A 44538-nucleotide genomic window follows, 5' to 3' on the forward strand; every position below is an offset into this window, starting at 1 on the left:
ATGCCCCGGGATGTGCTTACAGGCCCTGTTTCAGGCTGGCCTCGATGAACTCGTCCAGATCGCCGTCGAGCACCGCGTCGCAGTTGCTCTCCTCGATGCCGGTGCGCAGGTCCTTGATGCGCGACTGGTCAAGCACGTAGGAGCGGATCTGGTGACCCCAGCCGATGTCCGACTTGGTGTCTTCCAGGGCCTGGGAGGCCTCGCGACGCTTCTGCATTTCCAGCTCGTACAACTTGGCACGCAACATCTTGAAGGCGCGGTCCTTGTTGGCGTGCTGTGAGCGTTCGTTCTGGCAGCTCACCACGGTGTTGGTCGGCAGGTGGGTGATACGCACCGCAGAGTCGGTGGTGTTCACGTGCTGGCCACCGGCGCCCGAGGAGCGGTAGGTGTCGATGCGCAGGTCCGCCGGGTTGATCTCGATCTCGATGTTGTCGTCGATTTCCGGCGAGGCGAACACCGCCGTGAACGAGGTGTGGCGGCGGTTGCCGGAGTCGAACGGGCTCTTGCGCACCAGGCGGTGCACGCCGATCTCGGTGCGCAACCAGCCGAAGGCGTACTCGCCACGGATGTGCACGGTGGCACTCTTGATGCCGGCGACTTCGCCCTCGGTGAGTTCGACGATTTCCGCATCGAAGCCATGCTTGGCAGCCCAGCGCAGGTACATGCGCAGCAGCATGTTGGCCCAGTCCTGGGCCTCGGTGCCGCCGGAGCCTGCCACGATATCGAGGAAGGCGTTGCTGGCGTCCATCTCGCCGCTGAACATGCGGCGGAATTCCAGCTTTTCCAGGGATTCGCGCAGGCGCGCCAGCTCGGAGACCACATCGTTCACCGCGCCTTCGTCGTTTTCCTCGACGGCCATGTCCAGCAGCTCGCGGGAGTCGGCCAGGCCACTACTCAGTTCGTCCAGGGTCTCGACGATCTGCGCCAGCGTGGAGCGCTCGCGGCCCAGATTCTGGGCATATTCAGGATTGTTCCAGACGTTCGGGTCTTCGAGTTCGCGGTTTACTTCGACCAGGCGATCAGCTTTCTGATCGTAGTCAAAGATACCCCCGAATGGTCTGGGTCCGTTCGGACAGGTCCTTGATGCTGTTCAGGATCGGATTGATTTCCATGGCAGGCGGCACTCGCAGATGAAGCTTCGGAAAAGCCGGCGAGTATACCCCAGCGAACTGCGGCTGACAGCACGCCGGGCGACGGGATTCGTCCGCACCACGGTGGCCACCGGCGCCGGATCAAGCGGGTCGCCAGCTACTAGACTGACGCGACTCGCCCGACATTTCGACGACCCCGCCAACCGAGCCCACAAGAGGGAACACCATGTCCGCGTCGCACACCGCAGTGATCAGCCTGCTCGGCGCCGCCCTGGCGGCAACCGCCGCGCAGGCGGCCGAACCCCTCAAGACCCTGGGCCAGCCCGAGGGGCGGCTGGATATCATCGCCTGGCCCGGCTACATCGAGCGCGGCGATACCGACCCGCAATACGACTGGGTGACCGCGTTCGAAAAGAGCACCGGTTGCCAGGTCAACGTGAAGACCGCCGGGACCTCCGACGAGATGGTCAGCCTGATGTCCAAGGGCGGTTACGACCTGGTCACCGCCTCGGGTGACGCCTCGCTGCGCCTGGTGGCCGGCAAGCACGTGCAGCCGGTCAATATCGACCTGATCCCGAGCTGGAACAGCGTCGATGACCGCCTGAAGAATGCGCCCTGGCACACCGTCGACGGCGTGCACTACGGCACCCCCTACCAGTGGGGACCCAACGTGCTGATGTACAACACCAAGATCTTCCCGATTGCCCCGACCAGTTGGGCCACGGTGTTCGAAGCGCAGAACCTGCCCGATGGCAAACCCAACAAGGGCCGCGTCCAGGCCTACGACGGCCCCATCTACATTGCCGATGCCGCGCTGTACCTGAAGTCGGCCAAGCCGGAGCTGGGTATCGCCGATCCCTACCTGCTTGACCAGAAGCAGTACGCCGCCGCGCTGGCCCTGCTGCGCCAGCAGCACAGCCTGATCCATCGCTACTGGCACGACGTGACGGTGCAGATGAACGACTTCAAGAACGAGGGCGTGGTGGCGTCCAGCGCCTGGCCGTACCAGGTCAACGCCCTCAAGGCCGAGGGCCAGCCGATCGCCTCGGTGGTGCCGAAGGAAGGCGCCACCGGCTGGGCCGACACCACCATGCTGCATGCCAACGCCCGGCACCCGGTGTGCGCCTACAAGTGGATGGACTGGTCGCTGCAACCCAAGGTCCAGGGCGACCTGGCCGCCTGGTTCGGCTCGGTGCCGGCGGTGCCGGCGGCCTGCACGGGCAACGCACTGCTGGGCGCCGAGGGCTGCAAGACCAACGGCTTCGACAACTTCGAGAAGATCGCCTTCTGGAAGACGCCACAGGCGGAGGGCGGGAAATACGTGCCCTACAGCCGCTGGACCCAGGACTACATCTCGATCATGGGCGGCAGGTGACGGCGCAGGCCCGCCACATTGGGGAGCACACCATGAGCGTTGCCGTGCAATTCACCGAGGTGTCCCGCCTGTATGGGCAGGTTCGCGCCGTCGACCAGCTGACCCTGGATATCCGCGACGGCGAGTTCTTTTCCCTGCTGGGCCCCTCGGGCTCGGGCAAGACCACCTGCCTGCGCCTGATCGCCGGCTTCGAGCAGCCCAGCTCGGGCTCGATCCGCATCCAGGGCGTCGAGGCTGCCGGCCTGCCGCCCTACCGCCGCGACGTCAACACGGTGTTTCAGGACTACGCGTTGTTCCCGCACATGAAGGTGCTGGACAACGTGGCCTATGGCCTGAAGGTGAAGGGCGTGGCCAAGGCCGAGCGCCTGGCGCGGGCCCGGGAGGCGCTGAGTCTGGTGGCGCTCGACGGTTTCGCGGAACGCAGGCCGTCCCAGCTGTCCGGCGGCCAGCGCCAGCGCGTGGCGCTGGCCCGGGCGCTGGTCAACCGTCCGCGCGTGCTGCTGCTCGACGAGCCCCTCGGCGCCCTGGACCTCAAGCTGCGCGAGCAGATGCAGGGCGAACTGAAGAAGCTGCAGCGCCAGCTCGGCATCACCTTCGTGTTCGTCACCCATGATCAGGGCGAAGCCCTGTCCATGTCCGACCGGGTGGCGGTGTTCAACCAGGGGCGCCTCGAGCAGCTGGACACGCCGCGCAATCTGTACCTGCAACCGGCCACGCCCTTCGTCGCCGAGTTCGTCGGCACCAGCAACGTGATACGCGGCGAGCTGGCGCGGCAACTATGCGGCTCGACGCAGCCCTTTTCCATCCGACCCGAGCACGCCCGCCTGGCCGGCAGCGAGCCGGCGTCCGCCGAGGAGCTGCAGATCAGTGGCCAGTTGCAGGACATTCAGTATCTGGGCGCCGCCACCCGTTTCGAGCTGCGCCTGGACAACGGCCAGAACTTCACCGTCAGCCAGCCGAACACGCACTGGAGCCTCGACGCCCCGCCGGTGCTGCCCGGCCAGCGGGTCAGCGCCCGCTGGCCGCGAGCGGCCATGGTGCCGCTGCGCGAGGCGCCCTGATGGCCACCCCGGTCACTGCACAACCGCGGGAGCAGGCGGGCCCGGTGCGCCGGTTCGCCGACCTGCTGTACCGCAAGCCGACCCTGTATCTGTCACTGCTGCTGATCCCGCCGCTGCTGTGGTTCGGCGTCATCTACCTGGGCTCGCTGCTGGGCCTGCTCTGGCAGAGCTTCTACACCTTCGACGATTTCAGCATGACGGTCACGCCCACGCTGACCCTGGACAATCTGCGCGCGCTGTTCCAGCCGGCCAACTTCGACATCATCCTGCGCACCCTGAGCATGGCCGTGGCGGTTTCCGTGGCCAGCGCCCTGCTGGCCTTTCCGATCGCCTTCTACATGGCATTGCACACCTCGGGGCGCACCAAGGCGTTCTTCTACATCGCGGTGATGCTGCCGATGTGGGCCAGCTACATCGTCAAGGCTTACGCCTGGACGCTGCTGCTGGCCCAGGGCGGCGTGGCCCAGTGGTTTATCGACCAGCTCGGCCTGCGCTTCTTGCTGGAGTCGCTGCTGGCCATTCCCGGGGTGGGCGGCAGCACCCTGTCGACCTCGCACCTGGGCCGCTTTCTGGTGTTCGTCTACATCTGGCTGCCCTTCATGATCCTGCCCATCCAGGCCGCGCTGGAACGCCTGCCGCGCTCCCTGCTGCAGGCCTCGGCGGACCTGGGCGCACGCCCGGCGCAGACCTTGCGCCTGGTCATCCTGCCGCTGGCCATTCCCGGCATCGCCGCCGGATCGATCTTCACCTTCTGCCTGACCCTGGGGGATTTCATCGTGCCGCTGCTGGTCGGCCCGCCGGGCTTCTTCATTGGCAACATGGTGTATGCCCAGCAGGGCTCGATCGGCAACCTGCCCATGGCCGCCGCCTTCACCCTGGTGCCCATCGTGCTGGTGGCGCTCTACCTGTCCGTCGTCAAGCGACTGGGGGCGTTCGATGCGCTCTGACCGGCCGTCCCTGGGGCTCCGGCTGGCCGCCTGGGGCGGCCTGCTGTTCCTGCATTTTCCGATCCTGATCATCGGCCTGTATGCCTTCAACACCGAGACCGCTGGCTTCAGCTTTCCGCCCAAGGGCTTGACCCTGCACTGGTTCGGCGTGGCCTTCGCCCGTCACGATGTGCTCCAGGCCATCAGCCTCTCGCTGCAGGTGGCGGCCCTGGCCACGCTGATCGCCCTGCTGCTCGGCACCCTGGCGGCCGCGGCGCTGTGGCGGCGCGACTTCTTCGGCAAGGAAAGCGTGTCGCTGCTGTTGATCCTGCCCATCGCGCTGCCCGGCATCGTCACCGGCCTGGCGCTGCTGTCCGCCTTCAAGCGGTTCGGCATCGAGCCGGGCATCCTGACCATCGTCATCGGCCACGCCACCTTCTGCGTGGTGATCGTCTACAACAACGTCATCGCCCGCTTCCGCCGCACCCAGTACAGCCTGATCGAGGCCAGCATGGACCTGGGCGCCGATGGCTGGCAGACGTTCCGCTACATCGTCCTGCCCAACCTGGGTTCGGCGCTGCTGGCCGGCGGCATGCTGGCCTTCGCCCTGTCCTTCGACGAGATCATCGTCACCACATTCACCGCCGGCCACGAACGCACCCTGCCGCTGTGGCTGCTCAACCAGCTGTCCCGCCCGCGCGATGTGCCCATCACCAACGTGGTGGCCCTGCTGGTGATGCTGGTGACCATGCTGCCGATCCTCGCCGCCTATTACCTGACCCGGGGCGGTGACGAGGTGGCGGGCGGCGACAAATGACACCGAGCCACCCAACCGTTCCATCTCGTTCATCTAGGGAGCCCAAGATGCAAACCAAACTGCTGATCAACGGCGAGCTGGTCGCTGGCCAGGGACCGGCCCAGCCGGTCCTCAATCCGTCCCTGGGCAGCGAGCTGCTGCGGATTGCCGAAGCCGGTCCGGAGCAGATCGATGCGGCGGTGCGTTCGGCCGATGCCGCCTTCGACGGCTGGTCACAGACCCCGCCCAAGGACCGCGCCGCCTGCCTGCTGGCCCTGGCCGACGCCATCGACAGCCACGCCGAGGAGCTGGCCCGGCTGGAGTCGCAGAACTGCGGCAAGCCCTATACCGCCGCCCTGAACGACGAGCTGCCGGCGATCTCCGACGTGTTCCGCTTCTTCGCCGGCGCCAGCCGCTGCCTGCAGGGTTCGGCCGCCGGCGAATACCTGCCCGGGCACACCTCGCTGATCCGCCGCGATCCCATCGGCGTGGTCGCCTCCATCGCGCCCTGGAACTACCCGCTGATGATGGCGGCCTGGAAGCTGGCGCCAGCGCTGGCCGCCGGCAACTGCGTGGTACTCAAGCCCTCCGAGCAGACGCCGCTGACCGCGCTGCGCCTGGGCGAGCTGATCGCCGAGATCTTTCCTGCCGGCGTAGCCAACATCCTGTTCGGGCGCGGCGCCAGCGTGGGCTCGGCCCTGGCCGGCCACGACCAGGTGCGCATGCTGTCGCTGACCGGCTCCATCGCCACCGGCGCGAACCTCATCGCCGGCAGCGCCGCCAGCGTCAAGCGCCTGCACATGGAACTGGGCGGCAAGGCGCCGGTGATCGTCTTCGACGACGCCGACCTGGAGGCCGTGGTCGAGGGCATCCGCACCTTCGGTTTCTACAACGCCGGCCAGGACTGCACCGCCGCCTGCCGCATCTATGCGCAGAAAGGCATCTATGAACGGTTCGTTGCGCGCCTGGGCGAGGCCGTGGCCAGCCTGCGCCACGGCCTGCAGGACGATGCGGCCACCGAACTGGGGCCGCTGATCAGCGAGGTCCAGTGCCAGCGGGTCGCCGGCTTCGTCGAACGCGCCAGCGCCCTGCCCCACGTTGAGGTGGTGACCGGCGGGAAGGCCCCGGGGGATGCCGGTTTCTTCTTCCTGCCAACCGTGCTGGCCGGCGCTCGCCAGGAGGACGAAATCGTCCGCCACGAGGTGTTCGGCCCGGTGGTGTCGGTAACGCCGTTCGAAGACGAGGCCCAGGCGCTGGCCTTTGCCAACGACTCCAGCTACGGCCTGGCCTCCTCCGTGTGGACCCGCGACATCGGCCGCGCCCATCGCCTGGCGGCGCGCCTGCAGTACGGCTGCACCTGGGTGAACACCCACTTCACCCTGGTCAGCGAGATGCCGCACGGCGGCATGAAGCGCTCCGGCTATGGCAAGGATCTGTCCATGTATGGCCTGGAGGACTACACGGCGGTACGCCACGTCATGATCAGGCACTGAAGGGAACTAGCGAATCGGCGTATCCCGCTGCGCCGCCCGCACGTACTGCGCCGGCCACGGCACCGAGGTATCGCCCAGGTAGCCGGCGGCGTGCAGCGGCCAGTAGGGATCGCGCAGCAGCTCGCGGGCCAGCAGGATCAGGTCGGCCTGGCCGGTACGCAGCACGTGCTCGGCCTGCACCGCTTCGGTGATCAGCCCCACCGCGCCGGTGGCGATCCCCGCCTCGCGGCGGATGCGTTCGGCGAACTGGGTCTGATAGCCAGGGCCGATGGGGATTTCCGCGTTGGCCGAGGTACCGCCCGAGGACACATCGATCAGATCCACGCCCAGTGCCTTGAGCCGGCAGGCCAGCTCCACCGTCTCGTCTGGATTCCAGCCGTCTTCCACCCAGTCGGTGGCGGAAAGGCGCACCAGCAGCGGCAGGTCAGCCGGCCAGACCTGACGCACCGCCTCGGTCACCTGCAGCAGCAGGCGGATGCGATTCTCGAAGGAGCCGCCGTAGTCATCCCCACGGCGGTTGGAGAGCGGCGAGAGGAACTGGTGCAGCAGGTAGCCGTGTGCAGCATGCACTTCGGCGACTTTGAAACCGGCGATCCGCGCCCGCTCGGCGGCCTCGACGAAGGCGCGCACGATCCCGGCGATGCCCTCGGCGTCCAGCTCGGCGGGCACCGCGTGCTCGGGATCGAAGGCCAGCGGCGACGGGCCGACCGGCACCCAGCCGCCCTCGTTCAACGGCACGCTGCCGCGTTTGCCACGCCAGGGCTGCCAGGTGCCGGCCTTGCGTCCGGCATGCGCCAGCTGGATGCCGGCCACGGCGCCCTGGGACTCGATGAACGCGGTGATGCGCCGCAACGGCTCCACGTGCGCCTCGCTCCAGATGCCCAGGTCATGGGCACTGATCCGGCCCTCGGGCAGCACGGCGGTGGCTTCGAAGATCACCAGGCCGGCACCGCCGACGGCGCGACTGCCCAGGTGCACCAGGTGCCAGTCGGTGGCCAGACCGTCCTCGCCCGCCGAGTACTGGCACATGGGCGACACCGCGATGCGGTTGGGCAAGGTCAGCTGACGCAGGTTCAGCGGCTGGAAAAGCAGCGACATGACGAATCTCCCGAACGATTTTCACCCACCAGTAAAGACCTCCTGCGACAGCCTGAAGCAGTCGACCCGCTATAAAGCCGACCACCCGGCTGGCCGATAACCCGTATGGTCAGCAAGGAAAACCCGGCCGCCGGGTGCGCGGGCGGTGGATCCTCCGACCCACTACAACAACAACGAAATGCAAGGGAAGGTGCCCCATGCTTCGCCTGTTCGCCGATCTCAAGTTCCGCTGGAAAATCGCCCTCCCCATCCTTGTCCTGGCCGTGCTGCTGATGCTCATGGGCCTGCTCGCGATGCGCAGCATCGAACATCTGGTGCAGGCCTCCACACAACTGACCAACCGTTCGCTGCCGGCGGTGAGCCTGCTGCTCAATGCCGACCGCGACCTGTACCAGGCGTTCATCGCCGAACGCAGCCTGCTCGGCGACTTCACCGAAGAGCATGCCCAGGCGCTGCGTGACAGTCACCGCGAGAATCTGAGCCAGGCCCACGAACGGGTCAATCGCTACGCGACGCTGCAGCCCTCCCCCGAGGCGCGCCGCTTGGTGGAAGAGTTCAATCGGGGCTTCGAACGCTGGAAGGCCACTTCGGAACGGGTGCTGGCGATGACCCGTGAATACCCGGCCGGCGCGACCGCGCTGAGCTTCGGCGAAAGCGAGAAGCTGTTCGAGGCGGCCCGCGACGCCATCGATAAGCTCGGCGAGCTGGAAGACGCCACCGCCGAGGCACTGGGCCAGTCGGCTATTGACCAGGGCATCGCCAACCGGGTGCAACAGGGCACGCTGGTGATGATCGGCCTGCTGATCTGCGCGCTGCTCGCCTTCGCCTTTCCGATGCTGGTTACCCGGCCGCTGCAGCGCCTGCTGGAGCGGCTCGAGCAGATCGCAGATGGTGACGGCGACCTGCGTGGGCGCGTGGAAGCCAGCTCCCGGGACGAGCTGGGTCAGCTCGGACGCGCCTTCAACCGGTTCCTCGACAAGCTGCAGCCGATGATCGCCGAGATCGGCTCCCTGGCCGGATCGGTGTCCACCTCGGCCCGCGACCAGGCGGGCCTGGCGGCGCGCAACGACGAGCTGATCAGCAACGAGTTCGCCGCAGTCGACCAGGTCAGCACCGCCGCCACGGAGATGAGCGCTGCCGTGCACGAGGTGGCGCGCAGCGCGCAGCAGGCCGCCGACACGGCGCGCGAAGCCGATGAGCAGTCGCGCCATGGCGCGCAGGTGGTCGGCGCGAGCATCACGGTGATCCGCGCCCTGGCCAGCGACGTGGGCAACGCCGCGAAGACCATCAGGGCCCTGGAGGAGGAAACCGCCAGCATTGGCGCAGTGCTGGAGGTGATTCGCACGATTGCCGAACAGACCAACCTGCTGGCCCTCAACGCCGCCATCGAGGCAGCCCGCGCCGGCGACCAGGGTCGCGGTTTCGCGGTGGTGGCCGACGAGGTACGCGCCCTGGCGGCGCGCACTCAGGAATCCACGGTGGACATCCAGGCGCGCATCGAGCGTCTGCAGAGCGGCGTGCAGCAAGCGGTGCGCGCCATGGAAAGCGGCGGCGGCAAGGCCACCGACAGCGTGCAGCGCGTGGCGGATGTGGAGCAGGTGCTCGACGGCACGCGCGGCGCGATCCAGCGCATCAACGACATGGCCGCGCAGATCGCCACCGCCTGCGAGGAGCAGAGCAGCGTGACCGAGGAGATCGCGCGCAACATCGACGAGATCCGTACCCTGTCCAACCAGGCGACGCAGATGTCGGAGCAAAGCACCCAGGCCAGCCGCGGCCTGTCGGAGCTGTCCGGCCAGCTGGCGCGGCTGGTGGGGCGCTTCCAGGTGTGAACGTGCGCTACCGCGTGCCTGTGGCGGCCGGGAAAGCGCCAACCGCCCTACGGCAGGGCGAGGGCCGTCAGCGCGGCGCCAGGTGGCTGACCAGCAGCTGGACGCTTTCCTGCCCGCGGTACTCGTTGACGTCCAGCTTGTAGGCCAGCTCGACCCAGCGCACCGTCGGGTTGGGCCATTGTTCGCGGTCGATGTTGAAGGCGATGCCATCCAGCGTGCGGCTGCCGCATTCGGTCTTCACCACCAGCTTCAGGTGCCGCTCGCCTACCAGGCGCTGCTGCACCAGCTGGAACATGCCATGGAACAGCGGCTCGGGAAAATGCTGACCCCAGGGCCCGGCGTGGCGCAAGGCGCGGGCCAGCTCCAGGTGGAACTCCTCGGCGCCCAACTGGCCGTCGGACAGTAGCCGGCCAGTGAGATCCTCGTCGCTGAGCTGGCGGCGCACCTCGGCATCGAAGGCGGCGGCGAAGGCGCCGAAGTTCGCTACCGGCAACGACAGGCCGGCGGCCATGGCGTGCCCGCCGAACTTGCTGATCAGCCCCGGATGGCGGGCCGCCACGGCGTCCAGCGCATCGCGAATATGGAAGCCCGGCACCGAGCGCGCCGATCCCTTGAGCAGGCCGTCGCCGGCATCGGCAAAGGCGATGGTCGGGCGGTGGTAGCGCTCCTTCAGACGCGAGGCGAGGATGCCGATCACACCCTGGTGCCATTCCGGCTCGAACAGGCACAGGCCGAACGGCAGTTGCTCGACCGGCAGGTCCTTCAACTGGGCCAGCGCCTCGCGCTGCATGCCCTGCTCGATGGCCTTGCGATCCTGGTTGAGCTGGTCGAGCTGCATTGCCATGTCGCGGGCCAGGACCTCGTCCTCGCAGAGCAGGCATTCGATGCCCAGGCTCATGTCGTCCAGGCGGCCGGCGGCGTTCAGGCGCGGTCCGAGGATGAAGCCGAGATCGGTGGAGGTGATGCGTGCGGCCTGCTTGCCGGCTACCTCGAGGATCGCCTTGAGGCCGGGCCGCGCCCGGCCTGCACGGATGCGCGCCAGCCCCTGATGCACGAGGATGCGGTTGTTGGCGTCCAGCGGCACCACGTCGGCAACACTGCCCAGCGCCACCAGATCCAGCAGCTCGCCGAGGTTTGGCTCAGCCAGGCCGGCGCGGGCGAACCAGCCGATGTCGCGCAGCCGCGCACGCAGCGCCAGCAGCACATAGAAGATCACACCGACCCCGGCCATCGCCTTGCTGGGAAAGCCGCAGCCCGGCTGGTTGGGGTTGACGATGGCATCGGCTGCGGGCAATTCGGGGCCCGGCAGGTGGTGATCGGTGACCAGTACCTTGAGCCCGGCCGCCTTGGCCGCCGCCACGCCATCCACGCTGGAGATGCCGTTGTCCACGGTGATCAACAGCTCCGGCCGTCGCTGCAGCGCCACCGCGACGATTTCCGGCGTCAGGCCGTAGCCGTACTCGAAACGGTTGGGCACCAGGTAGTCGACATGCGCCACACCAAGCATGCGCAGGCCCAGCACACCGACACAGCTGGCGGTGGCACCGTCGGCATCGAAGTCACCGACGATCAGCACCCGCCGACGCTGCTCCAGCGCCTCGACCAAAAGCGCCACCGCCGCGTCGATGCCGGCCAGTTGCTGGTAGGGGATCAGCCGCGCCAGCCCCTTCTCCAACTCGACGGCGCTACGCACGCCACGGGCGGCATACAGGCGGGTCAGCAGCGGCGGCAGGTCGCCCAGATCGGGCAGGGATTCGGGCAACGGGCGGGGTTCGATACGCATGGACAACTCGGATCGCAGGGCAGTCGTGGGGTGGATCGCACTTTTATTGATTCACCAAGCGGTGGGCGCGGGCTTCAGCGCTCGCCGGCCAGCCACTCCAGGGGAATCTCGTGCTGGCCACGCTCATCGGTGACGAACAGTTCGCCATCGCTGATCATCACGCTCCAGCTCAGCGAGCGCGGCAGGTCTTGGGCCAGATTCTCCAGCGCGGGCTGGTCGACCGCCACCACGCTGAGGTTCTTCAGGTTGCGCACGCTGTCGAGCACCCGGGTCTGCCAGACCCGCAGGCTGCCATAGGCCACCAGACTGAAGCGCTCGGCGCGGCGCGAGCACCAGGTCATGCGATCGGCATCCGGCTGACCCACCTCGATCCAGTGCAGCACCCGGTCGTCCAGGCTCTTCTCCCAGAGCGCCGGCTCATCGACATCCGACAGGCCACGACCGAAGGCCAGCTGCGGGTCGTACCACAGGGCATAGGCGATCAGCCGCACCGCCAGGCGCTCCTCGGTTTCCGAGGGGTGGCGGGCGACGGTGAAACGCAGGTTCTCGTAGATCCCGCGATCCAGATCGGTGAGGTTGAGTTCGACTTTGTAGGGCGTGGCTTGCAGGGCCATGGAGGCAGTACCGGCTGGGAGCGAAAGGGCGCAAGTCTACCGCGAAAACTGTGGCCCGGCGCGGGCGACAAGTAATGGCAAAATCACATCGTCGGGATGCCGAATCCCGGCGCAGGCGATTATAAGACCGCGCCCCGCTTCTTCCGGATCCGGAAAGGTTGTCATGGAAATCTTCTTCCTGCTATTCCTCGGCATCGTCGTGATGCTGCGCCCTGACCGGCAACGAACCCTCCGACGGGCGCCTGCAGATCGAGGGCAGTCCCGCACGGACCACCCTGGACGAGGCCTCGCAGATCAACCGCGTTGCCACCCTGAGCATGCTGGATCCGACCCTCGGACGCCGCGAAGACGCGCTGCGCAAACTGGAACAGGCGCGCGACCTGTTGCGCCACAGCACGGCGCAGGACGACCTGGACGACTTCGACAAGGCCCTGCTGCTGACGGCCATCGCCAACCGCTATCTGCAGCTGGACCGCCTGGACCTCGCCCAGGCCTGTCGCGCCGACATTCCAGAGGCGGAGGCCGGCTATGACGAGCATGAATGGATCGGCGCGCTGATCAGCCACGGGCATCTTGAGCAGGCCATCCACGACATGCGCTTCATCCATCTGCACGACACTACTCAGCCGCTGGCCCGCCTGCGCACGCGGATCGACGAGCTGGCCGAGCAGGGCCAGGCATTACGGGCACAACTGCTGGATCGGCTGCGCAGTGAGGCGTTCTGGGGTGCGCCCGCCTGATGACGACGGCGGCACGCGGGTCTAGCGGCCCGCGTAGCGCTCCCAGAGGGTTTCGAATTCCCGGCTGTATTCGGCGAGCAGATGGGCGTCGTCGGTGACCAGCAGGTTTTCCTCGTTGCTGGTGGTGGCGCTGCGGGTCCAGTTGAAGCTGCCGTTGAGCAGCAGGCGTCGATCGAACAGCGCGAACTTGTGGTGCATGTGGTAGGGGCTGCTATCGATGCGCACCGGCACGCCCCGCTCCAGCAGGTGTTCGATGTCGCTGCCCGGATCGAAGCGCTTTTCGCTGTCGCTGATCACCCGCACCCGCACACCCCGGCGGTGACAGTCGATCAGCGCATCGCTGAGCAGGTTGTCGGAGATGGTGAACACACAGACGTCCACCGCCTCGCGTGCCTGCCGGCACAGTTCGCGGATCCGTGTCCGGCAACTTTCGCCCGGGCTGAAATGCGCGCTGCTGTGGCTGCGCGTCACGGCGCAGCGCACCTCCAGGGTGCGGATCACCTGCTCCAGCCATTTCAGCGCCGGCAGCGCCGCCTCCGGCTCCGCGACCTTCTCGCGCACCAGGGCGAAGGCGCGATTGCGCAGGAAACGCACCTGGTCGGGCGACAGGTTGTCGCCCAGTTCGCGCAGTTCGTTGCGCTCCTCGTTGCTCAGGCGCAGGTCCGCCAGGCTGTCCCGCAATTGCTGGTCGAGTTGCTCGAAGTTCATGCCTCAACGTCCTTGATCAGTCCTGCGTGACGCGCGGCTGGCCCAGCTGGCTGGCCAGCTCGCGCAACTGGCGCGCCATGTCGTGCATGTTGCGGTGGGTGCCCAGGTCGATATCGATCTTCTTGTCCATGGCATTGAGCAGTGGCAGAAAACCGTTCTGCAGGCTGTCGGCCAGGCGTTCCAGCAGGTGCTGGATACCCGGCTGCGGCGGCGCAACCACCTGCAGGTCGACCTCGACGCGCGGCTCGACCTGACGCAGACGCTCCAGACCAGCCAGCAGCTGCGCCCACGGCTGTTCGGCGTCCACCGGCGCAACGGCGCGCCGCTCACCCAGCGCGCGCACACCTTCCACCAGATCGTTGAGCTGGGCCACCACGCGGCCGCCGACATCCGCATCGCTGCCGCCGATGGCCTTGTTGCACAGGAAATCGCGCTTGATCTGCGCCCAGCGCTCGGCCTGTTCGGCGCTCAGGGTGCCGCGCAGTTCGGCCAGCTTGAGCAGGTTCTCCTCGGCGCCGCTGGTCAGCAGTTGCGATTCGCCCTGGTAGTGGTCGGCGATCAGCTGCAGCAACTCGGCCTCGTTCATCACCGCGCTGATCTTCTCGGCCAGCTTGTTCATGTTGCGATAGCTGCCCTGCAGCTTGAACGGCGGCTCGGTGCGGTACTGCTCGGCCTGGGCGGCACTGGCGATGTACTGCTGGTTGACCTTGAGCACGGTATCGCGCACCTGCAGCAGCCGCTGCAGGGTAGCGGTGATCTCGTTGATCTCCGCGCCGCTGTAGTCATGGCTCAGCGTGTTGGCGGAGAACGGCTTGCCCTCGGCGCGCTCGACGAATCGATAGAGATCGGCCAGCTCGCGGGTGGCCAGCGGCGCCAGCACCGGGTTGGCGGTCAGGCTGTTCTCGATGTAGCTGAGAGCGAAGGCGTCCTGCATGCCGCCCAGGGTGTCGCCGAGGTTATAGATGTCGGCACGGTTGGCCAGCATGTCGGGGATCTTGAACAGCTCGCCGGACTCCGTGTACGGGTTGCCGGCCATCACCACGCAGAACTTCTTGCCACGCATGTCGTAGGTGCGGGTCTTGCCCTTCCACACCCCCTCGATGCGCCGGGTGCCGTCGCACAGGGAGATGAACTTCTGCAGGAACTCCGGGTGGGTGTGCTGGATGTCGTCGACATAGAGCATCACGTTGCTGCCCATCTCCAGCGCCAGGTTGAGCTTCTCCAGCTCCTGGCGCGAGGTGGCGTCCGGCGCCTGCGCCGGGTCGATGGAGCGCACCTCGTGACCCAGCGCCGGACCGTTGATCTTCATGAAGATCAGCCCGAGGCGGTGGGCGACGTACTCCATCAGCGTGGTCTTGCCGTAGCCCGGCGGCGAAATCAGCATCAGCAGGCCCATCAGGTCGCTGCGCTTGCCCTCCCCGACCGTGCCCATCTGCTTGGCCAGGTTGTCGCCGATGAAGCCCAGGTACACCTCGTTGATCAGCCGGTTGCGCACGAACGAGGTCAGCGGCCGCGGGCGGAACTCCTCCAGGCGCAGCGCCGCGCGTTCGCGTTCGAGCACCGCCTGGCGCAGCGCCTGGTAGCGCTGCAGCGCGGGCAGCACCTGGGTGCGGTGGTGGCGCAGGCGCTGGAAGAAGTCGTCCAGGCTCAGCTCCAGGACGCCCTCGCGGATGCGCGGGTGCTCGCCGAGCAGGCCGTCGACCCGAAAGCGCAGGTCGGCCTCGACGATGCGCGGCGCCAGCGTTTCCTCGGTCAGGCTCAGCGCCACCGCTTCGGGCACATAGTTGTGCAGTTCGGGCGCCTGACTGCGGCAATAGCCCTGCAGCCAGTTGGCGGCCAGCGCCCAGCGCTGCGCCGGCTGTTCTTGCAGCCCGTCCAGCGCCTGCCGGTAACCCTCCCACAGGTGGCTGGCCTGCAGGTGCCGGCGCAAGCCGTCGAGCAGCTCGCGGGCGTACTTGCTGCAGACGAACTCCACACGCTCGGCGGCCAGCTCCTCCACCAGGTACTCCGCCGCGTCCCGCAGCAGCGTGTCGGCCGGCTCGAGCGCATGCTGCGCCTGGAAACTGCGCATGGCCTGGCACACCTCGGCGCGCAGTTGCTCCACCCCGTTGGCATGGCCGAACAGACGGCGCACCTGCGCACTGCTGGCCGCCCGTTGCGGCCAGAGCGCGGCGTGCGCCTCGCTGCGCCAGCACGACCAGAAGAACAGCGCGAAGCCACGCGCCGCCGGGCCATGGATCAGCAGCCCGGCGCTGTCGCGCAGTTCGAGCACGCGGAGCAGGATGGCCAGGGCGTCCTGGTCGTGGATGCCGCGCTGGTAGCCTTCCCGGTAGCGCGGCGCGGCGAACTCGCGGATCAGTCCGAGCAGTTCCTGGGGCTGACTCATGGCGGTCTTCAGCCGATCCAGGGACAGATCGCCACCACCGTGCTCGGCGGCCTCCAGCAGCGCACCGGCCAGGTATTCGGCACGATACAGCTGCTCGGATTCGGATTCCAGCGACACCTGCCAGTAGTCGCGCAGGGCTTCCAGCTCGGGGGCGTGCAGCGGCTCGAGGAAATCGGTGCCGGTCAGGTGCAGGTGCAACTGGTCGCCCCGCGGCAGAAGGGTCAGGTCCAGTTCCTGGGTGTTGACGCTGAAGCGATGGCGCGGCCCCAGGCGGATGACGTTGCCGCCTTCCTCGAACAACTCGCGCTGGTCGCGCTGGGCGCGCACGGCCTGGTCGCGCACGCCCTTCAGGCGCGCCTCGATGTCGTCGGCACGCACGCTGTCGTCCAGCTCGCGCAACCGCCCGGCCAGTTCGCGCAGCTTGAGGATCAGTGGGTCGCCGGCGAAGAAGGCGTTGAGCTCTTCCGGGCGCGTGAAGCGCGCGGTGCGCCGGCCCAGGCCGTCGAGGATGCGGCGGGCGGCGTCGGCCAGCGATTGCGCCTTGCGCTGGCGCTCGTCGAGCAGCGCCTGGCGATGGGCCTCGAAGGTTTCCAGCAACTCCTCGCGCTTGCCGAGGATGTCGCCGAGGAACTGCTCGTGGTCGCCGAACTGGCTTTCCAGCTCCTCCAGTTGCACCAGCAGCCGCGACAGCTGCTCGTCGCAGCGTTCCGGATCGGTGGCCAGCGCCAGGGCGCTGGTGACGCTCTGACCGAACAGCTTGAACTGGGCGCCGAACTGCGCCACCGCCTCGCTCGACCCCAGCCCCTTGCGGCGCTGTTCGGCGCGCGCCTTGGTCTGGTTGAGGCGGGCGTAGACCTCGGAAATGCCTTCGACGATGCGCGTGCGCTGGGTGGCGTCGTCGATCTTCAGCGAGGCCATCAGGCCGGAGAGCATGTCCAGGTCGGCGGCCATGCCGGCCATGTCCCGCAGCGGTTCGGCCAGCGCGGCCACGGTCTGCGCCGCCTGGGCGGCCTGGTCGAGCTGCTGCAGCCGGTCGAGGAACGGCTGCAGGGCCTGCGCCCCGGCCAAGAACGCCGAGGTGGCGGTGGCCACCCGCTCATGCGCCTCGAGCAGCGCACGCTCCATCGCGTCGATACGCGCCACGTCGATGTAGCGCAGCTCGCGGATGGTCAGCAGCAGACCGCGCTGCGCGCCGATCTGGTTGAGCGCCTCGACGAACTCCTGCGCCTGCTTCCAGCCATCCATCCAGAGGCCGTCCAGCAGCGCCTTCTGGCGCGCTTCGGCATCGGCCATGGCGCGCGCCGACTGCTGGCGGATGCTTTCCACCTTCTCGAATTCGTCCAGCACCAGCTCGCCGGTGGCGGCCACCTCGCGCAGCAGGGGCGCCAGCCCGGCGCATTCGGGTTCGCCGAGCCAGTGGTAGGCATCGAACAGCCGCCGGGTGTTCTGGCACAGCTGGCTGAAGCGGGCCACCGAGACTTCCGGGCTGTCGATCTCCCGGGCCAGGCCCAGCAGGTCGGAAATGCCGCGCACCAGCTCGGCGTTGCCGATGCGCCCGAAGAAACCGCCGCGGGCCGGCTGGCGGGCGGCGTACTCCTCGCTGTAGAACGGCGTCTGCCAGATCTGCATCGGGTGGATGCGGGTCGGCTCATCCCCTTCGGCGGAGAAGATCACCATGCGCCCGTCCTCCAGGCGCGCGTGACCGTGGCCGAAGATCGGGTTGTGCAGGCGGCGGCTGATCAGGTTGTAGGTCAGCAGCACCGAGCGGCCTTCAAGCGGTTCGTAGAACACGAACTGCACGTCCTCGCCGTTGGGCGAGCGCAGCATGCGCTTGAAGCGCATGCCGGCCATGGACTGCTCGAAGGTCTTGTATTCCCCGTTCTGCAGGTAGTAGCCACCGGGGAAGATGATGCCGTGGTCTTCCGGCAGCTGGATGCAGGCCTGGCCGATGGCGTCGATGCGCTCGACCTTGCGGGTCAGGCTGTTGAACACCAGGTAGCGCCAGCGCTCCTCGCGGTAGGGCAGCACCTTGAGCAGGATCAGGCCGCCCAGCCGGGCATACTCGATCTGCGCGTCGTCCAGCGACTGGCTCTTGTCCAGCACCGGCTCGCGGTAGATGCCCTGGCCGTCCTCGGTGTTGTTCTCGACCTTGATGGTGAGATCGCCCCCCAGGGTTTCCACGAACACCGTGTCGAGGATGTTCAGGTGCGGGTGGCGGCCGTTGACCGCCATCTCGCGGGTGGTTTTCTGCCACTCGAAATCGAAGGACGCCGGCAGGGCGATGTCGCGCTCGCCACGGTTGTCGATGTAGCGCACCTGCTGGCCATCGGCGGACACGGACCAGCGGAACACGCGGATGTCGCTGACCCGCTCGCCGATCTGGAAGCTCGCCAGCAGCTTGCCGTCGCGCTGGGTGAGCTGCAGCAGCCGGGTGTTCTTGTAGTAGGTGTACAGCTCGGTGAAGTCGTTGACGAAGCTCTGCTGGCCCAGGAAGCTGCCGGCCAGTTCCAGTGCCTCGGCCTCGTAGCCCTGCTCATGGGCCGCCAGGCGATACAGCGAGAACACGTCCTCGATGCGCGTCTCGCGCTTGAGGCCCAGGAAGACGTTGTAGCCGAACAGCAACAGATCGCCGACCTGGACGATGTCGCGCGCCACGCAGTTGTTCTCGGTGCGGATGCGCACCCGGCCGGCCACCTCCATGCGGCTGTCGCCGAACGCCTGCAGGCGTTGCTGGTTGAGGGTCTCGGCCTGCTGACGGACCTGGCGGCCCTGCTCCAGCAGACGTTTGTGCAGCACTTCATAGGCGCCGCCCTCGGCGACTGCCTTGTCCACCAGGTCCTGGGCCTGGGGAGCGGCCTGTTCCGACATCCTGCTCGTCCTGATCGAAAGTCCACGGGGCTACCGGGCCCGCGCACGGGCCCGGATCGACGGGAAAGGGACCGCGCCGCAGCGCGGTTCCGGCATCAGCTCTCGGCGGCCGTCTGGGCGGCATCCAGGTCGCGACCGGCGCGGCCGTTGAGCAGGCGCGACAGCATGTCCTGGACCACCGGGCTCTTGCCGACCACGCCTTCGATGGCCTTGCCCACCGACAGCGACTTGGCGAAGGAGTTGAAGAAGTCGCCCTCGCCGCCGACGATCTCGATCTTCGCCTGGCCCAGCGCGGCGGCCAGCACCTCGGCCTGCTCCTTGGCGATGTCCTTGTTGGCGGCGATGGCGGCCAGGGACTCCTCGAAGTGCTTCTCCAGCTGCATGCGGAACTCTTCGTGCTGGCGCGCGTTGTCGCTGAGCGCATCCAGGGCGCCGAACTTCTTGCCCAGGCCCTCGGCCTCGGCGCTCAGCCGCTCCAGCAACACCTGCGCCTCGGCCAGACCCAGGTCCTGGGTCGCCTTGGCCTTGGCGCTGCCCAACTGCTGTTCGCCGCGCGCCTGGGCGCCGAGCTTCTCTTCCAGCACCTTGGCTTCGGCCAGGCCGTCCTTCTCCCGGGCGGCCGCCTGGGCTTCCAGCACACGGGCCTGTGCCAGGCCCTTCTCCTGCTCGCCGCGGGCTTCGGCGATCAGCTGTTCGGCCTTGACGCGGGCCTGCGCCAGTCCTTCCTTCTCGACCGCCGCGGCGGTGACTTCCAGCACCCGCGCATCGGCCAGGCCCGGCGCGGCGCGCTCGGCCTCGATGCCCTCGGCCATGCGCTTCTTGGCCTCGGCGCTCTTGGCCGCGGCTTCCAGTTCGGCCTGGGCCAGCGTATTGATCTCGACGGCCTTGTGGCGGGAGCGGGTCTCGTCGGCCTCGGCCTGCTTGACCTGGCGCACCAGCTCCTGTTCAGCCTCGGCCTGGGCCTGCAGCACGACGACCTGCTTGAGGCGCTCGGCCTCGGAGACCTCGCGCACTTCCTTGATGCGTTCTTCTTCCTGGGCCACGGTCTTCTCCACCGCCACCCGCTCGCGAATCACACCGGCGATGTTCTTGCGTTCTTCCTCCAGCGCCTTTTCCTTCTCGATGCGCTGCAGCTCCACTTCGCGCTCGCGGGCCACCACTTCCAGATCACGGGCACGGGTGACCTTCTCCACCTCGATGACCACGGCGCGCTGACGGTTCTGCACCGCCACTTCCACCTCGCGCTGGTGGTTCTCGGCACGGATGTCCAGTTCCTGCTGGGTCTGGATGCGTGCCTGCTCGGCCTTCAGGCGCTCTTCCTCGCGCACCTTCAGGGTTTCAGCCTCCTCGCGGGCGCGGATGGTCTCGATCTCGCGCTTCTGGCGGGCCTCGGCATCGGCCTGCTGGCGCTCCAGGGCCAGGGTGGCCTCGCGGGTCTCGACGTTCTTCTTCTTGATCGCCAGCTCCTCGTTGCGCTCCAGCTCGTTGGTGATGACGTTCTGCGCGGCGGTCAGCTGGGTGATCTTGCGGATACCCTCGGCGTCCAGGATGTTGGTCGGGTCCAGGGAAACCTTGGGGGTCTGCTCCAGGTAGTCGATGGCCACGTCTTCCAGCACGTAGCCGTTGAGGTCGTTGCCGATCACCTCGACGATGCGGTCGCGGAAGCTCTGCCGCTCCTCGAACAGCTGGACGAAGTCGAACTGCTTGCCGACGGTCTTCAGCGCTTCGGAGAACTTGGCATTGAACAGCTCGTTGACCGCGCCACGGTCGGAGGCGCGGTCGACACCGATGGCCTTGGCCACCTTGAGCACGTCTTCCTGGGTTTCGTTGACGCGCAGGTAGAAGGCCACGGTGATGTCGGCGCGCAGGTTGTCACGGCAGATCAGGCCGTCCTTGCCGCGGCGATCGACTTCCAGGGTGATCAGGGAGATCTTCATGAACTCCTTGAGATAGATCACCGGGTACACCAGCGCGCCGGTGAAATGCACCTTGGGCGTGGAGGACAGGTCGTTGACGATCAGCGCGGTGCCCTGTGGAACCTTGATGTAGAAGGCCTTGAACAGGACATAGAAGCCCATCAGCAGCAGGAAGAACACGCCCACTCCGACCAGGAACGGCATCAGCATGGCGAAACTCATGGGTAAACAATCTCCTTGTTTTTAAAGCGGGTGCGTGCGTCCTTCAGGACACTGACAGGCCGTCGAATTCGGCTTCGCTGATCACCCGATAGGCATGCGGCTCCGGCAGGTACTCCAGCAGTACCACCCGGTCGCCGCGCTTGAAGTCGTGGGTCGCCTCGGCACGGATGCGCAGGATCAGCCCGGCGCCGCCGTTTTCCAGCATGGCTTCCCCGTGCTGCTCGGTAACCCGGCCGCTGCGCACCAGCACCCGCTGGCCGATCAGCGAGCGGCTATCCGTGGATTCCAGCTTGCGAAACAGCGGGCGCAGCGGACGGATCAGCAGGGCCACCAGCGGTACGGCGGCCACCACCGCGGCCACGGCCGCGAGCAGACCCAGCGGGTAGCGCAGCAGGCCCAGCGGCAGAGGGTCGAGAATCAGCAGCTGAACGAAATAGCAGCCCAACCAGGCGAAGAAGAACAGCAGGGTGAGCACCAGGGTGACCGGCACGCCGTTGAGCCCGCACTTGAGCAGCAGGCCGGCCAGCCCCTCCAGCGCCGTGTCATCGCCATCCAGCAGCTCGACATCGACCAGCCCGAGGGCGGCAACCAGCCAGTAAAGGATGGCCACGCAGAGCAGGAAGCTGAGCAGGACAGTCGGAAAGGAAAGCGAGGTATGCAGAAACAATTCCATCGGATCGCATCTCGAGGCGGCCCGAACGCCCAGGAAGAGCGCTCAGGCCTTTAGACGGTCAGTCGGCCTGCCGGGCCTGCAGACGGGCCAGCACCTTTTCGGCATTGCTTTCGCTGCCGGCCAGGCCTGCCGCACGCAGCTTGCGATCCAGCGCCGCGTCGCCGTTACCTTCGGCGGCCAGCTCCGCAGAGGCGTCCATCAGTGCGGCACGCTCGGCCTGCTTCTGCTTGATGCGCTCCAGCGACTCCACGGCGGAGTGCAGGCGCGACTGGGCGTCGCCATGCCGCTGGGTGACCGCCAGCTGGGCTTTCTGCACGCTTTCGGTGGCCTTGACGGTATCCACCTGCTGCTTGAGTTGCTTGATGTTGCCCTCGGCCTGGGCGATGGCCGCGCGCAGACGCGTGGCGCTGGCGGCAAATTCCTCACCCTGCTGGCGCTCGCCCGCCAGATCGTTCTCCAGGCGCGCGATCTTCTCCGCCACTTCACGGGCCAGTTGCGCATTATCGGCGTCGAGCGCGTTGAGGGCGTATTGCTCGTACTCGCCGATCTGCTGTTGCAGCTTGCTGGTCCGCTCCTCGGCCAGTTTCTGCCTGGCCATGATGCCCGCCAGGGCTTCCCGGGACCTGTGCAGCTCCTGCTCGGCATCACGGATTTCCTGATCGAGGATCCGCAGGGCCTGGCCATCGACCAGCGACTCCCCCACCTCGCGGGCACCACCGCGCAGGGCGGTGAGCAGTTTGCTCCAGACGTTCATTGCGCGCTCCTTGTTGAAAGGAAATCCTTGCAGGCCTCGGTGGTCCTTGCGGGCTTCCTTGATGAGCGGCCCCGTTCGCGCAAAGACTGGCGATAGAGGGGCCGCCAACGGGTGGAGAACATGCCTCCATGCGGCGCGCACGCTAACGGCTCGCAGGCGAGGCGCCAACCCTTACGAACGGCTGACGCCTGAAAACGTGATGCAGATCACGGTTGCGCAACGCGGACGCGTGGCGCGGAGCGGTTGGGTATCAAGCGTAGTTGCGCACCCGGTCGCTGCCGCGCAACGCGGCGAGCACGGTTTCGTCGGCACTGCCACCGGCGACCAGCAGGTCGCGGCGCACGCTGTCCAGCACTTCGGCCAGGCCGGCGGGGTGGCTGAGCAGCGCACGGCCAACCACCCGGCTGATCAGCGGCTCGCCCTTCTCGTCATGCAGGGTGATGACCCGACCGCCATCGGGCCGGCGCGGCCCCAGGGTGACGTTGTAGGAAGCCAGCGCGGCCAGCAGTGCATTCATGTCCATCCGATACAGCCCCGGTAACCGATTGAAAAACCGGGGCTTTGAGGCCGGCAAAGGCGGAAAGTTCCGTCAGGCGTTGCCAGCCAGGCGCAGGCGCGCGGCCTGGGTGAAATCCAGCATGCGCTTGAGCGGCTTGACGGCGCGCGGCACCAGTGCCGAGTCCACGAGGATCTCGTTGCTGCCCTCGCGCAGGGTATGCAGAGTCCGCTCCAGGGTGTTCATGGCCATCCACGGGCAGTGTGCGCAGCTGCGACAGGTGGCACCGCTGCCGGCGGTGGGCGCCTCGATGAACTCCTTGTCCGGGCAGAGCTGCTGCATCTTGTAGAAGATGCCGCGGTCGGTGGCGACGATGAAGGTCGGATTGGGCAGGGTCTGCGCCGCCTTGATCAACTGGCTGGTGGAGCCTACCGCGTCGGCCAGCTCGATGACCGCTTCGGGGGATTCCGGGTGCACCAGCACAGCCGCTTCGGGGTACAGGACCTTCATGTCGGCCAGTTGCTTGGCCTTGAACTCCTCGTGAACGATGCAGGCGCCATCCCACAGCAGCATGTCCGCGCCGGTTTCACGCTGGATGTAGCGACCCAGGTGCTGGTCGGGTGCCCAGATCAGCTTCTCGCCGTTGTCCATCAGGCTCTCGACGATCTCCAGCGCGCAGCTGGAGGTCACCACCCAGTCGGCACGCGCCTTGACCGCTGCCGAGGTGTTGGCATACACCACCACGGTGCGCTCGGGATGCTGGTCGCAGAAGGCGGCGAATTCCTCCACCGGACAACCGAGGTCGAGGGAACAGGTGGCCTCGAGGGTGGGCATCAGCACGTGCTTTTCCGGATTGAGGATCTTGGCGGTCTCACCCATGAACTTCACCCCGGCCACCAGCAGGGTGCTGGCCGGGTGCTGACTGCCGAAGCGGGCCATCTCCAGGGAATCGGCGACGCAACCACCGGTTTCCTCGGCCAGTGCCTGCAGCACGGGATCGCAGTAGTAGTGGGCAACCAGCACGGCATCCTGCTTCTTCAGCTCGGCGGCGATTTCAGCGCGAAGGCTGGCCTCCTGCTCGGGCGTCAGCGGCTTGGGCTGCTTGGCGGCGAGGTGGGCTTGGACCAGGATGCGCTCGGGGATCTGAGACATGACGGCAGGACCTGCAAACTCGACTGAAGCGGAAGGCGAGTATACACCCGACCCAGCCACCGGCGGCTGCCTGCGGCATGGCGAGCGCATACGAAAAAGCCGGAAATCAATCTTTCAACTGATTTCCGGCTTCTACTCGTTTCAACTGGTGGGTCGTGTAGGGCTCGAACCTACGACCAATTGATTAAGAGTCAACTGCTCTACCAACTGAGCTAACGACCCGATGGCTGTGCATCATACTGATTTAATTCAGGAAATCAACGGTTTTTTTATGCTGACCGAAAAAAAACGGTGAATGGCTTACCTGCGTTTCCTTTGACCGGCCTCAACAGGCGCACCCAGGCGAATTTCTAAGATGCGCCGATGAAATCAAGCCTGTCCCAGCTGCTACTGCTTCCCATGCTGATCGCCCTGGCCGCGCTGCTCATCATGCTGACCTGGAGCGAACCACCCCGCGCGCCCGCTTCCGAGCATACCCACCGGTCGGTGCGCAGCCTGGAGCCCCTCGCCCCGCTGCCCATCCCTGCGGGCGCACCGGCCTCCGAGCGCGTGGCACTGGGAGCCCGCCTGTACCACGACGCCCGCCTGTCCAGCGACGGCTCGGTCAGCTGCGCCAGCTGTCACCCGCTGCCCTACGGCACCGATGGCCGGGCGCGTTCGATCGGTGTGGGCGGCCAACTCAGCGAGCGCAACGCGCCCAGCGTGCTGAACGCCTCGCTCAACTTCGCCCAGTACTGGGATGGCCGCGCCGCCACGCTGGCCGAGCAGGTCATCGGCCCGCTGCTCGATCCGCAGGAAATGGCTTCCAGCTGGTCCCGCATCGAGGCCCTGGTACGCGCCGACGGCGACTATGCGCAGGCCTTTGGTCACGTCTACGGCGGACTGGTCGACCGCCACAGCATCAGCGATGCCCTGGTCAGCTACCTGGAAACGCTGCCCACACCGGCTCCGTTCGACCGCTACCTGCGGGGCGATCCCGCCGCCATCGACGCCGAAGCCCGGCAAGGCTACGCGCTGTTCAAATCGCTCGGCTGCGCCAGCTGCCACCAGGGCGTCGGCGTGGGCGGCAACCTGTTCCAGCGCTTCGGCATCATCGCCGACTACTTCGCCGACCATCCGGACAATGCCGCCGACACCGGTCGGGAGCGCATCACGGGGCGCGTCGAGGACCGCCACGTCTTCAAGGTTCCCAGCCTGCGCAATGTCGCCGTCACCGGGCCTTATTTCCACGATGGCTCGGTGGCGCGCCTGGAGGACGCCGTACGCATCATGGGCCGCTACCAGCTAGGCCGGCGGCTCTCCCACGAAGAGACCCGGCTGATTATCGCCTTCCTCGACACCCTGACCGGGGAGCCGCCCTCCCTGCCCACCACGGCCTATCTGCATGAAGATGTCCTTCCTGTCTCTCCCTGACTGGCAACGCGCCGCCCGCGCCCTGCTCATGGTGCTGTTGATCGGCCTGTCGCTGGCCTGGCTGTTCTCACGCGCCGACAGCATTTCCATTGAGCAGCACCAGGACTACTCGCGACAGCTGCTGCGCCTGCAGCAGCTCGACGCCGAGCTGAATGCTTCGGTCCTGGCCAGCCGCTACGACCTCTACCGCAATTTCGACCGGAGCAGCCAGGGCGTAAAGGACCTCCTGGCCATCACCCGTACACTGACGCAGCTGCCCGATTATCTGCCCCTGCGAGATCGCCAGCCGCTGGAGGAGCAGGTCGCTCGACTGCGCCAGGCGAGCCTCGACAAGGCGGACGCGGTAGACCGTTTCAAGCGCGAGACGGCAATCCTGCGCAATTCCCAGAGCTATTTCCCACTGATCACCGACAGCCTGATCCGCGATGGCGTGCTGCAGCCGGCGCTGTCACGCGAGGTGGGCATCTTCGGCCGCTCGGTGATGACCTTTCTGCTCAGTGACGACCCTGGGCGTGGCGAGCGGTTGCGCCAGGAGCATGACCGTCTGGCCGGGGTGGCCGAACGGCTACCTCCCGCCACGGCGGAGACGCTGCGCATCCTGCTCAGCCATGCCGCTCTGATCCTGACCCACAAGCCCACGCTGGATGCCATCACCCACGACATCCTTGAACTGCCGACCCATGCCCTGGGCGACACCTTGGGCCAGCGGTACGCCCAGGCCTATAACCAGGCGTTGCAGAAAGCCCGGCGTTATCGGGTGCTGCTGTTCGTGGTCGCGCTGGGGCTGGGTATCTATCTGGTGATGGCCGTGGCGCGCCGGCGGCGCCTGGCCGCGCAACTGGCGGACGCCAATCGCGAACTGCAGGAGCGCCTGGAAGCGCTGCACCAGGCCCAGGCCGAACTCAAGCGCTACGCCACAGTGTTCACCAACGCCCGGGAGGGCATGGTCATTACCGACGCCAGCGCCCAGATCATCGCGGTCAACCCGGCCTTTACCGAGATCACTGGCTATCCGCTGGAGCAGATCGCCGGCGCCACGCCGGCGGTCCTCTCGTCCGGACGGCAGGATGAGCACTACTACCAGAAGATGTGGTCCGCCCTGAAGGAGCGCGGCCAGTGGCAAGGCGAGATCTGGAACCGCCGCCGTAGCGGCGACATCTATCCCGAGTGGCTATCCATCGCCGCAGTGCGCGACAGCGAAGGCGAGACGACCCACTACATCGGCATTTTCTCCGACGTCACCGAACGCAAGGAGGCCGAGGCGCGTATTCATCACCTGGCCCACCACGATGCCCTGACCGGCCTGCCCAACCGGCTGCTGCTCCAGGACCGGCTGGGGCAGGCGATCCGTGAAGCCCGGCGCAAGGGCAGCCAGGTGGGCATCCTGTTCATGGACCTGGACCGCTTCAAGTGGATCAACGACACCCTGGGCCACGACGCCGGCGACCACCTGCTGCGCACCATTACCCGGCGCTGCCTGGATGTGCTGCGCGAGTCCGACACCCTGGCACGCCTGGGCGGCGATGAGTTCGTGGCCATCCTGCCCGGCTTGCAGCAAGCCCAGGACGCCGGCCTGGTGGCGCGCAAGCTGCTGGCGGCGATCACCCAGCCGTGCATGCTGGGCAACCATGAACTCAGCGTCACCTGCAGCATCGGCATTGCCGTCTTTCCCGGCGACGGCACCACCGACTCCCTGCTGCTGCGCAACGCCGATGCCGCCATGTACCGGGCCAAGTCCGAAGGCCGCAACGGCTTCCAGTTCTATTCGACGGACATGAACACCGCCCGCCTGGGCGAGCTGCTGCTTGAACACCAGCTACGGGGCGCCCTGGAACGCCAGGAACTGTGCCTGTTCTATCAACCCAAGGTGGATGCACGGGACGGGACGCTGCGCAGCTGCGAGGCACTGTTGCGTTGGCGACATGCCGAAGAAGGCCTGCTGACACCCGATCGCTTCCTGCCGGCCGCGGAGGAGTCCGGCCTGATCGTGCCAATCGGCGAATGGGTGATCCGTGAAGCCTGCCGGCAGGTCCGCAGTTGGCTGGATGCGGGCCGTCAGCCGGTGCGCGTGGCAGTCAACCTGTCCGGACAGCAGTTCGCCCACCAGAACATCGTGCAGTTGGTACGCGACGCCCTGCAGGAATATCGCCTGCCACCCCAGTTGCTGGAACTGGAGCTGACCGAAACCATCCTGATGCGCGACATCGAGCGCACCCTGGTCATACTCGGCGAGCTCTGCGCGCTGGGCGTCAGCCTGGCCATCGACGACTTCGGCACCGGCTACTCGTCACTGGCCTACCTGCGCCAGTTCCAGGTGCACACGCTGAAAATCGATCGCAGCTTCGTGAATGACATTCAGGAAGGCGCCAACGATGCCAAGATCGCCTCGGCAGTCATCGGCCTGGCCCACAGCCTGGGCCTGCGGGTGGTCGCCGAAGGGGTGGAAACTCCCCTGCAGCAGGCGTTCCTCGCCAACCATGCCTGTGACTACCTGCAAGGCTACCTGTTCGGCAAACCGGAACCGGCCGACCGCTTCAGTGAGCGCCTGCAGCGCAGCTGGGTCATGGCCTGAAAAAATCCCGCCAGGCGGCGGGATTTTCGGGGGTCAGCGCAGGTTCTTCAGATCGCGCTCGGCCAGCTTGGCGGCGGAGCTGCCTGGGTACTTGTCGATCACCTGCTGCAGCGCGGCCCGGGCCTTGTCGGTGCGTCCCAGACGGCGCTCGACATCCGCCAGCTTGTAGAGCGCATCCGGCACCTTGCTGTGATTCGGATAATCCAGGGTGACGCGGGCGAAAGCCTGACCGGCGGCCTGCAGATCGCCCTTCACCAGGCTGACCTCACCCAGCCAGTACTGGGCATTGGCCGCGTAGCGGCTGTTGGGATAGCGGCGCAGGAAGGCGCCGAACGCCTGGCTGGCCTTATCGAAATCCTTGGCCTTGATCAGATCGAAGGCGGCATCGTAGTAAAGCTTTTCCTTCGCAGGGTCGGCGGGTTCGCTGTCTGCGGGTGCCGGCGAGGGTGCGGGTGCCGGCGCCTGTGACACAGGCCCTGCCCCGTTGAGGCGATTGTCCAGTTGCTGATAGCGCTCCAGCGACTCCTGTTTCAGGCGCTGGATTTCGTACTGCTGCTCTTCGACCATGCCACGCAGGCGGGCCAGTTCTTCCTGCATCTGCTGCAGCTGGATGAAGAGTTCGCCCTGGGCCGAAGGCGGGACCATCGTCCCGCCCCCAACCTGGGCACCGCCGGAACCACTCACCGTAGGCAGGGGACGCAGGCGTCCCCCGCCTTCGCTGACCGGAACCTGGGCCATGGCGACCAGCGGCAGGCTGGCCAGCCAGGCGATCAGAATCTGGCGGTACTTGATCATCGCAATCAGTTCTGACGCAGTTCTACGCGACGGTTCTGCGCCCAGGACTCTTCGCTGCTGCCCATGGCAACCGGACGCTCTTCGCCGTAGGAAACCAGCTCCAGCTGAGCCGGGGAAACACCCTGCATGCTCAGGTAGCGCTGCACGGAACCGGCCCGGCGCTCGCCCAGGGCCATGTTGTATTCGCGGGTGCCACGCTCATCGGCATGACCTTCCAGGACCACGCGAACACCAGTAGCCTTCAGCACCTTGGCATGGGCGTCCAGGGCGCGCATGGCTTCGGGCTTCAGATCAGCGCTGTCGTACTCGAAGTAGAAGGTGGTGATGGCGCGCAGAGCAGCTTCGGCATCGCTTGCGCTGGTGTCGACGGTGGACTCTACCTGAGCCGGTGCAGTACCTGCAGTGTCGGCTTCGTAGGTGGTTTCGCCAGCGGTATCGCCGCCGGTAGAGGCACAACCAGCGGCAACAGCCAGGGCCAGGGCCAGGGCGGAGAGCTTACCGAACTTCAGCATTTCCATATAACAACTCCAACAGTCAGGGATGATAGGAACACTTGTGGCGCCCCCGCTGCCTAGTTCAGGTAGGGGGACCAGGAAGGCTCGCGAACTTCACCTTGTGCGGTGGGTAACGCGATCCGGACTCGTCCGTTGATGGAGACGAGCATTAACACTTCACGCCCCTGGTGACGAGTGGCGTAGATTAGCATCGTGCCATTAGGCGAAACAGTGGGCGACTCATCAAGTGTGGTGTCCGACAACAAGCGGAGATTCCCACGCTGCAAGTCCTGTGCCGCCACCTTGAAATTGGTGTAGCCCTCCTGGCGATGCACCATCACCAGGGTCTTTTCGTCCGCCGACAGTTTCGGCGCGGCGTTGTAGTTGCCGACAAAGGTGATGCGCTCCGCCGCCGGGCCGCCAATACGCTGGCGGTAGATCTGCGGGCGGCCTGCGCGGTCCGAGGTGAAGTACAGGGTCTGCCCGTCCCGCCCCCAGAACGGCTCGGTATCGATCGCATAATGGTTGGTCACCCGCTGCATCCGCCGGCTCGCCAGTTCCATCACATAGATTTCGGGGTTGCCGTCGCGGGACAGCACGAACGCCAGCCGACTGCCGTCCGGCGAGAACGCCGGGGCGCCGTTCAGACCTTCGAATGCGGTGATCTGCTCACGCTGCCCGGTGTCCACATGCTGGATGAAGATGCGTGGCCGGCGCCCCTGCTCGAAGGACACATAGGCGATGCGCTTGCCATCCGGCGAGAAGCGTGGCGAAAGAATCGGCTCACGCGACTGCAGCAGGGTCACCGCCCGCGCGCCGTCGTAGTCCGAGCGCTGCAGGGTGTAGCGGGTATTGCGGGTTCCCAGGCGCTCGGCCGTCACGTACAGCAGCTTGGTGGAGAAAGCACCCTTGGTGCCGGTGATCTTCTCGAACACCAGGTCGGCGATATGGTGGGCCATGTCGCGCAGCTGGGTAGCGCTGCCGCCTACCGTGCCGGTCAGCAACTGCTGCTGGGTGGCCACGTTGAACAGGGCGAACTGCGCCTGGTAGCGCCCGGCGTTCAGGTCCATGCTGCCCAGCAGCACGTACTGGGCGCCCAGGGCCTGCCAGTCGCGGTAGATCAACTCCGACGCCTGGGTCGGCAGGCTGATCATGTTCTGCCGCGGAATGGGTTCAAAAATGCCGGAATTGCGCAGGTCGTTGCCGACGATGGAGGCGAGGTCCTCGGGCAGCACGGTGGCGCCCTGCCAACCAAAGGGCACCACGGCGACCGGGATGGCCCGATCGACGCCGCTGGTGACCCGAATGTCGGCTTCCTGTGCCACCGCCGCACCGGCCAGGCAGCACAAGCCGAGCAGGAGCATTCGAAAGACAGTATTCACAGCGCGAGATCCTCTGGCGTGAAGGTCATGGTAAAGGAGCGATACCGCTCGAACTCTTTGGGCTTGAGGCTCTGCACCTCGCTGACACGCCCGATGTTGCGCACCGCGGCGACCGCCGAGTTGTCGAAGGGGATATCGCCACTGGAATTCGCTACGTTGACGCCGGTAATGGTCCCGTCGGGCAGCATGGTCACGCGCAGCCGTACCGTCATGTTGGGACGAGCGGAGGGCGGACGGCTCCAGCCCTGGGCCGCGCGCAGACGCAGCAGATCGTCGATGTTGCCCATCGCCTCTTCGCTGACCTCATCGGCCAGCGCGGCCTGACGTTCGGTATCCTCCTTGAGCAGCTCAGCCAGTGCCTGGGCGCGGAGTTCTTCCTGCGCCTTGCGGGCAGCCTCTTCCTCGGCGGCCTTCTTCTTGGCCAGCGCCTCGGCGGCCTTGCGGGCCTTCTCCTCTTCGGCCTTTTTCCGGGCCTCCGCCTCGGCAGCCTTCTTCTTCGCCTCGTCCTCAGCCTTCTTGCGGGCGACCTCCGCCTGGCGCTTCTGCTCGGCGGCCTTTTTCTCGGCCTCGGCCTTTCGAGCCGCTTCGGCGCGCTTTTGTTCCTCAGCCTTGGCGGCGGCGATGCGCTGCTCCTCGGTCTTGCGCTGCTGTAGCTGCTCCATCTCGAATTCCCGGGCAGCGGTCTTCTTGGCCTCGCCGGCAATCTTCTGGCGAGTCTGGCTTTCGGCCTGGCTCTTGGATTTCATTTCATACAGGGTGGCCTGCACCACCGGGCGCGCCGGTGGCAGGTCAGGCGTGCTGGCGAAGCTCACGAACAGCAGACCGAACAGCACCGCGTGCAGACCCACGGCGCCGAGGACCGGCCAGAACCACGGTGAAGAGGACGCCTGTTCCGCGGGACGCATCAGGGGGCCTCGGTAATCAGACCGACGTTGCCGACACCGGCCTGCTGCAGGCCGCCCATCACGGCCATCACCGCGCCGTAGTCCACTGCCTTGTCGCCGCGCACATACACCTGGACCTTTTTCCCCTGGCGACTGTTCTCGGCCAGGATGCCGCGCACGGCGCCCACCAGCTTGTCGAGGGAAACCGCCGCCTCGCTGTTGCGGGTCTGCTCGGTCTGCACCTCTTCGCCCATGTTCCAGTAGTAGGTGCGGTCAGCCTTGATGGACACCGTCAGCACGCGGGCATTGTTGTCCTGCGGCAGCACCTCGGTGCTCACCTTGGGCAGGTCGACCTTGACCCCCTGGTTGAGCATCGGCGCAGTCACCATGAAGATGACCAGCAGCACCAGCATCACGTCGATGTAGGGCACCACGTTCATCTCGGCGACCGGCTTGCGTCTGTTGCGAATTCTGGCCATCAGCCGCGCCTCATTCTTCGGAGGTGTGCACCTTGCGGTGCAGGATCGCCTGGAACTCGTCCGCGAAGGTGTAGTAGCGGGCAATCAGCTGCTCGCCCCGGGCGGAGAAGCGGTTGTAGGCGATGACGGCGGGAATCGCCGCGAACAGGCCGATGGCGGTGGCGATCAGCGCCTCCGCGATGCCCGGCGCCACGGTGGCCAGTGTGGCCTGCTGCACCTGGGCCAGGCCACGGAAGGAGTTCATGATCCCCCACACGGTGCCGAACAAACCGATGTAGGGGCTGGTGGAACCGACGGTAGCCAGGAACGGCAGCGCCTGCTCCAGCTTCTCTTCCTCGCGGGAGATCGCCACCCGCATGGCCCGGCTGACCCCGTCCATCACCGCATCCGGACCGACGCCCGGCTGCTGGCGCAGTCGCGAAAACTCGCGGAAACCGGCGCGGAAGATCTGCTCCACGCCACTGTGCGAATCGGTGGCATTGCCGGACTGGCGATACAGCTTCGACAGGTCGATGCCGGACCAGAAGCGTTCCTCGAATTCCTCCAGGGCATGCTTGGTGCCGCGCAGCAAGCTGCCGCGCTGGAAGATCAGCACCCAGGAAATGACCGAGGCAGCCACAAGAATCAGCATCACCAGTTGCACCAGCAGACTGGCATTGCTGATCAGACTCCACAGGGACATGTGATCGACGGCGTTGGGTTCCACGCTTACTCTCCTGGACGGGTACTGGCCAGGTCCCCCACGAAGGCGTCACGCAGCGCTTCGGGGATGGACCGGGGTTTCAGGGTATCGGCACGCACGCAGGCCACCAGGACGCTGCCCTCGCAGAGCAGCTGTCCATCGTTGACGCGGCGCACCTGTTGACGAAAACGCAGGCTGACACGGTTCAACTCGACCACCTCGGCCGAGACACTCAACTCGTCATCCAGCCGCGCCGGCGCGTGATAGCGCGCTTCGCACGAGTGGACCACGAACAGCAGGTTATCGCCGGCCAGTTGCGATTGGGCGAAACCCAGGCGACGCAGACGCTCGGTGCGCGCACGCTCCATGAATTTCAGGTAATTGACGTAGTAGACGATTCCACCGGCGTCGGTGTCTTCGTAGTAGACCCGGCAGGGAAGCGCGAACGGCTGCGTAAGAGTGCTCATTTCAGAAAAAGTTCCGCTTCATGCGTCATCGGTGCCGGACGGATTGCTCAGGCGCCCGGGCAACTGCAGACCAAAGTGCAGGTAGGCATGCCGGGTGACCACGCGCCCGCGCGGCGTGCGCATGATGTAGCCCTGCTGGATCAGGAAGGGCTCCAGCACATCCTCAATGGTGTGACGCTCCTCGCCGATGGCTGCGGCCAGGCTGTCGATGCCCACCGGACCGCCATCGAACTTCTCCATCATGGTCAGCAGCAGGCGGCGGTCCTGGTGATCGAAGCCGCGCTCGTCGACATCCAGCATGTTCAGCGCCAGGTCGGCCACCTGGCGGGTGATCTCGCCCTTGCCACGCACCTCGGCGAAATCGCGCACGCGACGCAGCAGGCGATTGGCAATACGCGGCGTACCGCGCGCGCGGCGGGCCACTTCGAAGGCCCCTTCCGGCTCGATCGGCAGACCGAGAATTCCGGCCGAACGGCTGACGATGGTGGTGAGGTCCTCGGCTGAATAGAACTCCAGGCGCTGCACGATGCCGAAGCGGTCGCGCAGTGGATTGGTGAGCATGCCGGCCCGCGTGGTCGCACCCACCAGGGTGAAGGGCGGCAGGTCCAGCTTGATGGAACGCGCGGCCGGGCCCTCGCCGATCATGATGTCGAGCTGGAAGTCCTCCATGGCCGGATACAGCACTTCCTCGACCACCGGCGAGAGGCGATGGATCTCATCGACGAACAGCACATCCCCGGGCTCCAGATTGGTCAGCAGCGCGGCGAGATCGCCGGGACGCTCCAGCACCGGACCGGACGTACTTTTCAGGGAGACCCCCATTTCCTGGGCGATGATGTTCGCCAGGGTGGTCTTGCCCAGCCCGGGTGGTCCGAAGATCAGCGTGTGGTCCAGGGCTTCGGCACGACCGCGTGCGGCCTGGATGAACAGCTGCATCTGCTCGCGCACCAGCGGCTGGCCGATGTAGTCGGCCAACCGGGCCGGACGCATGGCGCGGTCCAGTTGCTCGTCGCGATCCCGGGCGGAGGCGGTCACCAATCGATCGGCTTCGATCACTTAACCCATTCCCTTCAGCGCGCGCCGAATCAATTCTTCACTACTCAAACCGTTCTCCTGCACCGCGGCGACAGCCCGGCTGGCCTCCTGGGGCTTGAAGCCCAGGGCGATCAACGCGCTCACGGCGTCATTTTCGGCCGATGAGACCACCGCCTGAGTGGAAGGTTCCAACGTCAGCGGCGCGATGCCTGGAATCGCTTCCCAGGCCTTGAAGCGATCCTTCAGCTCCACCAGCAGGCGCTCGGCGGTTTTCTTGCCCACGCCGGGAATCTTCACCAGGGTGGAGGTGTCTTGCGCCTGCACGCAACGTACCAACTCATCCACCTCCATTCCGGACATCAGCGCCAGCGCCAGCTTGGGACCCACGCCATTCAGCCGGATCAGCTCGCGGAACAGCTCTCGCTCGCGCTTTTCCGCAAAGCCATAGAGCAGCTGCGCGTCCTCTCTGACCACCAGATGGGTGTACAGCGTCAAGGAATCGCCAACCGGGGGCAAACGATAAAGGGTCGTCATCGGCACTTCCAGCTCGTAACCGACGCCATTCACATCCAGCAGCAAAAAAGGCGGCTGCTTGTCCGCCAGGGTGCCATGCAATCGACCAATCACGCGTCCATTCCTCTCACATCAATTGGGGCCAGCAACGTCGCGCACACACCTCACAGACGCAGCCGGCCACTGCGTCGCTTGGCCTGGATCAGGCCGTGGGGAATCAGGCTTTGCCGATGGTGGGCATGGCAGAGCGCAATGGCCAGGGCATCGGAAGCATCAATCTGAGGCTTTTGCAGCAGCTTGAGCAGGTGCATGACCATCATCTGCACCTGCTGCTTGTCGGCCCCGCCGGTGCCGGCGATGGCCTGTTTGACCTGGGTGGCGGTGTACTCGGCAATCTCCAGGCCCGACTCGGCCCCAGCGACGATCGCCGCGCCGCGCGCCTGACCGAGCTTGAGCGCCGAATCGGCGTTGCGCGCCATGAATACCTGCTCGATACCCATGGTGATCGGCCCGTACTGGCGGATTACCTCGCTCACGCCGCGATAGACCGTCTGCAGGCGTTCCGGCAGCGACCCGCTGCCGGTGCGGATGCAGCCGGAGGCGATGTACTCGCAGCCCCGCCCGGTATCGCGCACCACACCAAAGCCGGTAATCCGCGAGCCCGGGTCGATTCCAAGGATCAGCGTCATGCCACCGCCATCACTGTCTATTTATCCAGCACGGAAGTATACGGGCCGACGCCGATGGCGTCACCCAGCCGAATGCGGGCCACCGCCAGCCCGCGACCGAAGTCGCTCCTACGGGGCCCGTTCAATGCCGGCTTTTCGTGGGAACGGCTTCAGCGTCGCAATGCTTTTTGCAGCACAAAAAAGGCAGCGCCGAGCGCTGCCTTCTGGGTCGCCAACACCAGGCAATCAGCCCAGCTGCTCCATGATCTCGTCGGGGATCTCGGCGTTGTGGTAGACGTTCTGCACGTCGTCCAGGTCCTCCAGCATGTCGATCAGCTTCATCACCTTCTGGGCGGTTTCCAGATCGGCGATCGGCGCGCTGATCGACGGGATCATGGCGATTTCCGCCTCGTCCGCCTTGAAGCCGGCAGCGGCCAGCGCTTCGTTCACCGCATGGAAATCGGCGAAGCTGGTGGACACCAGCGCGGAACCGTCATCACCCATTTCCACGTCATCGGCACCCGCTTCCAGGGCCGCTTCCATCAGCGCATCCTCGTTGACACCGGGTGCGTAGCTGATCTGCCCCTTGCGGTCGAACATGTAAGCCACCGAGCCGTCGGTGCCCAGGTTGCCGCCACACTTGCTGAAGGCATGGCGCACTTCGGCCGCAGTACGGTTGCGGTTGTCGGTCATCGCCTCGACGATGATCGCCACGCCGCTCGGCGCGTAACCTTCATAGCTGAGCTCGACAACGTTGTCGGCCTCGTTGTTGCCGGCACCCCGCGCAATGGCGCGGTCGATCACGTCGCGCGACATGTTGTTGGTCAGCGCCTTGTCCACCGCCAGGCGCAGGCGCGGGTTGTCGGCCGGCACCGCGCCGCTCTTGGCGGCCACGGTCAGCTCGCGAATGATCTTGGTGAAGATCTTGCCACGCTTGGCGTCCTGACGACCCTTGCGGTGCTTGATGTTGGCCCATTTGGAATGACCAGCCATAACTCACTCCATCTCGTTTCAGATTCTGGAACGGGCCGCTCCCGGCCCGCCTGTCTAGTCTGGCACTTCCGCGGGCGATCAGTGCCGCCCGCTGCCATGATGCCGCCCCGAACGGAGAAGCCCGGCTTTCACCGGGCTTCGAAGGAGCGATTATTCCGCCTTGGCTTGCTCGCGCAGGCGGATGTGCAGCTCGCGCAGCGCCTTGTTGTCCACGACACCCGGCGCCTGGGTCATGACACAGGCTGCGCTCTGGGTTTTCGGGAAGGCAATCACTTCGCGGATGGAGGATGCGCCGGTCATCAGCATGACCAGGCGATCCAGGCCGAAGGCCAGCCCGCCGTGCGGCGGCGCGCCGAACTTCAGGGCATCGAGCAGGAAGCCGAACTTCTCCTGCTGCTCTTCCTCGCTGATGCCCAGCACTTCGAAGACCGCCTGCTGCATCTTCTTGTCGTGGATACGGATCGAACCGCCACCCAGCTCGGTGCCGTTGAGCACCATGTCATAGGCGCGAGACAGTGCGGCGGCCGGATTGGCCTTCAGCTCCTCGGGGCTGCACTTGGGTGCGGTGAACGGGTGATGCATGGCACTCAAGCTGCCGTCGTCGTTTTCCTCGAACATCGGGAAGTCGACCACCCACAGCGGCGCCCACTCGCAGGTGAGCAGGTTGAGGTCGTGACCGACCCGAATACGCAGTGCGCCCAGGGCGTCGCAGACCACCTTGGCGCGATCGGCACCGAAGAACACGATGTCGCCATCGACCGCGCCGACGCGATCGAGGATGACGTTCAGGTTGGCTTCGGGGATGAACTTGACGATCGGCGACTGCAGACCCTCAACGCCCTTGGCGCGCTCGTTGACCTTGATGTAGGCCAGACCCTTGGCGCCATAGTTGCCAACGAACTTGGTGTAATCGTCGATCTGGCTGCGCGGCATGGAGGCGGCACCCGGCACGCGCAGGGCCGCAACGCGACCCTTGGGATCGTTGGCCGGGCCGGAGAACACCTTGAATTCCACATCCTTGAGCTGGTCGGCCACGTCGACCAGTTCCAGCGGGATGCGCAGGTCAGGCTTGTCCGAACCGAAGCGACGCATGGCCTCGGCGAGGGTCATGTGCGGCAGCTCGCCGAACTCGACATCCAGCACTTCCTTGAACAGCTGGCGAATCATGGTCTCGGTCAGGCCCATGATGTCGGCTTCATCGAGGAAGCTGGTCTCGATGTCGATCTGGGTGAATTCCGGCTGACGGTCGGCGCGCAGGTCCTCGTCGCGGAAGCACTTGGCGATCTGGTAGTAGCGGTCGAAGCCGGCGACCATCAGCAGCTGTTTGAACAGCTGCGGGGACTGCGGCAGGGCGAAGAAGCTGCCGGCGTGGGTGCGGCTCGGCACCAGGTAGTCGCGCGCGCCTTCGGGGGTGGCACGGGTCAGGATCGGCGTTTCGACGTCGAGGAAGCCGTTGTCGTCCAGGTAGCGGCGAATGCTCGATGTAATGCGCGAGCGCAGCTTGAGCTTGGCGGCCATTTCCGGGCGACGCAGGTCGATGAAGCGATAGCGCAGGCGGGTTTCCTCGCCGACGTCGGAGTACTCGTCCAGCGGGAACGGCGGGGTTTCGGCCTGGTTGAGGACTTCCAGCGCGTAGCCCAGCACTTCGATGGCGCCGCTGGCCATGTTCGGGTTGCGCGCGCCTTCCGGACGCATGCGCACCTTGCCGGTGACCTTGACGACGTATTCGCTGCGCACGCGGTCGGCCTTGGCGAAGGTTTCCGCGCGGTCCGGGTCGAAGACCACCTGAGCCAGGCCTTCACGGTCGCGGATGTCGAGGAAGATGACGCCACCGTGGTCGCGACGGCGATGGACCCAACCGCAAAGAGTGACTTCCTGACCGTCGAGGGCCTCGTTCAACTGGCCGCAATAGTGGCTGCGCATCATGGTGTGTTCGCTTCTCTCTGGGAGTCTGGTTTCATCTTGACCGGCCACCCCTGGCGCCTGCGGATCGGGCCAGCGTGGCAAAGCGCGAGATTATATAGGGTAAATGCCTGCCGCGCAGCCGTGGCGCACGGTGCGCTGGCGGTTGATCCAGATCCATGCCCGCAAGCGAAAACCCCTGTTAGGCTGATAGCACCTCATAGAAGCATCGTCGGAGGAATCACCATGGACATCGATATCGGCATTTCCCAGCAGGACCGTGCGGCCATCGCCGAAGGCCTGTCCCGTCTATTGGCGGACACCTACACCCTTTACCTGAAGACCCACAACTTTCACTGGAACGTCACCGGTCCGATGTTCAACACCCTGCATCTGATGTTCGAGACGCAGTACACCGAGCTGGCGCTGGCGGTGGACGCGATTGCCGAGCGCATCCGCGCCCTGGGCTTCCCGGCACCGGGCACCTACGCGGCCTATGCGCGGCTGTCCTCCATCAAGGAGGAGGAAGGTGTACCCAGCGCCGAGGACATGATCCGTCTGCTGGTACAGGGTCAGGAAGCCGTGGTGCGCACTGCACGCGGCATCTTCCCGCTGCTGGACAAGGTCAACGACGAGCCCACCGCCGACCTCCTGACCCAGCGCATGCAGGTCCACGAAAAGACCGCCTGGATGCTGCGCAGCCTGCTCGCCTGACATCCCGCCGGCAGGGCGACCCTCTGGCCGCCCTGCCCCGGCTCGCGACTTCGCGCTCACTTGCGGCGCTGCGATTTGAGCCCCTTTCCGCTTTGCTGTTAAATACCCGCCGTGTCGCACTCCATCCCGCGGCATAGGCCTGCCGCTGTACCACTCCTTACCTGTATTTGCGGAGCTGCGCGGCGACTGGCTCTCCCTGCATCATGCCTACTGTGAGTTCAATTCCAATGCTGAAAATCGTCCAACTCCTCACGGGCGTTGCCGCCCTCCTACTGTCCTTCGTACCCAGCCTCACCGGCGATTCCCTGCCTTACCTGCTGCAGCCCGATGCGCTCTACCTGGCCCTGTTCGGCCTGCTCAACCTGGCCTTTGCCGCCTTGCCGGAGCATGCCCAGCTCAGCAACCGGCGTCCGCTGCAGATCCTCGCCAGCGTGCTGCTGATCATTGCCACCGCCGTTCAGGCCGCGGTACTGCTGGGGCCGCTGGAGTTCATCGCCGGCCTGCCGGGCGTTGCCGCCGCCCTGCCGCTCGCCGCCCTGGCCGTGCTGCTGCATCTGCTGCTCAACTGGCAGCCGTCCCGTCCGTCGCGCCGGGCCGCAGGCGATGCCTACCAGGCGCCGCTCGGTGAGAATCGCGAGACCGGCACGGTCAAATGGTTCAACACCACCAAGGGCTTCGGTTTCATTTCCCGTGATTCCGGGGACGACATCTTCGTGCACTTCCGCGCGATTCGTGGCGAAGGCCACCGCGTGCTGGTCGAAGGCCAGCGCGTGGAGTTCTCCGTGATGCAGCGCGACAAGGGCCTGCAAGCCGAGGACGTGGTCACCACCGACCGCCGCTGATACCGCTGCGAGAAAGCCGCGCCTAAGGGCGCGGCTTTTTTTTGCCCGACAAAGGACCAGCGGCGAGGAAAATGCCCGCAATTTCCCGCCACTCCCAGTAAAATCGCCCCGCCTTGCCACGGACGGGACGGACCACGTCGGACTCTGCTGCCGACCTACACCCCAATCGCTCCGGTTCTGTACGACAGCAGCCGCCTCGGCTTCTCTCCTACATGACCGGGAACCACCGCTTCGCTTCGCCGCATGGGCGACCCCAGGAAACCCACATGATTCAGCGTCCTCTCCTGCAGTTGTTCACCCGCACCAGCCTGGTCGTCCAGATTTTCATCGGGTTGGTCGCCGGCATTCTGCTTGCCCTGTTACTGCCCCAGGCCGTCCCGCACGTCGGCCTGCTCGGCGAACTGTTCATCGCCGCGCTGAAAGCCGTGGCGCCGGTGCTGGTGTTCCTGTTGGTCATTTCTGCCATCGCCAGCCACCAGCAGGGTCAGCCGACCCATATCCGTCCGGTCCTGGTGCTCTATCTCGTAGGCACGCTGTGCGCGGCCATCGTCGCGGTGATCGCCAGCAGCCTGTGGCCCACCACCCTGCCGCTGGCCGAGGCCGCCACCGGCGCCAACCCGCCCGGCGGCATCGGCGAAGTGCTCAAGACCTTGCTGTTCAACATCGCCAGCAATCCGATCAGCGCCCTGCTGGAAGCCAACTACATCGGCATCCTCGCCTGGGCCATCGGCCTCGGCCTGGCGATCCGCCAGGGCAGCGACAGCACCCGCGCGGCCTTCAGCGACCTGGCCCGCGGCGTCACACTGATCGTCAAGGTGGTGATTCATTTCGCCCCATTCGGGGTGTTCGGCCTGGTGGCCACCACCCTGGTCGACACCGGCCTGCAGGCCCTGCTCGGCTACGCCCAGCTGCTGCTGGTGCTGATCGGCTGCATGCTGTTCGTGGCCCTGGTGGTCAACCCGGTCATCGTCTGGTGGAAGATTCGCCGCAACCCCTACCCGCTGGTCTTCCTGTGCCTGCGCGAAAGCGGCGTTACCGCCTTCTTCACCCGCAGCTCGGCGGCCAACGTTCCCGTCAACCTGCAGATCTGCGAACGCCTGGGCCTGCACGAGGACACCTACTCCATTTCCATTCCGCTGGGTGCCACCATCAACATGGCCGGCGCAGCAGTCACCATCAGCGTGCTGACCCTGGCGGCCGTGCATACCCTGGGCATCAGCGTCGACCTGCCCACTGCCCTGCTGCTCTGCGTGGTCTCGGCGGTCAGTGCCTGCGGCGCGTCTGGCGTGGCAGGGGGCTCGCTGCTGCTGATTCCGCTGGCCTGCAGCCTGTTCGGCATTCCCAATGAGGTGGCCATGCAGGTAGTGGCGATCGGCTTCGTGATCGGCATCCTGCAGGATGCCGCGGAAACCGCCGTCAACTCGTCGACCGACGTGCTGTTCACTGCGGCCGCCTGCCTGGCCGCAGAGCGCAAGCAGGCGTGACGGAAGCGATGCGGCGTTGAAACACAGCACGCTGCACCTGCCCGCCGGGCGCTGGCCGACGGTGCTCGATTGCCTGTGTGCACATTTTCCAGCGATCGGCCGCGAGGTCTGGCTCGACCGCTTCGCCCGCCATCGCGTGCTGGATGAGCAGGGGCAGCCCTTGCGCGCCGATCATCCCTACCGGGAAGGCCTGCGCGTCCGCTACTTTCGTGAAGTGCCCGACGAGGCGCGCATCCCGTTCGAGGAGCAGGTGCTGTTCCAGGACGAGCACCTGCTGGTGGTGGACAAGCCGCACTTCCTGCCGGTGGTCCCCGCCGGCAGCTACGTGCGGGAAACTCTGCTCAACCGGCTGGTGGAGCGCTTCGACAACCCGCAGCTGGTGCCGCTGCATCGGCTGGATCGCCTGACTGCCGGGCTGGTGCTGTTTTCCTGCAACCCGCAAACCCGCGACGCTTACCAGGCCCTCTTTCGCCAGCAGCGCATCGTCAAACGCTATGAGGCCATGGCGCCGCCGCTGCCTCGGCTGAACTTCCCCGTCCTGCGCCAAACCCATCTTGAGCAGGGCGAGCCGTTCTTCCGCATGCAGGAAGGCGACGGCAAGCCCAACAGCGAAACGCGTATCGAAGTTCTGGAGCCCTGCGGCGAGCACTGGCGCTACGCGCTTTACCCGGTCACCGGCCGCAAGCACCAGTTGCGCCTGCACATGGCCGGGCTGGGCGCGGCGATTCTCAACGACCCGCTGTATCCGAGCCTGAGCGCCGCACCCGAAGACCACACCCGCCCCCTGCAGCTACTCGCCCGGAGCCTGAGCTTCCAGGACCCGCTGAATGGGCAAGCGCGCACCTTCACCAGTTGCCTGACGCTTCAGTAATGGGGCGGAACCTCGTCTTCATCCTCGCTGCCGATCTGCGTCTGCAACTCGTCCTGGCGCTGCGATAACGCACTGACCAGCAATTGCAGTCGCTCGATGTCGCGCTGCTGGCGAACCACCTCGTCGTTCAGGGCCTGCAGGGTGTCATCCTGGAAAGCCAGGCGGCTTTCCAGGTCGGCGATACGTTCTTCTACCGTCATGCCTTGCCCTCCTCGAAATGGAAATCTTCGGTCAGCACCAGGCCAAGCTTGTCCCGGATGCCTTGCAGCTCGGCTGCGGAATAGGGCTGGGCCGGATGCTTGCCCCACACCGGCGCCGGCCAGGCCGCGTCGCCCTTGCGGCGCACGATCACATGCATGTGCAACTGACTGACCATGTTGCCCAGGGTGGCGACGTTCATCTTGTCCGCCGCGAAGGTGTCCTTGAGGATCTCCGCCAGCTGCGTCGTCTCTTTCCACAGCTGACGCTGGTCCGCCTCGTCGAGCTGGAACAGCTCGCTGACGTCCTCGCGGCGCGGCACCAGGATGAACCAGGGGTATTGCCTGTCGTTCATCAACAGCAGACGGCACAGCGGGAAGTCGCCAATAGGCAGGGTGTCTTTTGCAAGTTGCTCGGCCAGCACGAACATCGTGGTTCTCCTGAGAATTCCGGGCGCCGACGGCGCCTGCCGGGAGGATAGCGCCTGCCCTCGCGTTTTTCATCGCTCCATGGACGCCCGCACAAATGCGCCAGGGCCTTTTTGACTTGCCGGCATTTATTGCTATGCCTTCTTACAGAAGCGTTCTGACGATATCCCATTGATATCGAAACGCCTTTACAACCTTGGACGCGTACCAGCCGCAGGGGGCCTTGAACGAATCCGTCCACCACGTCAATTACCCGCCTTGGATGCAGCAGGTCCAACGGGGTGAGAGCAAGCCTGACGAGGAGCCGACCCGGGGGTACCCGGGCGGCCTCGATCTTCAATCAAAAGGAGCAGTCACATGCACGTGATGAAGTTGAGCGCAATCGCCCTGGCCGTTACCGCAGGCGCCTCCCAGCTGGCCATGGCCAGCGCCCAGTCCGAAGCGAAGGGACTGATGGAGGACAGCAGCCTTGATCTCTTCAACCGCAACCTGTACTTCAACCGCGACTTTCAGAACAACGCGCCCGGCACCCAAAGCAAGGTCGAAGAATGGGCGCACGGCTTCACTGCCACCTTCGAGTCCGGCTTCACCCAGGGCCCGGTCGGCTTCGGTTTTGATGCCTATGGCATGATCGGCCTGAAGCTGGACAGCAGCCCGAGCCGTGCCGGCACCGGCCTGCTGCCCGTCGGCTCCGACGGCTACGCCGAGGACGAATACGCCGAGGCTGGCGGCGTGGTCAAGGCGCGGGTCTCCAGCAGCGTGCTCAAGTACGGCCAGCAGATCGTCGGCGTGCCGGTGTTCGCCACCGACGACAGCCGCCTGCTGCCGGAAACCGCGACCGGCTTCATGCTGACCAGCAACGAACTCGAAGGGCTGGAGCTCAACGCTGGCCATTTCACTGCCTTGAATGCCCAGGCACAGACCGGCCATGACAGTGTTGGCCTGAAACGTCTCGACTTCGTCGGCGGCACCTACGCCGTCGACGACAACTTCTCGCTCTCGCTGTACTACTCGGACGCCCACGACGCCTTCCAGAAAGTCTACGGCAACCTCAATTACACGGTGCCGCTGGTCAACGAGCAGTCGTTGAACTTCGACTTCAACATCTACCGTACCGACTACGAGGCAGAGTACACCGGTACCGGCGATGACGAGGGCAACACTATCTGGAGCCTGGCGGCCACCTACAGCCTGGGCGCCCACAGCTTCATGCTGGCCTACCAGAAGTCCATCGGCGGCTTCGACGGCATTGGCTACGACTACGGTATCGATGGTGGCGGCACCGTGTATCTGGCCAACTCGGTGCAGCGCTCGGACTTCAACGCCCAGGACGAGAAGTCCTGGCAGGCCCGCTACGACCTGGACCTGGCGGCGGTCGGCCTGAACGGCTTCAAGTTCATGACCCGCTACATCTACGGCGACGACGCCGACGTCGGCACCACCGACAACGGCAAGGAATGGGAACGCGACATCGAACTGCGCTACGTGGTGCCGGAAGGCCCGGCCAAAGACCTAAGCCTGCGCCTGCGCCAGGCCACCTATCGCAGCAGTGACGGCGTCTACTACGGCTCGCCGAGCATCGACGAGGTGCGGGTGATCATCGAGTACCCGCTGAGTATTCTCTAACCAATCGCGGACGAATCCGCTCCCACGCAAGCGGCACAGCCCGTGGGAGATTCTATGTCCGCCTCGTATACAAATCCGACGCAGACGACGACCCCTTCAAGTGATATCGACT

At 66.0% G+C, this 44538-nt stretch carries 38 protein-coding genes, 1 tRNA gene and 3 pseudogenes; 16 read left to right on the top strand and 26 right to left on the bottom strand.

What is annotated here, in order from left to right; translation table 11 throughout:
• Positions 1-16 precede the first annotated feature (16 nt).
• Positions 17-1112 (bottom strand): peptide chain release factor 2 gene (prfB, locus tag SF06_RS18280; protein WP_139326717.1). Its coding sequence is split into 2 segments (ribosomal slippage): positions 17-1039 and positions 1041-1112, totalling 1095 coding nucleotides; the frame shifts between segments, so codons are not numbered across the junction.
• 205 nt (positions 1113-1317) lie between these two features.
• Between prfB and ydcS the strand changes: the two genes are divergently transcribed.
• From ydcS to SF06_RS07650, 5 genes are read left to right on the top strand one after another with little or no spacing between them, the layout of a single operon-like run.
• Positions 1318-2466 carry a putative ABC transporter substrate-binding protein YdcS gene (ydcS, locus tag SF06_RS07630; protein ID WP_039560600.1) on the top strand — a complete coding sequence of 383 codons (1149 nt, stop codon included), beginning with the start codon at positions 1318-1320 and terminating at the stop codon, positions 2464-2466.
• Between the two features lie 32 nt (positions 2467-2498).
• The gene (locus SF06_RS07635) at positions 2499-3527 is read left to right on the top strand and encodes an ABC transporter ATP-binding protein (protein ID WP_039560602.1); all 1029 of its coding nucleotides are present in this window, start codon (positions 2499-2501) and stop codon (positions 3525-3527) included.
• Positions 3527-4474: an ABC transporter permease gene (locus tag SF06_RS07640; RefSeq protein ID WP_039560605.1), complete on the top strand. Its 948-nt coding sequence runs from the start codon at positions 3527-3529 to the stop codon at positions 4472-4474. Before SF06_RS07635 ends, SF06_RS07640 begins: the two co-directional genes overlap by 1 nt.
• The gene (locus SF06_RS07645) at positions 4464-5270 is read left to right on the top strand and encodes an ABC transporter permease (RefSeq protein WP_039560607.1); all 807 of its coding nucleotides are present in this window, start codon (positions 4464-4466) and stop codon (positions 5268-5270) included. The genes SF06_RS07640 and SF06_RS07645 overlap by 11 nt, the downstream gene beginning before the upstream one ends.
• A 47-nt stretch (positions 5271-5317) precedes the next feature.
• A complete protein-coding gene (locus tag SF06_RS07650) occupies positions 5318-6742 on the top strand; it encodes a gamma-aminobutyraldehyde dehydrogenase (RefSeq protein ID WP_039560609.1) in 1425 nt (474 codons plus the stop codon).
• A gap of 6 nt (positions 6743-6748) precedes the next feature.
• On the opposite strand, the gene SF06_RS07655 is transcribed toward SF06_RS07650, so the two are convergent.
• Positions 6749-7840 (bottom strand): NADH:flavin oxidoreductase/NADH oxidase, encoded by a 1092-nt coding sequence (locus SF06_RS07655; RefSeq protein WP_039560611.1) that lies wholly within the window; start codon positions 7838-7840, stop codon positions 6749-6751.
• 197 nt (positions 7841-8037) lie between these two features.
• Here SF06_RS07655 and SF06_RS19000 point away from each other — a divergent pair.
• Together SF06_RS19000 and SF06_RS19005 are read left to right on the top strand one after the other, a co-directional pair.
• A pseudogene (locus SF06_RS19000) lies at positions 8038-8814 on the top strand (MCP four helix bundle domain-containing protein); the annotation flags it as partial.
• 15 nt (positions 8815-8829) lie between these two features.
• Entirely contained in the window at positions 8830-9672 is an 843-nt protein-coding gene (locus tag SF06_RS19005; protein WP_407681080.1) for a methyl-accepting chemotaxis protein, read from the top strand.
• A gap of 67 nt (positions 9673-9739) precedes the next feature.
• Here the strand turns inward: SF06_RS19005 and recJ are convergent, their stop codons facing one another.
• Together recJ and SF06_RS07670 are read right to left on the bottom strand one after the other, a co-directional pair.
• Complete coding sequence (gene recJ, locus SF06_RS07665; protein ID WP_039560616.1) at positions 9740-11455, bottom strand: single-stranded-DNA-specific exonuclease RecJ; 1716 nt, start codon at positions 11453-11455, stop codon at positions 9740-9742.
• 74 nt (positions 11456-11529) lie between these two features.
• Positions 11530-12069, bottom strand: coding sequence for a YaeQ family protein (locus SF06_RS07670; RefSeq protein WP_027589286.1), 540 nt, complete (start codon positions 12067-12069; stop codon positions 11530-11532).
• A 317-nt stretch (positions 12070-12386) separates the two neighbouring features.
• Here SF06_RS07670 and SF06_RS07675 point away from each other — a divergent pair, with 317 nt between their 5' ends.
• Positions 12387-12809, top strand: coding sequence for a hypothetical protein (locus tag SF06_RS07675; RefSeq protein WP_039560618.1), 423 nt, complete (start codon positions 12387-12389; stop codon positions 12807-12809).
• Positions 12810-12830: 21 nt separating this feature from the next.
• Here the strand turns inward: SF06_RS07675 and SF06_RS07680 are convergent, their stop codons facing one another.
• From SF06_RS07680 to SF06_RS07715, 8 genes are all read right to left on the bottom strand, one after another.
• Positions 12831-13517: a phospholipase D-like domain-containing protein gene (locus SF06_RS07680; protein WP_039560620.1), complete on the bottom strand. Its 687-nt coding sequence runs from the start codon at positions 13515-13517 to the stop codon at positions 12831-12833.
• Between the two features lie 16 nt (positions 13518-13533).
• Entirely contained in the window at positions 13534-18771 is a 5238-nt protein-coding gene (locus SF06_RS07685; protein WP_039560622.1) for a DNA repair ATPase, read from the bottom strand.
• A 95-nt stretch (positions 18772-18866) separates the two neighbouring features.
• Complete coding sequence (locus tag SF06_RS07690; protein WP_052199752.1) at positions 18867-20909, bottom strand: flotillin family protein; 2043 nt, start codon at positions 20907-20909, stop codon at positions 18867-18869.
• Between the two features lie 43 nt (positions 20910-20952).
• Positions 20953-21582 carry an OB-fold-containig protein gene (locus SF06_RS07695; RefSeq protein WP_039560624.1) on the bottom strand — a complete coding sequence of 210 codons (630 nt, stop codon included), beginning with the start codon at positions 21580-21582 and terminating at the stop codon, positions 20953-20955.
• Between the two features lie 58 nt (positions 21583-21640).
• Complete coding sequence (locus SF06_RS07700; protein WP_039560626.1) at positions 21641-22336, bottom strand: PspA/IM30 family protein; 696 nt, start codon at positions 22334-22336, stop codon at positions 21641-21643.
• 250 nt (positions 22337-22586) lie between these two features.
• Positions 22587-22853, bottom strand: a complete 267-nt coding sequence (locus SF06_RS07705; RefSeq protein ID WP_052199753.1) for a DUF3509 domain-containing protein — start codon at positions 22851-22853, stop codon at positions 22587-22589.
• Between the two features lie 72 nt (positions 22854-22925).
• The gene (gene nadA / locus SF06_RS07710; RefSeq protein WP_039560631.1) at positions 22926-23984 is read right to left on the bottom strand and encodes a quinolinate synthase NadA; all 1059 of its coding nucleotides are present in this window, start codon (positions 23982-23984) and stop codon (positions 22926-22928) included.
• A gap of 146 nt (positions 23985-24130) precedes the next feature.
• Positions 24131-24206: transfer RNA gene (locus tag SF06_RS07715), tRNA-Lys, on the bottom strand.
• A 141-nt stretch (positions 24207-24347) separates the two neighbouring features.
• Between SF06_RS07715 and SF06_RS07720 the strand changes: the two genes are divergently transcribed.
• Both SF06_RS07720 and SF06_RS07725 read left to right on the top strand, forming a co-directional pair.
• Positions 24348-25397, top strand: coding sequence for a cytochrome-c peroxidase (locus SF06_RS07720; protein WP_052199754.1), 1050 nt, complete (start codon positions 24348-24350; stop codon positions 25395-25397).
• Complete coding sequence (locus SF06_RS07725; protein WP_052199755.1) at positions 25369-27969, top strand: EAL domain-containing protein; 2601 nt, start codon at positions 25369-25371, stop codon at positions 27967-27969. The genes SF06_RS07720 and SF06_RS07725 overlap by 29 nt, the downstream gene beginning before the upstream one ends.
• A gap of 33 nt (positions 27970-28002) precedes the next feature.
• Here the strand turns inward: SF06_RS07725 and ybgF are convergent, their stop codons facing one another.
• The 12 genes from ybgF to aspS form a co-directional block, all read right to left on the bottom strand.
• A complete protein-coding gene (gene ybgF / locus SF06_RS07730; protein WP_039560632.1) occupies positions 28003-28764 on the bottom strand; it encodes a tol-pal system protein YbgF in 762 nt (253 codons plus the stop codon).
• A gap of 5 nt (positions 28765-28769) precedes the next feature.
• The gene (pal, locus tag SF06_RS07735) at positions 28770-29282 is read right to left on the bottom strand and encodes a peptidoglycan-associated lipoprotein Pal (RefSeq protein WP_027589282.1); all 513 of its coding nucleotides are present in this window, start codon (positions 29280-29282) and stop codon (positions 28770-28772) included.
• 53 nt (positions 29283-29335) lie between these two features.
• The gene (gene tolB / locus SF06_RS07740) at positions 29336-30622 is read right to left on the bottom strand and encodes a Tol-Pal system beta propeller repeat protein TolB (protein WP_039560641.1); all 1287 of its coding nucleotides are present in this window, start codon (positions 30620-30622) and stop codon (positions 29336-29338) included.
• Positions 30623-30636: 14 nt separating this feature from the next.
• Positions 30637-31545 carry a cell envelope integrity protein TolA gene (gene tolA / locus SF06_RS07745; protein WP_039560643.1) on the bottom strand — a complete coding sequence of 303 codons (909 nt, stop codon included), beginning with the start codon at positions 31543-31545 and terminating at the stop codon, positions 30637-30639.
• Positions 31545-32003: a protein TolR gene (tolR, locus tag SF06_RS07750; RefSeq protein WP_027589279.1), complete on the bottom strand. Its 459-nt coding sequence runs from the start codon at positions 32001-32003 to the stop codon at positions 31545-31547. Before tolR ends, tolA begins: the two co-directional genes overlap by 1 nt.
• A gap of 10 nt (positions 32004-32013) precedes the next feature.
• Positions 32014-32709, bottom strand: coding sequence for a protein TolQ (tolQ, locus tag SF06_RS07755; RefSeq protein WP_027589278.1), 696 nt, complete (start codon positions 32707-32709; stop codon positions 32014-32016).
• A 2-nt stretch (positions 32710-32711) separates the two neighbouring features.
• Entirely contained in the window at positions 32712-33152 is a 441-nt protein-coding gene (gene ybgC / locus SF06_RS07760) for a tol-pal system-associated acyl-CoA thioesterase (protein ID WP_039560646.1), read from the bottom strand.
• Positions 33153-33170: 18 nt separating this feature from the next.
• Complete coding sequence (gene ruvB / locus SF06_RS07765; RefSeq protein WP_027589276.1) at positions 33171-34208, bottom strand: Holliday junction branch migration DNA helicase RuvB; 1038 nt, start codon at positions 34206-34208, stop codon at positions 33171-33173.
• Entirely contained in the window at positions 34209-34814 is a 606-nt protein-coding gene (ruvA, locus tag SF06_RS07770; protein ID WP_027589275.1) for a Holliday junction branch migration protein RuvA, read from the bottom strand.
• Positions 34815-34864: 50 nt separating this feature from the next.
• Positions 34865-35389: a crossover junction endodeoxyribonuclease RuvC gene (gene ruvC / locus SF06_RS07775; RefSeq protein ID WP_039560647.1), complete on the bottom strand. Its 525-nt coding sequence runs from the start codon at positions 35387-35389 to the stop codon at positions 34865-34867.
• 225 nt (positions 35390-35614) lie between these two features.
• Positions 35615-36361 carry a YebC/PmpR family DNA-binding transcriptional regulator gene (locus tag SF06_RS07780; RefSeq protein WP_027589273.1) on the bottom strand — a complete coding sequence of 249 codons (747 nt, stop codon included), beginning with the start codon at positions 36359-36361 and terminating at the stop codon, positions 35615-35617.
• Between the two features lie 150 nt (positions 36362-36511).
• Positions 36512-38287: an aspartate--tRNA ligase gene (aspS, locus tag SF06_RS07785; protein WP_027589272.1), complete on the bottom strand. Its 1776-nt coding sequence runs from the start codon at positions 38285-38287 to the stop codon at positions 36512-36514.
• 222 nt (positions 38288-38509) lie between these two features.
• On the opposite strand from aspS, the gene SF06_RS07790 reads away from it, so the two are divergent.
• The 5 genes and pseudogenes from SF06_RS07790 to SF06_RS07805 all read left to right on the top strand — a co-directional run bounded on the left by SF06_RS07790 (position 38510) and on the right by SF06_RS07805 (position 42174).
• Complete coding sequence (locus SF06_RS07790; protein ID WP_027589271.1) at positions 38510-38977, top strand: Dps family protein; 468 nt, start codon at positions 38510-38512, stop codon at positions 38975-38977.
• A 227-nt stretch (positions 38978-39204) separates the two neighbouring features.
• Positions 39205-39525 (top strand): annotated as a pseudogene (locus SF06_RS18895) (cold shock domain-containing protein membrane protein); the annotation flags it as partial.
• 81 nt (positions 39526-39606) lie between these two features.
• Positions 39607-39819, top strand: a pseudogene (locus SF06_RS18695) (cold-shock protein); the annotation flags it as partial.
• Between the two features lie 266 nt (positions 39820-40085).
• Positions 40086-41303, top strand: a complete 1218-nt coding sequence (gene sstT, locus SF06_RS07800; RefSeq protein ID WP_039560649.1) for a serine/threonine transporter SstT — start codon at positions 40086-40088, stop codon at positions 41301-41303.
• Positions 41304-41319: 16 nt separating this feature from the next.
• On the top strand, positions 41320-42174 hold the full coding sequence (locus tag SF06_RS07805; RefSeq protein ID WP_039560651.1) for a pseudouridine synthase: 855 nt from the start codon (positions 41320-41322) through the stop codon (positions 42172-42174).
• On the opposite strand, the gene SF06_RS07810 is transcribed toward SF06_RS07805, so the two are convergent.
• Both SF06_RS07810 and SF06_RS07815 read right to left on the bottom strand, forming a co-directional pair.
• Positions 42168-42374 (bottom strand): SlyX family protein, encoded by a 207-nt coding sequence (locus SF06_RS07810; protein ID WP_027590442.1) that lies wholly within the window; start codon positions 42372-42374, stop codon positions 42168-42170. The two genes, SF06_RS07805 and SF06_RS07810, sit on opposite strands and share 7 nt — an antisense overlap.
• Positions 42371-42802, bottom strand: a complete 432-nt coding sequence (locus SF06_RS07815) for an HIT family protein (RefSeq protein ID WP_027590441.1) — start codon at positions 42800-42802, stop codon at positions 42371-42373. Before SF06_RS07815 ends, SF06_RS07810 begins: the two co-directional genes overlap by 4 nt.
• 355 nt (positions 42803-43157) lie before the next feature.
• Between SF06_RS07815 and SF06_RS07820 the strand changes: the two genes are divergently transcribed.
• Positions 43158-44426 (top strand): OprD family porin, encoded by a 1269-nt coding sequence (locus tag SF06_RS07820; protein WP_039560654.1) that lies wholly within the window; start codon positions 43158-43160, stop codon positions 44424-44426.
• Positions 44427-44538 lie beyond the last annotated feature (112 nt).

The organism is Pseudomonas flexibilis (genome assembly GCF_000802425.1).
Taxonomy (GTDB): domain Bacteria; phylum Pseudomonadota; class Gammaproteobacteria; order Pseudomonadales; family Pseudomonadaceae; genus Serpens; species Serpens flexibilis.

Coding starts and splice junctions, on each gene's coding strand:
- ydcS (WP_039560600.1), top strand. CDS start 1,318: ATGTCCGCGTCGCACACCGCAGTGATCAGCCTGCTCGGCGCCGCCCTG.
- SF06_RS07635 (WP_039560602.1), top strand. CDS start 2,499: ATGAGCGTTGCCGTGCAATTCACCGAGGTGTCCCGCCTGTATGGGCAG.
- SF06_RS07640 (WP_039560605.1), top strand. CDS start 3,527: ATGGCCACCCCGGTCACTGCACAACCGCGGGAGCAGGCGGGCCCGGTG.
- SF06_RS07645 (WP_039560607.1), top strand. CDS start 4,464: ATGCGCTCTGACCGGCCGTCCCTGGGGCTCCGGCTGGCCGCCTGGGGC.
- SF06_RS07650 (WP_039560609.1), top strand. CDS start 5,318: ATGCAAACCAAACTGCTGATCAACGGCGAGCTGGTCGCTGGCCAGGGA.
- SF06_RS07655 (WP_039560611.1), bottom strand. CDS start 7,840: ATGTCGCTGCTTTTCCAGCCGCTGAACCTGCGTCAGCTGACCTTGCCC.
- SF06_RS19005 (WP_407681080.1), top strand. CDS start 8,830: ATGATCGCCGAGATCGGCTCCCTGGCCGGATCGGTGTCCACCTCGGCC.
- recJ (WP_039560616.1), bottom strand. CDS start 11,455: ATGCGTATCGAACCCCGCCCGTTGCCCGAATCCCTGCCCGATCTGGGC.
- SF06_RS07670 (WP_027589286.1), bottom strand. CDS start 12,069: ATGGCCCTGCAAGCCACGCCCTACAAAGTCGAACTCAACCTCACCGAT.
- SF06_RS07675 (WP_039560618.1), top strand. CDS start 12,387: ATGCTGGATCCGACCCTCGGACGCCGCGAAGACGCGCTGCGCAAACTG.
- SF06_RS07680 (WP_039560620.1), bottom strand. CDS start 13,517: ATGAACTTCGAGCAACTCGACCAGCAATTGCGGGACAGCCTGGCGGAC.
- SF06_RS07685 (WP_039560622.1), bottom strand. CDS start 18,771: ATGTCGGAACAGGCCGCTCCCCAGGCCCAGGACCTGGTGGACAAGGCA.
- SF06_RS07690 (WP_052199752.1), bottom strand. CDS start 20,909: ATGAGTTTCGCCATGCTGATGCCGTTCCTGGTCGGAGTGGGCGTGTTC.
- SF06_RS07695 (WP_039560624.1), bottom strand. CDS start 21,582: ATGGAATTGTTTCTGCATACCTCGCTTTCCTTTCCGACTGTCCTGCTC.
- SF06_RS07700 (WP_039560626.1), bottom strand. CDS start 22,336: ATGAACGTCTGGAGCAAACTGCTCACCGCCCTGCGCGGTGGTGCCCGC.
- SF06_RS07705 (WP_052199753.1), bottom strand. CDS start 22,853: ATGAATGCACTGCTGGCCGCGCTGGCTTCCTACAACGTCACCCTGGGG.
- nadA (WP_039560631.1), bottom strand. CDS start 23,984: ATGTCTCAGATCCCCGAGCGCATCCTGGTCCAAGCCCACCTCGCCGCC.
- SF06_RS07720 (WP_052199754.1), top strand. CDS start 24,348: ATGAAATCAAGCCTGTCCCAGCTGCTACTGCTTCCCATGCTGATCGCC.
- SF06_RS07725 (WP_052199755.1), top strand. CDS start 25,369: ATGAAGATGTCCTTCCTGTCTCTCCCTGACTGGCAACGCGCCGCCCGC.
- ybgF (WP_039560632.1), bottom strand. CDS start 28,764: ATGATCAAGTACCGCCAGATTCTGATCGCCTGGCTGGCCAGCCTGCCG.
- pal (WP_027589282.1), bottom strand. CDS start 29,282: ATGGAAATGCTGAAGTTCGGTAAGCTCTCCGCCCTGGCCCTGGCCCTG.
- tolB (WP_039560641.1), bottom strand. CDS start 30,622: ATGCTCCTGCTCGGCTTGTGCTGCCTGGCCGGTGCGGCGGTGGCACAG.
- tolA (WP_039560643.1), bottom strand. CDS start 31,545: ATGCGTCCCGCGGAACAGGCGTCCTCTTCACCGTGGTTCTGGCCGGTC.
- tolR (WP_027589279.1), bottom strand. CDS start 32,003: ATGGCCAGAATTCGCAACAGACGCAAGCCGGTCGCCGAGATGAACGTG.
- ybgC (WP_039560646.1), bottom strand. CDS start 33,152: ATGAGCACTCTTACGCAGCCGTTCGCGCTTCCCTGCCGGGTCTACTAC.
- ruvC (WP_039560647.1), bottom strand. CDS start 35,389: ATGACGCTGATCCTTGGAATCGACCCGGGCTCGCGGATTACCGGCTTT.
- SF06_RS07780 (WP_027589273.1), bottom strand. CDS start 36,361: ATGGCTGGTCATTCCAAATGGGCCAACATCAAGCACCGCAAGGGTCGT.
- aspS (WP_027589272.1), bottom strand. CDS start 38,287: ATGATGCGCAGCCACTATTGCGGCCAGTTGAACGAGGCCCTCGACGGT.
- SF06_RS07790 (WP_027589271.1), top strand. CDS start 38,510: ATGGACATCGATATCGGCATTTCCCAGCAGGACCGTGCGGCCATCGCC.
- sstT (WP_039560649.1), top strand. CDS start 40,086: ATGATTCAGCGTCCTCTCCTGCAGTTGTTCACCCGCACCAGCCTGGTC.
- SF06_RS07810 (WP_027590442.1), bottom strand. CDS start 42,374: ATGACGGTAGAAGAACGTATCGCCGACCTGGAAAGCCGCCTGGCTTTC.
- SF06_RS07815 (WP_027590441.1), bottom strand. CDS start 42,802: ATGTTCGTGCTGGCCGAGCAACTTGCAAAAGACACCCTGCCTATTGGC.
- SF06_RS07820 (WP_039560654.1), top strand. CDS start 43,158: ATGCACGTGATGAAGTTGAGCGCAATCGCCCTGGCCGTTACCGCAGGC.